Source organism: Streptomyces sp. NPDC001002 (assembly GCF_053599215.1).
This window is the reverse complement of record NZ_JBSFLV010000022.1, coordinates 1-56,645: the sequence shown is the minus strand read 5'-3', so window position 1 is coordinate 56,645 and position 56,645 is coordinate 1. Positions and strand designations below refer to the sequence as shown.

Genomic DNA, 56,645 nt, shown 5'->3' with positions numbered 1-56,645 from the left:
CGGGCCACATGGTCGGCCAACTCCCCGTCGCTCGGCGGCTCGTCGGGATTCGTCGGCACGATCCACGCCACGATCCGTTCGCCCAGGTCCTCGTCCGGCTCCCCGGTCACCGCCGCCTCCCGCACCCCGGGATGTTCAAGGAGCGCGTTCTCGATCTCACCCGCACCGATCTTGTAACCCCCGCTCTTGATCAGGTCGGTGGCCTTGCGGCCGACGATGCGGACGTACCCGTCGGGCTCCCGCACCGCCATGTCACCCGTGCGGAACCAGCCGTCGGCCGTGAACGCGGCCTCCGTCGCGTCCGGGCGGTTGAGGTAGCCGGTGAAGAGATTGGGGCCGCGCACCTGGATCTCCCCGACGGATTCCCCGTCGTACGCGGTGAGTTCGCTCCCGTCCTCCTCCACAAGGCGCAGCTCCACACCCGGCAGCGGTACGCCGACCGTCCCGGCCCGCGCCTCACCGTCCGCCCGCACGCTGGTGTTCATCAGCGTCTCCGTCATCCCGTACCGCTCGACGACCCGGCGTCCGGTCGCGGACTTGATGCGCTCGTGGTCGTGCACGGGCAGCGCCGCCGAACCGGAGACCAGCAGCCGCGCCCGTCCCAGCGCCTTCGCCAACTCCGGCTCGTCGGGGAGTGCTTGGGCGATTCGGTGGTACATCGTCGGTACGCCGAACAGCATGGTCGCGCCGGAGTTCAGCTCCCGCGCCACGCCCTCGGTGTCGAACCTGCCCAGATGCCGGACGCTGCCGCCGCGCCGCAACGGCCCCAGGATGCCGAGCACCAGCCCGTGCACATGGAAGAGCGGCAACCCGTGCACCAGGACGTCGTCGCCGGTCCACTGCCAGGCGTCGGCGAGCGCGTCGAGGGTGGACGAGATCGCCCGGCGGGGGAGGACCGCGCCCTTGGGTGGACCGGTGGTGCCGGACGTGTAGACGATCAGGGCGGGGTCCTCGTCACCGGGCTCCTCATGAACCGCGGTCCAGTCGCCAACCGCCGTCCCGTCGCCTCCCACGCCCCGCACCTCGACATCGACGCGCCGCAAGTCCCGTAGCGGAGAAGGAAGTTCGTCCCCGGGCGCGGCCAGCACCAGCGTGGGCTCGCTGTCCCCCAGGATGTGCCCCAGTTCCTTCTCCCCCGACTTCGGGTTGAGCGGCACCGCGGCCACCCCGGCCCGCAGTGCCGCCACGACCGCGACGGCCGTCTCCAGGGCGGGGGTGGCCCAGACGGCGACCCGGACAGTGGAGGACTGGTCGCCGCCCCTGATCCGGGCCGCCAGGGCGTCCGTCGCCGCGCCGAGTTCGGCGTACGTCAGGGACCGGTCGCCGAAGGTGAGAGCGACCTGTTCGCCCGGACTGCCGACCAGGGCGGGAAAGAGGGAGGACACGCGGGGCACTCCTAAGCCGTCGGGGACGCGAGCCCCCGGCGGTCGGGGGCATCCCCAGCCGTCGGGGACACCTCGTTCCTACACCACCTCCGCCACCACACAGCTGACGTTGTCCGGACCGCCGGCCTCGTTCGCCGCGTCGACCAGGGCCCGTACCGCCGCCTCCGGGTCCGTCCGCGCGGTGAGGAGTTCGCGGATCCGGTGTTCGGGGACGACCGCGGTCAGACCGTCGGAGCACAGCAGGTAGCGGTCGCCGCGGCGGGCGTCGTGGAGTTTCAGGTCGGGCGTGCCGGTCGTCAACGCCTTGAGGAGCAGGGTGCGTTGGGGGTGGGTGCCGGCCTCCTCCGGGGTCAGCCGGCCCTCGTCGATCAGCGACTGGACGACCGAGTGGTCGTGCGTGATCCGGAAGAGCCCGCCGTCGCGCAGCAGATACGCGCGGGAGTCGCCTATGTGGACCAGGGCCAGCTTCGAGCCGGTCCAGAGGAGCGCGGTCAGGGTCGTGCCGTTCTCGTCGGGGTCGGCCACGTCACGGACCGCCTCGGTCGCGCCGCGTACCGCCTCCTCCAGGAGGTTGAGCACATCGCCCGCCGGCACCTCCTCGGTGTCAAGGAAGCGCAGCGCCTCCACGGCCGCGCCGCTCGCGGGGGCGCCCGCCGGGCCGAACCCGTCGGCGACCGCGAGCAGCCGGGTGCCCGCGTACACGGTGTCCTGGTTGGCGGGGCGGACCCGGCCGCGGTCGGAATGGGCGGAGTAACGGAGTTCCAGCATGGTGGTGTCCTTCATGGTGACGTCCTTCGCGGACTGTTCCGACAGGTGATGGACCAGGAACGCGGCGAGGTCCCGCCGTACCGCCGTCTGCGCCTCGACATCCGCCCAGTACGCGCGGATCTCCCACGCGGCGGCCGCCGGTTCGAGGGCGCACACCTCACGGATCCGCGCCAGCGGCATGCCGAGCCGGCGCAGCCACGCGACCAGCCGCGCCCGCTCCAGCTGGGCGACCGCGTAGTAGCGGTAGCCGGTGTCGGGGTCCACGCGCGCGGGTCGCAGCAGCTCCAGCTCGTCGTAGAGCCGCAGGGCCTTCGGCGACAGCCTGCTCGCCCGTGCGAAGGCCCCGATCGTCAGCATGTCCGTGCCGTTCATGCGCACCTCGACCTCTTCCGGTTCCGTCACCGATGCTGGGGCTTCACCGAAGGGGAAGGTCAAATGAGTTGCCGCGGTTGCGGGGAGCGCGGTTAGCCTGCGCGGACGCGCCCCCGCACCGGACCGTGGGCGTCCCGCAACCGGAACGGAGTGCCACCGTGCCCCGCATCGCCCTCGTCACCTTCGACCCCAGCCCCGAACCGAACCCCGACCGGGACCTCGCGGTGCTGCTGGCGGCGCTGCGCGGGGCCGGGGCCGAGGCGGAAGCCGTGTTCTGGGACGACGCCGACGCCGACTGGGCCGGCTACGACCTCGCCGTCATCCGCTCCACCTGGGACTACAGCCGGCGGGCCGCCGAGTTCCAGGCCTGGGCCGAGCGCTGCGGCAAGGCCACGCGTCTGGCGAACCCGGCCGAGGTGGTGCGCTGGAACACCGACAAGCGGTACGTCGGTGACCTCGCCGCGGCCGGCGTGCCCGTCATCCCCACCCACTACCTCGCGCCGGGCGACGCCCCCGACCTCCCGGACGACCACGAGTACGTCGTCAAGCCGACCTCCGGCGCGGGCTCCCGCTACGCCGCCCGGTACGCGCCCGAGGACCGCGAGCGGGCGCTACGGCACCTCGCGCGCATGCACGAGGAGGGACTGACGGCGATGGTGCAGCCGTACATGCGGGGCATCGACGCGGCCGGCGAGCGGGCCCTGCTGTTCATCGGCGGCACGCTGCTGCACGCCAGCCGCAAGCGGGCCGTGCTGGCCCCGGGCACCGCCTACGACGACGCGCGGACCGCCCACCCGGGCCTGGAGCCGTGGACCGCGACCCCGGCCGAGCGCGCGGTCGCCGAGCGCGCCCTGGCCGCCGTACCGCAGTCGCCCGAGTTGCTGTACGCGCGCGTGGATCTCGTCGACGGGGACGACGGGGAGCCGGTGGTGATGGAGCTGGAGCTGGTCGAGCCGAACTTCTTCCTGTTCCTGCACCCGGACTCGGTGCCGGTGGTCAGGGACGCGATCCTGGCGGCGGCCCGTCACTGACCGCGGTCCGCTGCAGCAGCCCCCAGGTGAATTCCGCTACGACGTTCCGCCGCACCCCCTGCCCGTCCGGCGCCGCGAACGCCAGCCCCCAGCGGGTCGGTGCGCTGCCCTCCATGGGGACGGCGGGGGCGAAGGCGCGGGCGGCCTCGTCGACCGTGCAGGACCAGGGGGTGAGGTCGTCGAGGGTGCGCAAGGGCGGGGGCTCGGCGCCGGGGGCGCGGATCAGCCACTCGTTCCAGACCGCGCCGTTCGGGGCGAGCAGCACCTCGAAACGGAGGTCGGGCCAGAGGGGGACCGGCCAGAGCAGGGCCTCGCAGTCCAGGTCGCCGATCCTGCGCTGGATCGTCGACTCCGGGGCGCCCAGGATCGAGCGGTAGCGGGAGGCGGCTCCACGCGCGCGTGGAGAGCGGGCCATCGCCTGCCACCGCTTGTTGGCCTCGCGCATGTCGGCGAGCGAGGCGCCGAGCTCACGGCGGGCGTCCTCCACCCGGTCCGGGTTGTGGTCGGCCATGCGGCGCAGCAGGACCAGCTGGAAGTCGAGCGGGGTGAAGGGGCGGAAGGAGCCGGACGGTCCGGCGGAACTACCGGGGCGCTTTGCGGAGGACATGCTCCCCATCGTCGCCCATCGCCACCGCGCCCGGACGGCGGCCGTCGGGCAGGAACAGGACCGAGTTGACGTACCGCGGATGGCGCCGGAAGGGCAGGACGCGGCCCAGCAGCCCCTGGGCGACGACGTGCGCGGCCTCCTTCTGGTGCGCCTCCAGCGGGAAGGACGAGAGCGGGACCCAGGTGTCGCCGGGCAGCACCCAGCCCTCGTAGCGCAGCAGCGAGAGATAGGTGACGACCGGCCCGATCGGCTGGATCCGGGACTCCAGCTCGACGAAGAGGGCCGGTCGGTCGCGGGAGAGCAGACCGGTCGCGCCGCGCAGCACCGCCAGCTCGCTGCCGTCCACGTCGACCTTGATGAACCCGACGTCCCGCAGCCCGAGTTGGTCCAGGGTGACGCAGCTGACGTGCAGGGCGTGCGCGTGGATGTCGCGGCGGACCAGGGACGACACACCCCGGTCGCCGGAGTCGAGGGCCGGGAACCACAGCCGGGCCGTGCCGGACCGGTCCGCGGCGGCGGCCTGGACGACCCGGACGTTCGCCGGCACCCAGGCGGTCAGCAGCCGCGCCAGATGCGGCACCGGCTCGACGGTCACCACCCTGCGCGCCCGCCGCGACAGCCGCCGTGTCCACGGGCCGTACCAGCCGCCGACGTCCACCGCGGTCCCGCAGCCGGCCGGACACAGCTCCGCGAGCCGGGCCAACTCCGGTTCGAAGCGCGGATATACGGCCCGTGCGGCCGCCGCGACCAGCCGGGTGGGCAGCAGCCAGGCGAGGCGGGCGGCGAGGGTGGGGGTGGGCACGGGAGCGGCGGCGGGCGCGCGCACGGGACTCTCCGGTTCATGACTCACTGGGCCCTCCGATTCAGGTCTCACGGGACCATCCGTTTCACCAGGGCCTCGTGCTCGTCGTCCGACACCTGCTCGCCGGAGGAGGGCAGCAGCTGCGGGATGCCGTCGACGATCGGGTAACGGCGGTGCAGGCGCGGGTTGTAGAGGATCTCGCCGTCGGCGACGAGATGCAGCGGGCCCTTGTCGAGCGGGCACGCCAGGATCCGCAGCAGTGGGTCGTCGGGGTTCATGGTGGCGTCAACTCCTTGGCACCGATGGGGGGTTGGGGTGCGGGATCGTGCCTGGGCATGGCCAGCAGCACGGACACGGCCAGGGCGGTGCCGCCGATCCGCAGGGAGAGCCGTACCGGGTCGTGCGGCAGCGCCTCGCCGAACGAGAGCGTGCCGAGCACCGCCGTGTACAGACAGGTCACTGTCGTGCACACCGGCACGATCAGCGAGGCCCGGCAGCGCTGCAGCGCCGCCTGCGACATGATCAGGCCGAACACGCCGGTGCACAGCAGGAGATACGGGTACGGGGAGCGCAGCAGATCAACGACCGCACCGCCCAGGCCACTTGTCGTCAGATAACTCGACACCCCCTTGATCGCCAGCGAGCTGACTCCATACAACAGGCCCACCGCCACGCCGTACTCCACACCCGTGGTCGGCGCGCGGTGCCGGTGCCTGGCCCGGCGCTCGGCGGCCCCGTACAGCCACACGCCCCCGGCCAGGGACGGCACGCACACCAGCAGGATCAGTGGATACGGCGCACTGCGGCTGACGGTGTCCGCACCGGCGCCTGCCTCCTTCAGGGAGAGCACGACCATGAGCAGCGCGGCCAGGATCGCGCCCAGCGCGTACCGCTCGCGGCCGGTCGTCTCCTCGCCGAGCAGCCGCGCGGACAGCAGCACCAGCAGCACCAGGCCGGAGACGAAGATGCCCTGCGCGGCGGCGATCGGCAGCGTCCGGTAGACGACGAGCTGCGCGCCGAAACCGGCGGCCAGCGTGAGCGAGCCGCCGATCCACAGCGGGCTGCCGATCACCAGCCGCAGCAGCCGCGCGGGTTGACGGATCGTCACCTCGGGCAGGCTCGACAACGCCCGCTTCTCCAGGACGAATCCGAGGCTGTAGAGAAGGTTCGCCAGCAGGGCCGCGGCCACTCCCACCCACATGGGCCACGCCCCCTTACGTCTTGCGTGCGTGCAGCAGGAGGATCGAGGCGAGGGACGGTCTGGCACAGGCGAGCCGGTCGAGCGGGCGCAGCGCACGCGGTACGCCGTGGAAGGGCGCGCCCCGCACCTCCACGACCGTGAAGCCGGACGCGGCCACGAACTCCCTGAGCGCACGGGCGGTGTAGAGCCGCAGATGCCCGACGACCTCCGACCCCGGCCGCCCGTGGATGGCCCGCAGACTCACCTCGGAGAACACCGGCTGCACTCCGGCCAGCAGCAGACCGCGGTTGTACCAGGCGGCCAAGTTCGGTGTGGACAGCATCAGATGACCCCCGGGGCGCAGTACGCGGCGGATCTCGTCGAGGGCCGCGTCCGGGTCGACGAGATGCTCGACGACCTCGCTGAACACCACGGCGTCCGCGGCTCCGGCCCCGAACGGCAGCCCGCCGCCGGTGAGTTCACCGCGCACGGCGTCCGGCAGCCGGGTGCGGGCCCGCCGCAGCGCGTCCTGCGACCAGTCCACGCCGATCAGCCGGTGCCCGGCGAGCAGCGGGGCTGCGGTGGCCGCGGCGGTGCCGTCGCCGCAGCCGATGTCGAGGACGGTGCACGGCCTGTGGCCCGCCGGGCCGAGCGCGGCGGCCAGCATGCGGGCCTGGCGCAGACTGCGCGAGGTGCCGGAGGCGACGGGCACGGACGGGTTCTCGTAGAAGTCCCGGAGCTCGCGCGGGAGCGCGGCGGTGGTGGTCATGTGCCCTTCTCCGTCCCTGTCTCCGGCTGTGTCCCTGTCTCCGTCGTGTGCAGGTAGTGCTCGAACAGGTCCCGGACATGGGCGCCGTCCCCGTGCCCGAGCAGCGCGCGGGACCAGCGCAGGGCGAGGTGCAGCCGGCCCGCCGTGGAGGCGGTGGTCACGGTGAGGCCGCGCGGCATCCGGGCCGGGGCCGAGAACCACACCGCGTGCGCCCGTCCCGCCTCCTCGCCGAAGTCCAACGCGTACGGGATACGGCCGATGTTGCTGAGCAGCGTCGTCGAGGTCCAGCTCGCGGCGGCCCGCCGTAGTCCTCGGGTGGCGGCCGCGCGCCAGGCCACAGGCGTGATGGGTGCGGTCAACAAGGCCGCGCCGTGGCCGAGTTGAGGGCGCGGTTGGGCTTTCAGGGCGCGGGTTCGGGCTGCTGTGCGGCGCAGCAGCTCCGGCATGTCGGCGGAGTTTCCTTGACGGCCGTGTGCGTCCAACTCCTCGACGGAGAAAGGGACTTCGACGAGTCGGGTGCCATTGCCGATGGGCATGGTGGCGTCCCGGGGCCGGTCGTCCACCGGCATGGTGATGCGCAACGGGCGGGGCGTGGCGCCGTGTTCCCTGTTCCAGTGGGTGATCGTCAGGGCTGTGGTGACCATGAGCTGGTCGTTCACGGTGTAGGGGGAGCCCTTGGGGCGGTGCGGGAGCGGGAGTTCGGTGACGAGCAGGCCGTTGCCGGGGGAGGGCTCCGGGGTGCCGGGGGCGACCCGGGCGGGTGGGGACCAGTTGGAGGGGGTGTCGGCGGGCGGTTGCGGTGGCTCGGGTGGGCGGACGGGGGGTGCGGCGGGGGAGTTGTCCCGGCCGCCGTACAACTCCGCTGCCGTGGCGAGGACTCGGAGGCAGGCGGGTCCGTCGAGGGCGGTGTGGTTGATGGTGAGGAAGAGAACCGTGCCTTTGGCTCCGCCGGTTCGCGGGGTGCGGGTCTGCCGCTGTGCCGCCGGGTGCCCGACCGCGTCCGTCGCCTCGCTGCCCTCGGCCCGCCCCGCGTCCGCCACCACCTCCAGCCGGACCGGCGGCGACAGCGACAGCGACGGAGCCGAGGTCAGCGCACGCGTCCTGGCGTCCCGCAACGCGTTCGGTCCCGCCGGCGGAAAGCTCACCACCTCCACGTCCGGCTCCGCCGTCAACTCCCATTCGTAGCGCCGCCGGTACCAGGGACCGGGCGCCTCACGCATGAGGACCCGAGGATGCCGACTCAACGCCTCCAGGAAGGCCGCGGTCAGCCGGTCCCGGTCGAGCGGCCCCGGCAGATGCACCTCGATGTGCACCGTCTCCGGCTCCTCCTCCTGCACACAGTGCCGGGAGACTTCGTCGACGAGCGGGAAGGGGATGCGGGCGGACGGCCGCGCGGGGCCGCCGGCGCGGGCGGGGTGTTCGAGTGCGGTCATGTGGATTCGCCCCTTCCCCTACGGTCCTCCGGCGCGGGGTCGGTCGGTACGGGGTCGGTCGGTGCGGCGGAGGAGTCGTCGGTCCGCCGCGGGTCGGGGGTGGCTGCGGCGTCCGCGGTGTGTCCGGTCGCTTTCGGTGCTCCGGGCTCCTCGGGCGGAGTGGGCCGGAGTACGGGCTTGCCGAGCGGGATCCGTGCGGTCGGCGGGTTGGGGTCGGGGCCACCGGGACCGCGCGCGGAGATGGGCGGCCCGGCGTCGGGGCGGGGGACGGAGGCGGGACGGGGTACCGGGGCGGGTGTCGGGGGCCCACCCTCGGCCGGCCGCTCGCTCCCGGTCGCCGGTTCCCCCTCGATCGTCGGCTCGCTCCCGGTCGTCGGTTCACCCTCGGCCGCCGTCCTGCTCCCGGTCGCCGTCCCCCTCCGGCCTGCCGTTCCGCTCCTGGTCGGCGGCCCGCTCTCGCCCGGGTGCCGTTGCGGCAGCGGCTGCGCCGGGGGTGCCTCGAAGCCGGGCGGCGGCCCGCTCGCGGGAGTTGGCGGCAGCACCGCCGTATCACCGGACCTGGACCCGGACCCGAACCCGTAGGGACGGCCCCGCTCAGGGTCACCCGCGTAGCCGCCGTACGGCTCCCGCACACTCACCAGACCCGCGAACAACCCGATCAACGCCAGCAGTTGAGCCGCGTGACCGAACGCCCCCTCGCCCGCGCCCACCGGCTCCCCGGCCCCCGTGGCGGCGGCGATGCCCGCTCCCGCCAGGGCCGCGAAGGCGATCGGTACGAGGAACTGGTGGCGTCGGTACGCCAGGAGCGCCAGCGCCGGGACCAGCAGGGCGAACCAGCCGGCTATCACGATGCCGACCAGCGTGAGCGCCACGGTGCCGAGCCACAACCCGGGGTGCGGCGGGACCGGTTGGGGCTCGTCGGGGTTCGGGACGCGGCGGCGCCAGACGACCAGGCCGATGAGGGCCGCGATCCCGACCGCACCGCCGATCAGCCCGCCCTCGTACGTCGTCGCGGGCTCGTACGACAGCTTCACCGCACCGCCCGCCCCGGCCGGGACCCGCCAGCCCTGCTGCCACCCGTCGAGCCGGACCGGGGTCAGCTCCTTGCCGCCGAGCGTGGCCTTCCAGCCGTCGTTGAAGTTCTCGTACGTCGTCAGATAGGTGGCCGCGCCCGAGCCGACCGCCACCTCGCGGCGGTCGCCCAGCCAGTCCCGGATCGTCAACTCCCGTGCCTCGGCCGTGGGTTCGGTTACCGTCCCGCGGGTGAGGGTCACGTCGGTCAGGGCGAGGGGACCGCTGTCGCCGCCCTCGACGCGATGCGAGCCCGAGGGCAGCTCCAACTCGGCGTCCGCGCGCCCTTCCTGGCACAGCGTCACCTCGACCTGCCGGCGCTCGGTCAGGTCCCGCACGGTGCCCTTCACACTCGTCTGGTACAGCTCGCCGTCCACCGACACCACCGGACCCTGACCGCACGGCAGCTCGAACGTCCGCGTGGGGCTGGGCTGTTTGGTGCGGTACTGGTCGAGGGCCGGGATGTACGCCTCGGTCAGGCCCACCGGCAGTTTCAAGTCCTCGTCGGCGACCGGGTTGTGGAGGGTCAGCGGGGCGGTCTGGGTGATCGTGATGTCGAGCCGGTCCGTGGTGATCGGGTCGAAGCGGGCCACGCCGTTCTCGTCGACGCCGGCGATCGTCGCGCCGTCCGGGGAGCTGATGTCGACCTGCGTGGCCCGGGTGGACAGCCCGCCGGCGGGCGCCAGCACGACTTCCCCGACCGCCTGCTTGCCGCTCCAACTCAGGTGGATCGTCGGCCGGTCGCCCGCGACCCACGCCGTCGTCAGGTCGCCGTCGGTGAGGTTGCGCGCCGACAGGCCCGCGCCGAGGTCCGCCGTGGAGTCGGCGGTGGCGACGATCCGGTTCTGCTGATCGGGCGCGACCTGGTACAGCAGCTTGTCGAGCGCCTCGCCGCTCACCGGCACCGCGCCCGCTTTCACCTCGTACGTGCCGGCCGAGTTCGTCGAGAAGGTCCGGTGCAGGCCGGCCTCCGTGCCGGTGGCGGAGAGGCCGGTCGGGTCGGGCGTGCGGTGCAGGGAGATCAGCGAGGCGGCCGCGTCGGAGCTGTCCGCGTCGGTCGGCAGCCGCAGCAGCCGGGTCACCTGGACGTCCGGCAGGGCGATCTCGGAGAACCCGGCGCCGGTGAGTCCGGTGTGCCGCGCCACGGAGCCGACGATCGTCAGCTTCATCCAACTCGTCTCGCCCGTGGGCGCCTTGATGGTCTGCGTGGTGCCGTTCGGCTTGAGGAAGCTGGTCCTCGACCCCTTCTCCGTCTCCACCCGCACCTTCGTGGCCGCCGAGCGCACGCTCTCCTGCGGCAACGGCGTGACCTTGAAGGAGGACGGCATGTCGTAGGAGTCGGTGAAACCGATCCGCAGCCACTGCCCGTCCGCCGAACCGGGCGCGCCCTCGGCCCACGCGGTGTCCGGGTTGCCGTCGAAGGCGTTCACCGGGTCGTACTGCGGCAGCGAGAAAAGCCAGTTGCCGTAGGAGGACGCCGACACCGAGCGTGCGCCGCGCAGTTGGGCCACGGTCTGGTGGTCGAGGCCCTTGGTCGGCAGGATCTGGTGCGGTTTCCCGCCCGCGTCCTGCACGGCGTCCGGCGGGTTCCGCTCCGAACTCGTGTACGTGTACGAGGTGTTGGCGCTGACCAGGCCGAAGCGGGTGTCCGCGCGGCGCAGTCCGTCACCGGTCACCTGAAGCGCGGGGGTGCCGAGACCGGGGTGGTTGTCGCCGGTCAGGACCGTGGCTCGGCCGCGGAGGTCGGACGCCAGTGGCAGCAGGGACTCGGGGCCACCGGACACGACGGCGGTGTCGGCGACCGGGAGGAGGTGCGCCTGCCCGGGCCTGGGCACGTCCTGGTCGGCGGGTTCGTAGATCTCCACCGCGCGTTGCCGTGAGTACAGCCCCTCCACCTGGAGCGGGGAGTCGTGGGCGATGGTCCCGCCCGTCATGACCGGCCCGAACCCGGTCACCCGCCGGTACCCGGACTGTTCCAGGGTGCGTTTGACGGTGGTGGTCGGTACGGAGCCGACCTGGTTCTGGTCGAGGTCGTTGCGGACGACGACGTAGAAGACACCGGCACGGCTCAAGTAGTCAGCCAGGCCAGGGACTTCACTGCCGGAAGTCAGCGCGTTCTCGACGGCGTCCATCGCGCGCCGGTTGCCCGGAGTGCCGAAGGGGACGTAATCGCGCTGTGCCCAGCGGGACTCGGCGAGCACGTCGAGGGGCTGGTCGATGGGTGAGCCCCAGGTGTAGAGGCCGTGCGCGGTGGCGGGGACGACGAGGGCGCGGGAGTCGGGGGAGTACTTCTTCAGCCAGTCGGCCGTGGTGGACCAGTACTTGGGCAGCTCCTGGAAGGAACCCGGGCTGAGGATCGACCCGTTGAGATACGGCCACATCAGCCCCGGCAGGATCAGCACGGCCGCGATCAGCGGCGCGAACCGGCGCCCGCGCACCGGCCGGGCACCGCGTGGCTCGGCGGCCACCCCGACCAGATGGGCGATCCCGAGCACCAACGCCAGGGCGAGCCCCGTCTGGAACTTGTAGATGTTGCGGAACGGTACGAGCCACCCGTTCAGCCAGTCCTGCACCACCCCGTGGAAGGGCGCGCCGAACGCACCGCCGTACCCGGCGAGCAGCAGCAGCGAGACCGTCATGACGGTCAGCACGAGCCACCGCCGCTCGGGCATGTCCCGTCTGGCGAGTCCGGCGAGCCCGAGCCCGGCCGCGAGCGCCGAGCAGACGATCACGACGACCGAGGACGCCACGACCCACCCGGCGGGCAGCCACGCTTCCCCGAAGTGCAGATACGCGACCCAGTCACCGGCCCCGCGCAGCGCCTCCGTCGCCGACATGGTGGCCGTCGTGGTCTGCGAAGTCTCCACGTACGGAAGGAAGTTCTCGCCGTAGACACCGAGCATGAGCAGCGGGATCCACCACCAGGCGGTCGCCACGATCACCCCCGGCACCCACCACGCGATCAGCTTGCGCTGCCGTGGTCCCGGCGGCCGGGACAGCAGATACAGCCCGACCGGAAGCAACGAGGCCAGCGTGGAAGCGCCGTTGACCCCGCCCATGAACGGCACGATCAACGCCGAACGCAGGGCGGCGATCCGGGCGGTGTACCGCTCGTCGGTCAACGGCAGCAGCACCCAGGGCAGAAAGGCACCGGGCAGCGCGGCGGCCGACGTGGAACCGACCACGATCGTGAACACGGGCCACAGCGCGTACGCCACCGCCGCGAGCAGCCGCGACCCGTCGGTCCCGATCCGCAGCCGCTCGGCCAGCCGCAGCGCACCCCAGAAGGCGACGGACACGATCAACGACAGCCACAGCCGCTCCGCCAGCCACACCGGCAGCTGCACGGCATGCGCCAGCCAGTAGAACGGCAGCATCGGCCACAGATACCCGGCGTACTGGTCCTGGATCCCGCCGAACGACCCCTGGTCATGCCAGAGTTGCCCGAGATCGGAGAAGAACGCGCCCGGATCGACCGTCACACCCAGCTTGGTGTCGAAGGTCTGCCGCCCCGGATGCACCACCAGGAACAGCACGAACGCCACGGCCCAGAACCCGACCAGCAAGCGGCGCGACCGCGGCCCCTCCGGCGGACCCGAAGTGGCCCTCGCGGTGGGGACGGTTGCCGGAGGAGGAGCCTGGACCGTGGTCGTCATGGGGGACACCGCCGGAGTATGAGGAGGAGGTTCCAGGTGGCCAACTCCCTTATGCCGGGCGCCTTCACGACGGTCTCGGCGAGGAACGGCCAGTAGCGGGAACGCGCCGAGACGACCGTGACGTCGTCACGCGCGCGCACCTGCCGCAGGGTGGCGCCGATGTGCACGGCGAACAGGTTCTCGCCGAGGGTGTGCTTGGCCGGCTTTCCGGTCCGCCGCCGGTAGCGTGCGCGGGCCCGCTCGGCACCGAAGTAGTGCCACGGCGCCCACTCGTGACCGCCCCACGGGGACAGCCAGTTGGTGAACGACACATAGATCAGCCCACCGGGCCGCGTCACCCGAGCCAACTCACTCAGAAACGTCTGCGGATCGGCGACGTGCTCCAACACGTTGGAGGAGAAGGTGACATCGGCGACTCCGTCGGACAACGGCAACAGGTAGCCGTCGGCGATGACGGAGGAGTCTGGAGGCTTCTCGCCCAACTCGCTGATGTCGGGCTCGAAGAGATACGCGTGCGCTCCGCGTCTCCGGAACTCCGAGGTGAAGTACCCACTGCCACCACCGACATCGACAACGGTCTTTCCGGCGAGGGATCCACCGTAGGCCTCGACCTGATCGGCAGCGTCACGGGCGAGGAGCGAGTAACAGGCTTCGGGATCGTCCTGCTCATGCAGAAAGGCCCGAAAGAGAGCGAGGGACCGCCGAACGGAAGGGTCCTTGAAATCCGGGCTGTGCTGCATGCCCCTTGAGGGGCGCGGGGAACTGCGCGACCAGCCACGACGCACCCCAGGCCGCATCACGACCCCCAGCCCGCCACCGCCTCGGCGGCAACGGCTCGAAACTGTCTCACCGTACGGTCCCACCGAAAACGAGCAGCCCGCTCCCGAGCAACCTTCCCCATCAACTCCCGCCGCTCGCCCGAGAGGGCAAGCGTGCACCAGGCGGCTGCAAAAGACGACTCCCCGTGCGCGAGCACACCGGTCTCCCCGTCCACCACAGAATCCCGCAGCCCAGGTACATCAAAAGCGATGGTCGGCGTCTCCCGGGTGGCGGCCTCCGTGACGACCAGCCCCCACCCCTCCACGGCGGACGGATGCAACAACAACCAAGCCGCGCACAACAGCCGATGCTTCTCTTCCTCGGACACATGCCCGGCGAACTCCACACCAGGACCGGCGAGTTGCTCAAGCCGCTCTCTCTCGGGCCCGTCCCCGACGATGACCAGCCGCCCGCCGGTGACGGGCCGCACCCGTTCCCACAGCCGCAGCAGCAGATCGATCCGCTTGTACTCGACCAATCGCCCCACGGCCACGAACAACGGCTCGGCCGACCGATCGCCAAGAGGCCCCGGTTCCTCAACTCCGTTGTGCACGACTCTGATCCGGTCCCGATCCACGCCGATCGCGCGGAGCGCATGCGCGGTGGAGGGCGACACCGCGACCAGCAGACCCCTCCCCGAACCGGCGGAGCCACTCGCGCCGGTCAACGCCCACTGCTCAAGTCTTCGCCCGAGCCGCGCGGCCGGCGTCAACGGCCCGCCGAACCGCATCGCCCACAGGTCGGAGTGGACGTGGTTGACCAGGCACAGCGTGGGCCCGCGGTGCCAGACCGGCGCGAAGTACGGCATGCCGTTGCAGACTTCGACCAGCAGGTCGCAGTCGCCGATCTGGCGGGCGAAGGCGGAGCGGGCGCGCAAATAGTGGTCGAACGAACCGCCCGCCGACACGACGCGGTAGTCCCGGAAGGCCGCGGGTCCGCCGCACAGCAGCGTCACCTGATGGCCGAGTCCGGTCAGTCCGTCGGCGAGCCGGTCGACCAGCAGCTCGGAGCCGCCGGCCGCCGGGTTGTCCAGATCCCGGTGGGCGAGGAAAACGATTCGGCGCGGTTGTGGGGGAGGCGCCGAAGGGTGCTGCGGCGCCGCCCGGGGTGGCACGGCACGCAGCGAGGAAGGCACGTGCTGGGGCATGTGTGCTCCAACTCGTCTCAGGGTGCGGAACTCAGTGGCGAGGTCCTCGCGGCCTCGCGGCGACCTGAACCGCCGCGCTGCCGCGCCGACTTCGTGGCTACTTCTGTGCTGTGGCTGTGGGGGAACTGAGCCCTTCTCAGGAGGGGGGTGTGGACGGGTTGTGCTGGGGTGGGGTTGGACAGTTTTCGCCCCGCCGTTCGCCACGGCTACTCACCGAGATGACAATTTCGGGCTTTATTAGAACTGACGTCATGTCACATCGTGAGCCCAGTCCCGGACGAATCAGGCGATTGGGGGCGCCTTCGCCCGCGTACCACCAAAACGCCCCCTACTGCGGCCAGGACGAATCCGGCCACAGCGGCTCCTATCGGCAACGTCTGCCCCACCATGCGCAGTTGGCCGCTCTCCTTTTTGGCCAACTTCACCTGGGATTTCTGCGTGGCGGTCGTGAAGACCAGTTTCTCGGCGTCCAGGAGGAGCACCGCGTCGTACGAGTGCCCCGGCGCGCGCAGAGTACGTCGGGGGCCGACCTGGGCGTAGATCACGCGGCCGGTGCGCTGGTCGACGACGAGGCGGACGCCGTGGTTGGAGTACCACTCCTCGGCCAGCACCTGGGGCTGGTTGGGCTGGTCGACGAGGCTGCCCGGCACCAGCCGGGTGCCGATCTTCGTCGGCGGGACCGTGCCGGTGAAGGCGAGGCCGGTGTAGCCCTGGACCTTCTGCTTGCCGGCGTAGTGCAGCGTGATCACGTCGCCGAGCGAGTTGTCCCACCACTGGTAGGAGCGTTTGTGCACGTCGAAGGGGAACTTGAGGTAGGCGTCGCCCTCGAAGTACGGATTCTCCTCGCAGCAGTGCACCGGCTTGTTGGTCTTGCGGTCGGTGACCCAGCGGTTGAGGAAGAACTCCAGCGCGTCGTGCGGATCGGCGGCCGGCAGCGACTTGTCCGTGTCGACGGTCGTCGTCACGTCCCAGACCGCGTCGCCGCTCTTCTCGCTGTCCTCGACGTTGCCGCGGACCTGCTGGGTGACGGTGATGCGCTTGTCGGTGACGGTCTTCAGCTCGTCGGTGTCGAAGTAGGCACCGGTGCCCTGGTAGACGGCGGTGGTGTCGATGTCGATCGGGTTCACGGCGGCCCGCGGCTGTACGTACCACGCCAGCATCGGCGCCAGGACCAGCAGAAACACGCCGAGACCGAGCAGTATCAAGGAGGTTGGTGAGGCTGTACGGCGCATCCGGGCACTCCAGGGGGGAGGGATGACGGAGTCGGGCCGTTCCATGGGCCCGGGACCGTAGGCGCCTCTTGACGGGGTGTCAATGCTTGTCGACACTGGGCCGACGGGCAGGGGTGGGACAGCGGGGTGGGGACGACCTCCCGACAGAGAGGCTGACCCTGCGATGTCCAGACTGCTCGCCGCCGCACTCACCGTCGTGGCCGCCGCCCTTCTCGCGGTGGGCGCCGCGCTCGGTATCGTCGCGCTGCTCGACGCGACCCCGGACCAGCCGAACACGCCGTTGATCACGTACGAGCAAGCCGGACAGGGGAGTTGACGGGTGACGCCGGCCCGATCACCCGCCACCGCCACGCTCTCGGCCTGGCACGACGTGCCTCGCCTCCAGGTCCGCGAGTTCGCCGCGCTGGCCATGGCGGAGGCGCCCGCGCTGGCCGAGGAGATCCTGCGCGAGATCCGCCGCGAGTACCCCCATCTCCCGGTCGTCCTGGACGAGTCGGGCGAGCCGATGGCCATGGTCGGTATCCGCCGTGCCATCGAGGTCTTCGTCCAGCACCTGGAGACCTCCGAGGGCCGCCCGACCGTACCGCCGGGCGTCTTCCAGGAGTTCGGCCGCGGCGAGGGCCTGCACGGCCGCTCCCTGGACTCCCTCCAGGCGATCTACCGCATGGGCGTACGGCTGGCCTGGCGCCGTTTCGCGGAGATCGGCCAGCGCGTGGAGATCCCGCCGCCGGCGATGTACGAACTCGTCGATGCGGGCTACGAGTACCTGGACGGCCTGGTCGACCAGTCGGTACGCGGCTACGCGGAGGCGGCGGCACGGCAGGCCGGCGAACGCCTGCGCCTCCAACGCCGCCTGATGGAACTGCTGTTGGCCGAACACCACCGAGGCGGCGACCCGGCGGAGGCACTCACCGAACGGGCCGCACGGGTCGGCTGGCCACTGCCGAGAAAGGTCGCGGTGGGCGTACTGCTGCGCCCGGCCCGCGAAGCCGTGGCCCCGGCGGTCGGCGAGGGCGTCCTCCTCGACATGGAGTACGAGCAGCCCCGCATGGTCGTCCCCGAACCGGACGCCGCCGGCCGCCCCGAACTCCTCCACCGCGCCCTCACCGGCTGGTCGGGCGCGATAGGCCCACCGGTCCCCCTCGCCGACGCGGCGAAGTCACTGCACTGGGCGGAGGCGGCGGTACGCCTGGTGGAACGGGGCCTGCTCCCGGCCGGAGACGTCCTGCACTGCACCGAGCACACCGAGGCGCTGATCCTCCTCCAACCGGAGGAACTGATAGACGACTTGGCCCTACGCTGCCTGGCCCCCTTGGCCCACAGCGGCCCAACCCACGGCCGCCGCCTCGCGGAAACGCTATTGGCCTGGCTGGAAACAAGAGGCGGAGCCCCAGAGGTCGCGACCCGCCTGGGCGTCCACCCCCAAACGGTCCGCTACCGCCTCCGCCAGATCCGCGAACTCTGGGGCGACGAGATAGACGACCCGGACCGCCGCTTCGAACTCGAACTGGTGCTGCGCGCACAGAGGTTGAGGGGAACGCTGGGGGAGGCGAGGAGGGGGCCGTAGCGGGTGGCGTCGGTGAAGGAACCGACGGCACCCTTGTCGCGTGGACTCACCCGACTCACCCAATCCCCTCCTGGTCGCCCCGGCACTCCTGTGGACCGCGGTCGCCGGGGTCTCCCTAATCGCGTCGATCGCGCTCTCCGTCCGGGCCAGGCGTCGAGGGACGGCCTCCGACGCCTGGAACCCGATCGATCCAGACTTCCCGTTGGTCGCCCTGGGCGCGGTCGCCGGATACGCGATCGCCGCCGTCATCGGCGGCCACCTTTCTTCCGGGACCGCCATGTTCAGCGTCCTGTGGCCCGCCATGGCCGGATCGGCGCTCACCTACGCGGCCGGAAGACGCAACCGTTCCTGCCCCCGCTGGGTCGGCGCGGCCTTCGCCGCCGTGGGTGCCGCACTGTACGGTTCCCTGCCTTAGCGGGTCTGTTGCCGCCAGGCCTCGTAATGGTCGAGCACCGTCTCCTCGATGGGCCGATATCTGATCCCCAACTCCCGTACCCCACGCCCGTTGTCGACCTCGAAGCGTATGCCGAGGTGTTTGCGGATGTAGTCCTGGGTCAGGCCGAAGGCGGGGCCGAGGATGCGGACGGGCCAGTGGGGGAGGCGGGTTCGGGGGAGGCGCAGGTTTCTCGGGTAGCGGGCGCGGAGGGCCCGGGCCATGTCGTGGAAGGAGGACATTCGCTCGGCGGCGATGACATACCGGCCGTGCGCGTCCTCGTTCTCCGCGGCGGCGATGTGGGCGTCGGCGACATCGCGGACGTCGACCGTGGTGAAGCTGAAGTCGGGGGCACCGTAGAAGAAGTAGCCCTTGAAGAGCTCGTCGAGGAGGAAGAGGCTGCCGGAGTCGGAGGCGGGGGTGAGGGACGGTCCGAGGACGAGTCCCAGGTTGACGGAGACGAGCCGCCACCGTGTCTGGCCCTCCGCGGCCTCCCAAGCGGCCTGCTCGGCAACGGTCTTGGCGTAGTGGTACGGGTTGTTCTCCACGGTGCTGGTGGTGTTGAAGTACTTCTCGCTGAGCACACCCCCGTCCATTTCCAACACGTCGATGTAGTCCCCGAAGACGGCCCCCACGGTGGAGGTGAACACCACCCTCCGCACGCTGGGCGTCCGCTCCACGCTCCCCAGCACGTTCCGCGTCCCGACGAGCGCGGGCTCGACCACGTCCCGCTGCCCGTCCTTGATCTTCTCCGGCATGAGGAAGGGCGAGGCCACATGGAACACGACCCCGCACCCTTCCATCGCCGCGTCGAAGTCCCCGTCGACGAGCAAGTCGGCCTCGAAGAGGTCGAGTTGGTCCGGATGCTGCTTCTGCATCGTGCGGAGGGGAGCCACCTTCGCGGCATTCCCCGTACTCCGCACGGTGGCCCGCACCCGGTACCCGCGCTCAAGCAGTCGCGCGACCAGATGACTCCCGACGAACCCGCTGCCACCGGTCACCAGGACGGGTTCCCCACCCGAGCCCTCGCTCATGCCGCTCCCTCGCGCGTAGATCTCGTCCGGTCGAGGGGACGTTATCGCTTGACGCGTCCACGCAGGGCAAGGACGGCGAGACCGAGCAGGAACGGCTCCGTCAGCCGGGCGCCCATCTCTATGTACGCGCCGGCCGTGGTCAGGTCCTGGCCGGATGAGCGGAAGACCACGGAGTTCACCACGACTCGCAGGCTCCGGTCGAACCGGTTCCCGGGGTCGTAGGTCGACGGGGTCCCGGGACCATGGGCCGATGTGGCCCCGCCGCTCTGCGTCGGGGTTCCCCAGAGCGTCATCGCCAGGACCGTGCCGGCCATGGCGAGCAGCAGCCAGCCCACGGCGCGGCTCGCGCGCAGCCCGTATCCGGACAGGGCCCAGTACGCCGTGAGCAGGCCGCGTTCGGCGCGAGGCGTCTCCTCCGCGTGGCGCCGCATCTCCATCTCGCCGTAGTAGAAGTCGGCGGCGCCCGGCTCGTTCTTGCTGTCCTCGAACGACTTGCGCAGGGCCCTGTACACGGCTGCCAGCGCCATCGGCCGACTCTTGCCGACGGCGGATTCGTCCCTGGTCCAGCCGTCGGCCGCGCCGGGCCGGCATGCGCGCCAGCGGTGCTCCTCGACCAGGGTGCGGCGCGGTGTGAACCGTACGGGGAGCCAGCGCTGCCAGTGAGTTCCCGCGGGGACCTCGGCGAAGGAGCAGATGCCCTCCAGTTTCAGCTGGTCGAGGTGGACGATCCCGGTGAAGGGGCAGCGGGACAGATCGACATCGGCGAGTACCAGGTGGGCCGCGTCCACGCCGTGCAGCGAGACGACTCGTACCGGAGGATCACCGGGTCCGGGCACGGCGGAGACGCTGAGGGGTTGCTCGAAGACCGCGTTGGTGAAGTCGAGCGTGGTACGGCGCAGCCTCAGGGCGGTCATCGAGGTCCAGCGGGTCCGTCGGCAGACCAGATGGCGGGCGGTGATGGCGAGCGTCACGGGCGCCTTGAACACCGCCCTCGTCAGCACCATGTCGCCCTCGCAGGTCAGCGGGCCGAGATGGGACGTCCGCGTGAACGTCGCCGAGGAGAAGTCCGCGTCTCCGGACAGGGTTGTGGACTCGAACCCGGTACCGCCCTCGAACACGGCTGAAGCGAACGTGACTTGTTCGGCGAAGCGCGCCGAGCCGAATCGGGCGTCCGAACGGAATGCCGCCGAGCCGAACGAGACGATCTGCCGAAAGACCGACGACTCGAACCAGGCGGAACCCACGAAGTTCGTGGCGTGAAATCCGGCCTCGCCTGTGAATTCCGCCGAGTTGAACTCGGTGTACATCTCGAAGGTCGCCGAATCGAAGGTGACGGCGCTTAGGAATTTGGTGGATTCGAACCGCGCGTCGCCTTTGAAAGTGGCTGAGCAGAACGTGACCGAACTGCTGAAGTTGGCCCAGCTGAACTCGGCCTTGTCCCTGAACTCCGCAGAGGCGAACCCGGCCGGTCCGCCGAACAGTGTCCGCGAGCCGCCGAACCCGGCCGGACCGATGAACACCGCGGACTCGAACCAGCCGGAGCGGGTGAAACTCGCCGACCGGAAATCGGCGTTGGCCTCGAACCGTGCCGAACCGAACCGGGCGTCACCTTCGAAGAAGGTCGACTCGAAACCCGCATGTTGTCCGAAGGTCACCGTGCCGAAACCGGCGACGCCTTTGAACCGAGCGGCGTCGAATATGGCATTGCCCTCGAAACACGCCAGGCCGAAATCGGCATAACCTTCGAAGGTCGCCCGCGCGAATCCGGCCGTGGACAGCCGGGGCCGACCCGTCTCAGGGTCCCGCACGGCGTTCAGCAACCGTCCCAGCAGCGCGGCGTCGAACGTGGTGCCCGGATGGTCGACGCGACTCCCGGGGGCCAAAGAGGCGAAGTAGGCCTCGCTCTGCGCATCGGACAGATGAGCAAGACACTCGGTGTGCGGAGCGACCGCGCGGCCGATGCAGCCGGACCCGTCCGGTCCGGCCGCACCCCGGTCGCAGCGCTGCCAGGACGGCGGCTCGGGTGCGAAGGCCATACCCGGGTAGACGCACGGTCCCCCTGAGCAGTTTCCGAGGAGGCCCTGGGTCTCCGCGTGATCCCGACCGTCCACCGCACGACATGATGTGACGTGTCGCACATGGGAGACAGTAGTACTCACCTGGCCCGCGAGGTGGTGCCCGCAGGACCATTGCCCGGGCAAACGCACTATGGCTAGCCTGTCCCCGTTCGTCATTCCGATCGTCTGTTGAAATCTCGAACGCAGACGCTACAGACAACCAAGGGAGGGGGCCGGTCGTGGGACGCCTCGTACCTGCCGTGACTCGGGCGCTCGACATTCTTGAGCTCTTCCTCGACGGGGACGGGACGCTCTCCGCCCCCGACATAGTGCGCAAGCTGCAGCTGCCGCGCACCACCGTGCACGAGCTGGTGACCACGCTCGCCGCCCGTTCGTACATCGTGCAGGTGCCCGGGCAGCCGGGACGCTACCGGCTCGGGGTACGGCCCTACCAGCTCGGCAGCAGGTACGCCGAGCAGCTGGACCTCGCCGCCGAGGGGCAGCAGGTGGCCCGGTCCGTCGCCGAGACCTGTGACGAGACCGTGCACGTGGCCATCCTCGAAGGCACCGACGTCATCTACATCGCCAAGGTGGACTCCACCCACGCGGTCCGCATGGTCTCCGCCGCCGGCCGCCGGCTGCCCGCCCACTGCACGTCCGTCGGCAAGATGCTGCTGGCCTCCCTCCCGCAGCCCGAGCTCGACTCGCGCATCCCGGACGACGCCGACCTCGTCGCGATGACGCCCAACAGCATCACCGAGCCGACCGCCCTGCGCGAGGCCCTCGCGGAGATCCGGCAGCGTGGCATCGCCGTGGAGAGCCGCGAGTCCAACCCGGACGTCAGCTGCGTCGCCGCGCCGGTGCGCGACCGCACGGGGCAGGTCGTCGCCGCGCTCTCCATCTCCGTACCGATGATCCGCTGGAGCGACGAGCGCCGGGTCGAGCTGGAGCAGCTCGCCGCCAAGGGTGCCGTGGAGCTCTCGGAGCGGCTCGGGCACCGGAGCGTCGGATGACGAAGTACGACTACGAGGTGGCCGTGCTCGCCGAGGCCGCCCTCGGCGAAGGCCCGACCTGGGACGCCGATGCCGCTCGCCTCCTCTGGGTCGACATCCTCGGCAGCCGGGTCCACACCTACGACCCCGCCACCGGTCACCGCACCGTCCGCACCACCGAACAGCACGTCGGCGCCGCGAAGCCGCGCGCGGGCGGCGGGTTGGTGTTGAATCTGCGGGACGGGGTCGGGCTCGTCGACCCCGACGGTTCCTTCCGGTGGCTGCACCGCGAAGCCGTTCCCGGCCGCCGTGCCAACGACGCCGCCGTCGCCCCCGACGGCTCCCTCTGGGCCGGCACCATGCGCTACGACGAGGCCCCCGGCGGCGGCACCCTCTCCCGCGTCACCGGCGACGGCACCGTCGAACCCGTCCTCGACGACGTGGCCGTAAGCAACGGCACCGGCTGGAGCCCCGACGGGCGCCTCATGTACTACATCGACTCCCCGACCCGCCGTATCGACGTCTTCGATTACGAGGGTGAAGCGCGGGTCGGCAACCGGCGCCCCCTCGCCGTGATCGAGGACGGCGCCGGGTTCCCCGACGGGCTCACCGTCGACGCGGACGGGTGCGTGTGGGTGGCCCTCTGGGACGGCGGCGCCGTACGCCGCTACACGCCCGCCGGCGCGCTGGACCGCGTCGTCGAGCTGCCCGTACCCCGACCCACCGCCTGTGCCTTCGGCGGTACGGACCTCACCGACCTGTACATCACCACCGCTCGTACGGGGCTCACCGCGCCCCTCCCGGCCGCCGGCTCGCTGCTGGTGGTACCGGGCGCGGGGAAGGGGCTGGCGCAACCGGCGTTCGCGGGCTGAGCCGACCAAGGGCTGTCCAACCGACCGCGTAACCGCAGGTGACAAACCCGGCGACGTCGGCGATCACCCCCGGGATACTGGTCGCCCATGGATGAGGTCAAAGTCGTCGTCGCCCACTCCGAGCGCGCGACTCTGCGCGTCGGTGACGTGTTCCTGAAGGTGGACTCCGACCAGGCGCGCATCGACGTCGAGGTCGAGGCGATCTCACTCGCGCCGATCCCGACCCCGCGGGTCCTGTGGCACAAGCCGCACGTACTCGCGCTCGCCGCGCTCCCGGGGACGACGGTCGGGACCCTCGGCGGGCCGTCGACCGGATCGCCGACGGCGTGGGCCGCGGCGGGCGCCGCCATCCGGAAGTTGCACGACGCACCGCTGCCGACCCGGACCGGCGGGGCCGGGCGGAGCATCGCCGCGCTCACGGCGGAACTCGACGCCGAGTGCGAGGCGCTCGTGAGCAACGGCGTCCTGCCCGCCGACCTGGTCGCCCGCAACCGCCAGGTCGCCGAGGCCGCGCTGCGGCCGTGGACACCGGCGTTCACCCACGGCGACCTGCAGATCGCGCACGTCTTCGTCGAGGACGACGAGGTCACCGGCGTCATCGACTGGTCCGAGGCGGGCCGGGGCGATGCCCTGTACGACCTCGCCACCTTCACGCTCGGACACGAGGACCACCTCGACGACGTGCTCGCCGGCTACGGCGCCGACGTCGACCTCGACGTGATCCGCGCGTGGTGGTCGGTGCGCAGCCTGCTGGTGGTCCGCTGGCTGAGCGAGCACGGCTTCGACCCGTTCGCACCGGGCTGCGAGGTCGACGTACTGAGGTCGAGAATGTGAGGCTCCGTCAGAATGACTGCCGCGTACGGGCTTTGAGGAACGGCCGCCGCATACGGGCTTTGAGGAGCGGCCGCCGTGTCCACGCCCTGAAGACCGGCCGCCGCGTCCACACCCTGAAGACCCGCCGCCGTGCCCACGCCCTGAAGACCCGCCGCCGCGTACGCCCTCCGACGGGCCGCCCGCCCGCCTAGCCGTCCCGTCCCGTCCGGTCCAGCGACCGCAGGATCTTCCGCTCGGACTCCGTCAGCGGCGGCTCCGTCGGCGTCGGCAGCAGCGGGCCGTTGAGGGTGGCGAGGAGGGTCCGGGGGCGCAGAACCCGGGCCGGGCCCGTGGTCAGGCTGGACAGGTCCCACAAGGCGGACGCCGCATGGTAGGAACCGGTGGCCGATCGGGTCAGACGACGGGAGTACGCCGCGACCAGCCGGTCGGCGGTGCCGGGCTGCGCGCCCCGCGTGCCCGGGAACCAGACGTCCTGGCCGACCGCGACCGCCCAGGCCGCGTCGACGGACCGTGCCACCGCGCGCTGCACCCGACGGGACAGGCCCGGCGCGGCCGGCCCGCCGCGGGCCAACTCCCGTGCGAAGGACTGGACTCCGAGCGCGGCCACCGACATGCCCTGTCCGTAGGCCGGGTTGAACGTGGCGAGGGCGTCGCCGAGCACGACGAGACCCTCGGGCCAGTCGCGCACCTTCTCCAGGTAGTGCCGCACGTTGGCGGTGCCGCGGCCGACGTGGATGTCGGTGAGCGGCTCGGCGCCGGAGATCAGCCGGCCCACGATGGGGTCGGGCAACTCCAGGGCGCTGCGCAGGAACGCGTCGGGGTCGGCCGGGGGTTCGCCGCCGCGGGATCCGGCGAGGCTGACCATCCAGCGGTCGCCCTCGATGGGCATCACCATCCCGCTGCGGCCCGGCCGGCCGGCGTACGGGTCGGCCTGCACGATGGTCAGCGGGAAGCCCTCGGCGCCGGCCGGAGTGCGGTAGATCCGGGTGGCGTTGACGAGCCCGGCGTCGACGGTCTTCTTCCGGACCTCCGAAATCCCCAGCGCGGCAAGCCACTTGAGGATCCGCGAGCCACGCCCGCTCGCGTCCACGACGAGATCGGCGTCGAGGTCGACATCGTTCAGGACATCGTTCAGGCCACCAACCTCGCGTTCACGCTCGCCGTCATTCTCGACATCCCGCCCGGCAGCTCGCTCGATGTCCCGCTCGATGTCCCGCTCGACGTCCCGCTCCGCACTCCGTCCGGTGTCGTCCCCTTCCGCGTCAAGTCCCCTGCCCCTGACGGCAGTCGACACCCGCACGCCCCGCACTCGGCCCGCGTCGCCCAGCAGCTCCACGGCCTGCGCCCGCCGGATCTCCACCCGGGCCCGCCCGACCTCCTCGCCGCCCAGGCCCAGCACGGCGTCCCGTACCACCCAGTCCACCAGCGCCCGGCTGCAACTGATCATCCGGGGCCCCTCGTGCCGCCACCGCCGCAGCCAGCCCTCGGGGGTGCGGGCGAGCATGCCCGAGCTGAAGGAGACCTCGTGGGCGCCCTTGTCCAGCAGCCGCCGGCGTATGTCCATGCCCGGCAGGAGGTCGTCCATCGCGGCCAGGCCGCCGGCCATGAGGAGGTGGGCGTGGCGGCCCTGCGGCAGGCCCCTGCGGTGTTCAGGACCGGCGGGCAGCTCGTCGCGTTCGAGGACGATCACCTCGTCCACGGCGGTGGACAGGGCCGCCGCGGCCAGCATGCCGCCCAGGCCGGCACCGATGACGACAGCTCTACTCGGCATGGGGCTCCTCGCACTCGGCCACGTGGTCGGCCACGGGGCGGGAGCCACGGGCACACTCAGCCATGGGAAGCCCTCACGGTACCTTCACGTACCGAGCCGCCGGCGGGGGGCGTCGCCAGGGCCTGGGCCAGCTCGACCAGGCCGCCCGGACCGGCCACCTCGGTCGCGTGCAGCCGGTACGTGCTCGGCGGGTCGAGGGGCCGGGCCCGTGCGGCGGCCCGGCGGGCGGCGTCGGCGAGCATCGCGGCCTCCGCCAGGACCCGTGCCTGATGCGTGTCCCGGCCCGAACTCAGCGCCGCCCGCCGGGCCTTCTCGCGTACGTCGTCGTCGAAGTAGGGCGCCAGCGCCAACAGGGCGTCGTGGATGGAGACTTCACGCCAGCGCAGCCGGGCGAGCGGTAACTGCCACCAGGCGGACGGCTGTTTCGGCGCGGTCGACACGAACCGCACCCGTGCCCACAGCGGGCCCAGCCGCCGGTACTCGCCCAGGCTGCGGCAGTGCGCGGCGACCGGCGGCAGCAGCCGCGGCAGCACGAAGCCGGCCGAGCAGAACAGCGCGCCGAGCGAGGCCAGCGGAGGCGCGACCGAAGTGGACAGGAAGTCGAGGTCGTGGCCGTACCAACGCGCCACCACCGCCGTGTACTTGGTCGCCTGGAAGCCCAGCACGTCCAGCACCGCGCCGGCCAGGATCAGCCGCAGTCCGGTCCTGAGCAGGCCGGTCACCTCACGGCCCCACTTGAGGCACACGGCGCACATGACGACCATGGCCGCGGTGTGCGCGAGCAGGTAGCACAGGATCATCTCGCGCATGTACGGCGTGTTCGCGTAGTACGTGTCCAGGTCCCGCAGCCGCTCCACGGGCGCGTCCGCGAGCACGAACAGCACGACGATCGCGACGACCAGCAGCCCGTACGCGATGACGCAGGCCAGCGCCGCCCGCCGGACCCGCTCGGCGGGACCGCCTCGCCAGTGGATCAGCAGCACGATCAGGGAGCAGCTGTACGCGGTGAGCATGCCGTAGGTCAGCGGGGCACCGAAGTTGGGGATGCCGGTGAGTTCGTTGACGGCGGCCAGCGTCAGCGGCGCGGAGCACGCGAAGACGAGCGAGCCGAGCACGATCGCCACGCAGGTCGACAGGGTCAGCGGATCCCGCGCGACGGTGCGCGGCCGGCGGAACAGCAGCCCCGAGGAGAGCGCGAGCGCGCACGCGGCCACATAGACGACGAGACTCACGCGGCCCCCGTCGGCACCCGGACCCCCGCGACGACGGAGCCCTCCGCCAGCACGTCGGCGATCCGCACCAGCACGTCCACCTCCGGCACCAGCACATCCACTTCCGGCACCAGCCCGGGCGCCCCCGCTCCCGCACCCGCGCCGGAGGCGCCGGCCGGCCTCGGTGAGCCGCCCGCCACCCCGACCCCGGTCCGCCTTGCGAGCCCGTCATCTCCTGCCACCGGCAACACCCGCCCGGGAGCCCCTGCGCCGGACGCGCCTGCTCGTCCCGGCGAGCCGCTCGCCGTCGCGGCCCCGGTCCTGCCCGTCGCCCCGGACCCGGCCGGCCCCGCGAGGCCGTCGTCCCTTGTGCTCGGCGACACCCGCTCCGCGAGGCCGCCTTCGCTCCCGCGCGCGGCTCCGGCCCCGGGTGCCGCCCACGCAGCCGACGTGCCGGCGTCCATCCGATCCGGTTCCTCGCCGACCGCGGCCACGATGACCGTCGCCCAGGCCGTGGCCTCGGCCCGGTCGGCGTCGCCGGTCGTGTGGAGCACCGCCTCCCGGGTGCGCTCGTACAGCGTGTGGTCGAAGTACGCGTCGAGGTGGCTCAGGCCGTTGTGGATGCTGGTCTGGCGCCACACCAGCCGGGTCGTGGGGGAGGACCAGCGGGGGCGCGGCAGGCGCAGCGCACGCCGGTTCAGGATGTCGGCCAACTCCCGCTCCAGCGGGGCGAGTCGGGCGTACGTCCGGCGGGAGCGGCGCCATGCGCTCAGCCGGGGTCCGATCAGCGGGAGCAGGACGCCGACGACCGTCAGGACCGCGCCGAGCCCGGCCGCCGCCGCGGAGACCTCGGAGCCGAGCGCCGTCCAGTCCCGCCCGCACCAGCGGGCGACCACGGCGACGAGCTTGCTCACGCTGTACCCGGCGTTGCACAGCGTGCCGATGCCCAGCGTCAGCAGGCTCGCGCGCAGCCAGCCGCGGACCTGGCGGGCCCAGCGCAGCGACGACACCGTGGTGACGGTGGTCGCGGCGAGGTGTCCGACCAGGTAGAGGACGATCATCTCGGCGATGAAGGGGGTCGTCGCGTAGTAGGTGTCCAGGTCCGTGCGCCGCTCCACGGGCGCGTCCCCGAGCGCGAACATCGTCGCGATGCCGAGCACGATCAGCGCGTACGCCACGACCCAGCGGCGCGCGACGCGGTGCACGTGCGGTCCGCCCCGCCAGTACACGATCAGCACCTGCGCGGCGGCGCTGTACACGGCGATCGACGCGTACGTCAGCGGCGCGGCCAGGTTGGGGACTCCGCTGACGCCGTTGACGTACGCCACCGTCGGCGGGGCCCCGAGGAAGAAGCACAGGCCGGCCAGGCCCAGCACCACGCAGATCGCCCGGAGATAGGGGTCGTGGCGGTGGCGGCGCAGGTCGGGGGATTTGACGAGCAGCCCTAGCCAGAGGATCCCGCAGCTGACGTAGTTGATGAGACCGCTCATCTCTGTGTCCCACGGTGGTTGAGCGCGGCGCCTATGCGGCCGGCGAGGTCGGGGGAGTCGTTGCCCGCGGACGCGAACACGGAGTCCGTGGACGCCTCCAGCCAGGTGCGCAGCCGGCCGCCCATCAGCATCCCGAACCGGTCGGCCTCCTGCTCCTCGGCGAGGCTGAAGTCGGTGCGGGCACCGCCGGTGCCGCCCTGGCGCATGTGCCACACCTCGTGGCAGAAGATGACGAGTTGATGCCAGGGCGCGGCCCGCCGGTCGACGACGACGTCGTCGTGGGCCTCGCCCTCCAGCCACAGTCCGCTGGCCGTGTGCGGCGGGAACACCGCCCGGTGGACCAGGACCTCACGCCCGCGCCAGGCGCTGACGGAGTCGACCAGCGCCTCGAACAGGACCTCCGGGTCCGCGGGGATCGGCACCCGGATGGGGTCCACGAGGACGTCGGCGAGACGACGCATGTCCCTCTTGGTCCCCACCGCGCATCTCCCTGTCGGCTCGCACCGCGCCCCCCGGGGCTGCTCGGATGTTCGACGGCCGTGTGTGCAACAGCCGACATGTTCTCAGACCGCGTGATCCTCCGCCGGAGGATGCGAGGGATGAACCGCGGCCGAAGGCCGCGCCGAGGGTGACACCTGAGCCGTGAATCCCGTTCCCGCCCCGGCACGGACCCGCACCGCCAGCAGTTCGTCCGGCCGACGCAGCGCACGCGACACCGCGCCGATCTCCCGCAGCAGGTCCGTCGTGTCGCCGTCGTGGTCGCCCGCCCCGTCCGTCGCGTGGTGTCGTGCGGCGACGGCGTCCTGGATGCTCACGGCGGAGGCGAGCGCCTTGGCCCGGCCTGACTCGAAGCCGAGGGCGAGCGCGGCGTCGTAGGCGGAGCGACGGCGGTCCTCGTCGATGTGCCGGGCCAGCGGCAGCAGTACGTCCCGGATGAACGTCTCCCGGCGGATCAGCCGGAGTTCGGGCGTGGCCCGCAGCAGGAACGGCGTGCCGCCGCCGTTGACCGTGCGCAACAGCAGGTACAGCGGCCGCAGTTCGCGGTGGGCGAGCCGGACTCGCCAGCGGTCGTGCAGGTATTGGCCGGCGTGCGGCAGGATGAAGCCGATCGCGATGAGGATGGCCGACAGACAGGCGATCGGCGGCGCCACCCCCGTACTGAGCCAGTCCAGGTTCCGCCCGGTCCAACGGGCCGCGACCGCTGTGAGTTTGGCCGCGTCGAAGGCCAGCTGGATCGCGTAGCCGACGCCGAGGAACTTCAGCCCCCAGCGCAGCCACGCGTCGAGTCCGTCGGTGCGCACCCAGTTCCAGATCAGCCAAGCGGTGATCAGCGTGGCCACGGTGTGGGCGAGGAGGTAGAGCAGGATCATCTCGCGCAGGTACGCGGTGTTGGCGTAGTACGTGTCCAGGTCCCGCAGCCGCTCCACGGGCGCGTCGCCGAGCGCGAACAGCACCCACAGCGCGACGATCACGCCCGAGTAGGTGGCCACGACCCAGCGCATCGCGCGGACGGTCTGCGCGGAGCGGTCGGCGAGGCCGTTGCGCCAGGCGATGATCAGCAGCAGACAGGAGCCGCAGAACGCGGTGAGCAGTGAATACACCCAGGGCGCCGAGATGTTGGTGACGCCGGTGACCCGGTTGACCCACGCGATCGTGGCCGGCGCCACGAACACGAACACCGCGCACGCGAGCAGCAGCAGACCGCCGACCGCCCGCAGCAGCGGGTCGCTCCACAGCCGGATGATGGTGGGCAGCTTGATGGCCAGCGCGGCGGTCAGCACCCCGGCCGGGATCCACCAGAAGGACGGATAGAACTCGTTGACGAAGCTCACCGCGGCGGCCCGCCGCGCCCGCGGTAGCCCAGGGACCGCTGGAAGGGGTCGAGGTCCCCGTCGGGACTCCGCCCGTCGAGCATTGGCCGGAACGCGGCGGCGAGCCGGTGCCCGAAGTCGTCGGCCTCGGCCTCGTCGGTCTCCCGCGAGCCGTTGCGCGCGGCCACCGTCAGCGCCGCGTCGGTCCACTCGCGCCGGTCGGCCAGGGCGTGCGCGGCGGCCGGTCCGGCCACGTGGTGATGGCCGTGCGCGGCGTGCAGGTGCCACAACTCATGGCCGAGGATGACCAGTTGCTGCACCGCCTCGGCCCGCTCCTCGACGATGACCAGGTCGAAGTCCTGGAACTCCACCCACAGCCCGGTGACCTCGATCTCGTCGGGGAACCGCTCGAAGCGCAGATCGAGGGGCCGTCCGCCGCGCAGCGCGCTCATCTCCTCGCACAGCGCCCGGCACAGCTCGCGCACCCCGGCCGGCGGTTCCGGTCGGGCCGCCACCGCGGCCCCGAGGCGGGCCGTCAGCTCCCGCATCCCCGAGCGCGTCCCGAAGTACGCGCCGAAGTGCGTGCCCGAGCGCGGCCCGGTGGCTCTTCGCGAGCGCATGAGAGCAGCGGCGATCCCGGCCGCCTTCCTCCGCGCGCCCGCGATGTCCATCGTGCCCCTTCCCGCCCGGCCGCCGGGCGGCAGGGCTGTTCGAGCGTACGCGGCAGGTCCGGTCCACGTCATGTGATCCGGTGGGAGTGGTTCAGCTCGGAACCACCCCTCTGGCTGGAAAGTTCCGCCCGGACCATTGACCGAGAAAGCGCTTCCTCCTTACGGTCCTGTTCGAGGATGCGAGCGAGAGTCGATATCCCGGACGGCCGCCAAGCCCGTTCCAGCCCCCGTTCCCGAAGGGTCCCCATGAGCACCACCACCGCCCGTTTCACGCTCGACCCCGCCTTCACGGTCGGCGAGGTGAACCCCCGACTCTTCGGATCCTTCGTCGAACACCTCGGCCGCTGCGTCTACACCGGCATCTTCGAACCGGACCACCCCACCGCCGACGCGGCCGGAATCCGCACCGACGTCCTCGACCTGGTCCGCGAACTCGGCGTCACCGCCATCCGCTACCCCGGCGGCAACTTCGTCTCCGGCTACAAGTGGGAGGACTCCGTCGGCCCCGCCGAGGACCGCCCCCGCCGCCTCGACCTCGCCTGGCACTCCCTGGAGACCAACCGCTTCGGCCTCTCCGAGTACATCGACTTCCTGCGCAAGATCGGCCCTCAGGCCGAGCCGATGATGGCGATCAACCTCGGCACCCGCGGGGTCGCCGAGGCCCTCGAACTCCAGGAGTACGCCAACCACCCCGCCGGCACCGCCCTGTCGGACCTGCGCGCCGCGCACGGCGACAAGGACCCCTTCGGCATCCGCATGTGGTGCCTGGGCAACGAGATGGACGGCCCCTGGCAGACCGGCCACAAGACCGCCGAGGAGTACGGCAGGCTCGCCGCGGAGACGGCCCGCGCGATGCGCCAGATCGACCCGGACGTCGAACTCGTCGCCTGCGGCTCCTCCGGCCAGTCCATGCCCACCTTCGCCGAGTGGGAGGCGACGGTCCTCAAGGAGACGTACGACCTGGTCGACCACGTCTCCCTGCACGCCTACTACGAGCCGCACGACGGGGACATCGACTCCTTCCTCGCCTCCGCCGTCGACATGGAGTCCTTCATCGACAACGTCGTCGCCACCTGCGACCACGTGGGCGCCCGCCTCAAGTCGAAGAAGAAGATCAACCTCTCCTTCGACGAGTGGAACGTCTGGTACCTCTCCCGCTGGGAGCAGCACGCCAAGGACCACGACCCCGCCGACTGGCCCGAGGCGCCCCGCCTGCTGGAGGACAACTACAGCGTCCTGGACGCCGTCGTCTTCGGCTCGCTGCTCATCGCCCTGCTCCGGCACGCGGACCGCGTCACGGTCGCCTGCCTCGCCCAACTCGTCAACGTCATCGCCCCGATCATGACCGAACCGGGCGGCCCCGCCTGGCGCCAGACGACGTTCTTCCCCTTCGCCCAGGCCTCCCGCTTCGGCCGCGGCCAGGTCCTCGACGTCCGCGTCGACTCGCCGACCTACGACACCAAGGAGTACGGCGAGACCGACCTGCTGCACGCCACCGCCGTCCGCGCCGACGACGGCACCGTCACCGTCTTCGCCGTCAACCGCAGCCGCACCGAGCCGCTCCCGCTCGAAGTCGCCCTGCCCGGCCTGGACTTGACCTCCGTCGTCGAGCACAGCGCCCTCGCGGACGCCGACCCCGACGCCCGCAACACCCTCACCGACCCCGACCGAGTCACCCCGCACCCGGCCGAGGGCACCACCCTCACGGACGGCACCCTCACCGCCGTACTGGAGCCGCTTTCCTGGAACGTGATCCGGCTCGCCTAGTTCCTCCAATTCCCCTCTTACGAGGCTCAGTTCTCGATGTGCACCTGTGCGGGTGGATACGGGTACGAGGACGTCGTGCCGACGGACCAGTAGCCGCCCGTGCCGGGGACCGTCGCAAGGGCGGCGGGGAGGACGGGAGTTGTCGCGGTCGGGCCGCGCTCGCTCACCCAACTGCCGTTCTCCCAGCGGAGGTAGTGCGCGCGGGTCTGGTCCCAGAAGTCCCAGCCGGCGATACGGTCGGGGCCGCCCTGGCCGTCGTCGACGATCCCGGACAGCATGCCGACCGTGAACGGGGCGGTGACGTAGGTCCAGTTGCTGCCGTCGCCGTGCATCAGCGTGACGCTCGGCGGTTTGCCGGGCGGGCCGCCGACCCCGTAGGAGTAGCCGGTCAGCCAGATGTCGTCGTCGGCGACCGGGAGGAGGCCGGTGACGGAGGCGCGGATGCCGGGTGGCGTGGGCAGTTCGGTCCAGGCCGTGCCGTCCCAGCGGGCGATGAGGGCGCTGTCGTAGACCCAGACGTCACCCGAGGGCAGGACGCGCAGGCCCGACGGGGTGGCGGTGGTGCCGCTCGGGGGCGCCGGCACCCAGGTCCAGTCGGTGCCGTGACCGTGCAGCAGGAGCAGGCCGTCGCTGGAGCGCCCGGAGATCCAGGTGTCGCCGTCGGCGCCGAGCGCGACGTCCGTGAGGGAGGTGCCGGAGGCTCCGCGGCCGGGGAAGTCGGCGTCCTGCCAGGTCACGCCGTCCCAGGCGAGCAGCCGGTACCCGCCCGTCGTGCCGTGACCGAGCGCCCAGGCGCGGTCGGCGGTGCCGGCGACCGCGTGCAGGTATCCGCCGAAGCCGAGGTGGGAGAGGTCGACGCGGCTCCAGACCGAGCCGTCCCAGACGAGGGCCAGCGGGGTCCCGCGTGTGCTGCCGTTGCGGCCCTCCTCGCCGACCGCCCAGGCCAGACCGGGTCCGGCGGCGGCCACGTCCAGCAACTGGGCGGCCGGGGCGCAGTCCGGAGCCGGGACGGCGGTCCAGTCGTGGGGCACACCCGCGCTCGCCGCCCTCACCGCGCCCGCACTGGCCGCTCCCGTGCTCGCCGAGACCAGACCGAGTCCGGCCCCCGCCCCCACCACTCCGCTGATGAATCGCCGTCTTCGCACGGGAGTTCCCCCTCCACCGTCCGCGGCCTCATGGGCCCATACGGTGAACCAGCCTGCCGAAGAAGGCAATGCGGGCGTACGTCCCTTTCAGGTCACGCCCGCACCCGGCACCCGGCGCCGCTCACCCCGCGCCCCTCACACCGCCGTCACCGGCACCCCGCCCGCCGCCGAGCCCAGCAGCGTCAGACCCACCTCCGCCGGACCCGAGGCCGTGGTCCCGTCCGAAATGACCGCCAGGGCAAGGGTGTTGGTGCCGCGGGTGCGCAGGATGCCGTTCGGCAGGACGAAGGTGTGCTGCGGGCCGACGTCGTTGATGTACTGGCCCATGTTCCAGCCGTTGAGAAAGATCTGGACGCGATAGGCGCGGGCCACGTCGTCGTTGAGGATCAGCCCGATCGACGCGTCGATGCCCGCGTCGACGGCGAGCTTGAAGCTGCGCCGGTACCAGGTCACGCCCTGCCGCTTCGCGGTGTTCACCAGGTCGCCGAGCGCCCAGTCGCCGTCGCCGAACTCCGGCAGATGCCAGCCGTTGCGCTCCCCGTGCAGCCCGCCGTTGTTCAGCGGCCCGCGCACCGGATCGGCCGCCCCTTCGCCCTGCAGCCGCCAACTCACCTTCGGCGCGGCCCCCTTGAAGGTGACCGCGGTCAGTCCGCGCGCCGCCTTGTGGGTGTCGGTCGACTTGCCGTCCATGTCGTGCTGCATCCGCCGCACCAGCACGGACAGCACATGCGCGCCCGAGGTGCGCAGCGCCTGCGGTACCGCGAGATCGGCGGTCGCCGTCCAACTCCCTTGTCGGACCGATGTCTTGTCCGGCACCGGCATCCGGTGCGCGCCCAGCGGCTGCCCGTCCAGCCAGGCCAGCAGCACCCCCTGCGTGCCCGTGCTGTAGGCGAGGGACACGGCCTGCGCGCCGGTCGCGTCGGTGAAGTGGCCGCGGTACCAGACGTCGCCGTAGTGGAAGCCGTAGTCGTCGGCGAAGAGCACCGGCTGTCCGGCGGGGACCGGTGTGGTGCTGAACGAGGTCGTGCGGTCGGCCGTCTTCCAGGCGGAGTCGTCGAAGGCCAGGGCGGCCTCCGGGTTCTCGGTCTTCTTGCGCCAGCCGTCGGCCAGCGAGGGCAGGGCGACCGCGCCGACGCCCGGCAGCGGCTGCGCGGCCCGCAGGCTCCCGGAGGGGGTGGCGGCGGTCGTCAAGTCGTTGTCGTTCCAGGTGACTTCGAGGATTCCGCGCGGCCCCCACACCTCCAGTTCGGCGTCCGTGACGGTGTCCCCGGTGAGCGCGACCGTCACCCCGGTCACGGTCACTGTCCGCACCAGGGCGGGCCCGTAGGCGAGGACCGACCCCGACGGGGTGTCGTAGGGCCACAGCCGCAGGGAGGTCTCGTCGTCGGCGAGCAGCAGGAGCAGCGGGGTCGCGATGCCACCACCGGACACCAACACCCGTGTGAGCCCGCCCAGTACGGCCTCGATCCGCAGCAGCCCGTCCGCGTACGTGGAGGTCGCGTCCCCGTCCAGCACGGCCACCGTCGGCTGGATCTCGCACTCGATCGCGGTCACCGTCGGCTCGCCCGTCGGCCCGGTGAGCACGGCGATCTCCTGCCGTCCGGCGGTGAGCGCCAGCATGGGCTGGGCGGTGGAGTACCGCACTGTCCGCCGCCCCAACTGGATCCCGGCGGCGAGCAGTCGCGCGTCCTTCGCCGGCACGGTGACCGGCGCGTCGATGCTGGGCACGGTCGAAGTGACCGCCTTCGTACCGTCGTTGCGCAGGACGTAGACCTGGGCGCCGGTGTCGGGGTTGGCCAGGTGGTACGCCTTCAGACCGGTCACCGTGACGTCCGCCGCCCGGTCGAGCTTGGCGAGGTCGGGCACGTGCTGGACCAGATGCCCGAGCTGGTGCATGGGGACCAGCTTCGCCGTGGGCTGCCGTGCCTCGTCGATGGCGGCCCCGTAGTCGTACGAGGTGTAGACGCAGGGCGCGGGCAGCCAGCCCCAACTCGTGCCGCCGTAGGTCATGTAGACGTTGTGCAGGGTGATGCCGTTGGCGAGGTTGGTGAGGTAGAAGCGCCGCTCGTACGCCGCGTCCCGGGTGCGCCGCGACTCCTCGTACCCCTTCCCCTTGAACTCGACCCCGCCCCACGGGTCGAACCAGCCGCCCCCGAACTCCGGCACGAAACCAGGGGTGTCGGGGCTGGCGGTGGCCCCGCCCTTCGCGCCGCCGATCCCGAAGTCCCCCCAGTCCGGCGGGGGTTGGCTGGGCGAGGGGTATCCGTCGAAGCCGTACAGCCAACGGCCCTCCTCCCCGCCCGTGTCGAAGCTCCCGGGGGTCCAGTAGCCGTTGCGGCCGTTGTCGTTGTGGAAGAGGGGCACGTCGATGCCGTCGGCCCGCACCTTCGCGTACAGGTGGGCCATGTAGTCGCGGCCGGCCGGCTGGTCGACGTACGCGTTGTACTCGTTCTCGATCTGGTAGAGCAGGACCGTGCCCGCGCCGTCGGTGTACTGGTGCCGGGCGACGATCGCGTTCACCTGGGTGAGGAACTCGTCGACGTGTCCGAGATACGTCGGGTCGGAGGTGCGGGCCGTGCCCTTGGTGGTGGTCAGCCAGCCCGGGTAGCCGCCCGCGTCGATCTCGGCGTTGATGTACGGGCCGGGGCGCAGGATGACGTAGAGACCGGTCTCGGCGGCCATGGTGAGGAACAGGTCCAGGTCGCGGACGCCGGTGAAGTCGTAGCTGCCTGGGGCGGGGGAGTGGTAGTTCCAGGAGACGTAGATGCTGACCGCGTTGTAGCCGTGAGCGCGCATCTTCTGCAGGACGTCCCGCCACAGGGACGGGCTCGGCAGCCGGAAGGGGTGCAGCTCGCCCGACCAGACGACCAGGCGGCTGCCGTCGACCAGCAGCGAGTAGCGGTCGAATTCGATCGTGTGCCGGCGGCCGTCCGCGCCGGGCGGCGCGGGGGCCGGACCGGTGGGCACGCTCGGGGCCGCGTAGGCGCAGCTCGCCGCCCCGCTGCCGCCGAGCGCCAGGCCGAGGGCGGCCGTTCCGGCGAGTGCGCTGAAGGTACGTCTGCTGAGCCCCAAGGAAGCCTCCGTCGTGCGGGTCCGTCGGCGGGCGAATTCGGGGTCATTGTGTACGGAGGGACACCCCACAATGGTCGTATGAGGATCTCGGCACGGGCTGATTACGCGGTACGGGCGGTTCTTGAGCTCGCCGTTCGGCAGGACGGCGCAGCGGTGAAGGCGGAGGCCATCGCCGCCGAGCAGGGCATCCCGCACAAGTTCCTGGAAGGGATCCTCGGCGATCTGCGGCGCGCCGGGGTCGTGGACAGCAGGCGCGGCGGGGGCGGCGGCTACCGGCTCGCGCGCGAGGCCGCGAAGATCACGGTCGCGGATGTCATACGGGCGGTGGACGGCCCGATCGTGTCCGTGCGCGGCGAGCGGCCCACGGGTCTGGAGTACACCGGGTCCGCCCAGCCGCTGCTGCCGCTGTGGATCGCGCTGCGGGCCAATGTGCGCAAGATTCTTGAGGGCGTCACGATCGCCGACATCGCGGCGGACGCCCTGCCGGAGCCCGTGCGGGAGCTGGCGGCTCAGCCGGCGGCGTGGGAGAACCCGTAAGAACGGATGAGAACAGGGGTCGAGCGAGGCTGGTGGGCTGCCGCCCCGGCGTCCCGGTCCACGCCCCTCGCCACGCCCCTTGCCAAGTCGGGAGAGGGCGAGCGGGACGGGGACCGGGTCCGAGTCCGCCGAGGGGCGGCAGCCGGTCGGGGTGTGATCAGCGGTGGCCGGTCGGCCGGTGGCTGATCACCTGGTGGCTGATCATTCGATGGCTGATCAGCTGGTGCTGACGCCGACGGTCAGGGTGGCCGCGTAGCCGTCGGAGACGCTGGACCCGAGCGCGGCCAGGGTCAGCAGGCCGGAGGCGGCGCCGCCGTCGTCGTAGACCGAGTCGTCGGCCAGGGCCGTCTCGGCGGTGGTGTTGTCCGAGTACGGCGAGGAGGCCTGCACCTCCTCGTTGATGTCGGTGTCGAAGAAGAGCTGGCCGGTGTGGACGAGCGTGCCGCCGGTGTACGTGCCGTCGGCGAGGGTCACGTCCGTGTGCACCCGCATATGGACGTGGACGGCGCGCGAGACGTAGTGCCCCGGCCAGATGGACGTGATGGCCGCCTGGCCGCTGGAATCGGTCATCTGCCCGCCGCGCAGGAAGGTGCCGTCGTCGTCCTCCGTGTGGCCGTTCTTGCCCACGAAGCCGGAGTACTCGCCGAGCGCGTCGCAGTGCCAGAGCTCGACCAAGGCGTCGGCGAGCGGCGCGCAGTCGTTGTCCTGGTCGACGACGGTGAAGGTGTACTGGACCTCGACGCCTTCCTTGTCCTCGCGGATGTCCGCGCGGATCAGGGCGCCGTCCAGCGAGTACGGGCCTTCGGTGACCTCGGAGGTGAGGGTGCAGACGCTGCTCGTGGCCGAGTCGGTGGCGGCCGCCTCGGTGGAGACGGTGGTCGATCCGGTCCCGGTGGCGGGTGTGTCGGCCGAGGCGAGACCGGCGGCCACGAGACCGCCCGCCAGGGCCGCGGTGCCGCCGCCGATGAGGACGCGGCGACGCTGGATGCCCTTGTCCCGGCGGTGCCGGGCGGGCTGTTGGCTGTGCTGGTTGTGGTGCTCCGTGTTTCCCGTCATGGCCATGAAGCTAGGGGCGAACCTGAAGGATTCCTTGATGTGCGGCTGTGAAGGCGCTGGGGACGGATCGGTCAACGCCCGCTTATTTCAACAGAGTTCGCATGCTGTGGGAACAGTGTGAATAGCGCGTCTGTGAATGGCTTGAGTTCGACCTGACCGTTCCGTGTGCGGCTTCCTACGATGCGAGCGCGCCGTCGGTCTTCACAGAAACTTCATTGTTTCTTCAAAGACTTGGGGCGCAGCCACCCCCCAACCCAAGGAGAAACCATGCCTGGTGGGCTCCTCTTGAGTGGTGCGGTCGCCGCACTGCTCGCCACCGCGCTGCCGTCCGCGCAGCACTCGTCGTCGCCCGTGTTCGACGACCCGCCCCCGGACAAGATCGTCATCAACGTCGCCACGGTGAACGGCTCGGGCTGCCCGCAGGGCACGACGGCGGTCGCCGTCTCCGAGGACAACACCGCGTTCACGGTGACCTACAGCGCCTATCTCGCCCAGGTCGGCGGCAACTCCGACCCCACGGCGTTCCGCAAGAACTGCCAGCTCAACCTGGTCGTGCATGTCCCGTCGGGCTTCACGTACGCCATCGCGAGCGCCGACTACCGGGGCTTCGCCTCGCTCCAGCGCGGCGCGAGCGCCACGCAGAAGGCCTCGTACTACTTCCAGGGCTCCCCGCAGACCGCGACCAAGACCCACCCCTTCAACGGCCCCTACGACGACAACTGGCAGGCCACCGACAGCACGGACTGGGCTCAGCTGGTGTGGGCGCCGTGCGGAGTGCAGCGCAACTTCAACATCAACACGGAGCTGAGGGTGGCGGCCGGTTCGTCGACGCCCGGTTCGCTCAGCTTCATGACGATGGACTCGACGGACGGCGACATCAGCACGGTGTACCACATGGCGTGGCAGCACTGCCCGACGTCCTGACCGGGGTGTGAGGGAGGGGTGGCCCGCGGTGTCCGGCATGCGGTCATGCCGGTGTTCCGGTCCGCGGGCCACCCCTTTCCGTGGGGGGAGGACTCTTCTTCGGGAGTACGTCAGCTCCGCTCGACGCCGAGCGTCAGCGTGCCGGAGTAGCCGGCCGCGGTCGAACTGCCCAGCGCGGTCAGCGTCATGAGGCCGGACGCGGCGCCCCCGTCGTCGTAGATCGAGTCCTGGGCGAGGGTGGTGCGGGTGACCGTGTTGGTCGAGTACGGCGAGATCACGGCGACCTTGGTGGTGATCGACTCGTCGATGAAGAGCTGCCCGGTGTGCAGTTCGGTGCCGCCGGTGAACGAGCCGTCGGCGGTGAGCGTGACGCCGGTGTGCACCTTGACGTGGATGTGCACGCAGCGCCCGCGGTACCAGCCGGGGTAGATCGTGGTGATGCTCGCAAGCCCGGCGCTGTTGGTCAGCACACCGCCGCGCAGGAAGGTGCCGTCGTCGGGCTCGGTGTGGCCGTTGTTGCCGACGAAGCCGGAGTACTCGCCGAGGGCGTCGCAGTGCCAGATCTCCACGAGCGCGTTGGGAATGGTGGCGCAGGTGTCGTCGTCCACGACGGTGAGCGCGAGCTTGAGCGGGATCCCGGCCTTGCCTTCGCTGACGTCGGCACGGACGTACTGTCCGTCGAGGTAGTAGGGCCCTTCGGTCATCTCCTTGGTGAGGGTGCAGACCGCTGCGGCGGCAGCGGGGGTCGCGTCCGTGGGGGCTTCGGGTGCGGCTGCGCCGACGGCGCCTACGGCGAGCGTGGCCGCGGTGGCGCCGGTGGCGATCAGCACGGTTCGGCGGCCGACTGGGGTGGGGGTTGCTTCCGAAGTGTTGTCTGTCATGGACACGGCAGATTAGGGAGGGACTCTGTTGAAGGGCTGTGGGTTAGGCAAAGTGACTGAGCGTCAAGTTACTTGTCGGACACGTGGGTTGCTTCGCGGTCATGGGGGCCGCGGCGGCGGTCCTGCTCCTCGCCGCGGGCCGGTACGGACTTGGTGCGCTCGCCCTGGTGGCCTTCGTGAGCGTCGCGATCACGACGGGGCGGGATGTCGTGCGCCTCCGGGCGACGAGCGGGGCCGGTGCTCCCGACGCCTGAGTCAGCGGTGCGGTCGCGGTGCGAGAGCCGCGATGGTCGCGAAGTCCGGGTCGTCGAGACGGGAGTCGGTGACGCGGTCGCGTACATCGGTGAGGAGCCATGCCACCAGCTCCGCCGTGGCGTGGTACTCACCGTGGAACCCCAGGCTCAGGTCGGCGATCTCGTGCTCGAACAGCACGTCGTCCAGCAGATCCGCCAAGTGCGCGTCGGCGGCCGGAGTCCGGGTGGCGGTCCATACGTCCAGCCAGGGGCGCAGGCTGTCGGTGGCGACGGTGATGAGGCCGAGCGTGTCCCTGATGGACACCGGGCTGGGGTGGGTGTGCAAGGTGGCCTGCCACCATGCGGTCCAGACGTCGCGAAGAGCGTCGGCAAGGGGCGCGTCCCAGGTGCTCCAGCCCGCCTCGACCAGGCGGGTGGCGATCAGTTCCTCGGAGACGTGGAACCGACCGGCGACAAGCGGGCGGATGATGCGCGGGACGAGACGGCGGTAGAGACGCGGGAAGTCGTCCCAGTGGCTGGGCACTTCGCCGGCGGCCGCGGACACCAAGTCGTCGGGTATGAGGTGCAGCGGCTTGGAGAGCTCGGCGAGTCCTTCCTCGCCGTAGCAGTACGTGCAACCACCGATGGGGAACGGCTCTTCAGTGGCGAAAGCGCGGTCCAGTGCGTCGAGGGCTGTCATGAGCTGCTGATGATGCGGCATGGCGATCAACTCGAATCCGAGAGAGCTCAGTCGGGCAGTGCGACGGTGAGGTCCACCTCGACGAGCTGTCCGGTGAAGCCCAGTTGGGCGACGCCCAGGAGTGTGCTGGCCGTGGTGAACGCCGGGCCCAGGGGCGAGTTGGTGAGGCGGTGCCACGCGGCTCCGAGGGCGTCCCTCTCGTCGCTCCGTACGTAGATCACGGACCGCACAACGTGCTGCGGCTGGGCATTCACCGCTGCCAGGGCGATGAGCGCGTTCGCGACGACCTGGTCGACCTGGGATTCGAGAGAACCGGGACCGACGAGGTCACCGTTCCTGTCCAGCGGGCACTGTCCGGCCAGATGGGCTGTACGGCCTGCCTCGACCACGGTGATGTGGTGGTAGCCGGGCGTCTGATGCAACTGCTCAGGGTTGATGCGGGTGATCTTCTCGGTCATGTCCGCGAGTCTGACCGGCGGGGTGCCGGCACGCACCCCAATTTGCCCCTGGCGCTAGCGGGGTCCCTTCCGCAGGCGGACGATCGCCGTCCCGCCGTCGAGGTTCACGGTCGTACGGTTCGGCGGGGCGCCGTCCTCCTCGTCGTCCCGCATGACCAGCGACGACTGGCGTTCTTTCAGCTCGTTCTGCTTGCCCGGCGAGAAGCTGGCGTGGAGTTGCTTGAAGCCGGTCGCCGATATCTGGCCCTGGCGGGCGCTGTTGCGCCAAGGGAGCAGGCCGGCTCGGCCGGCGCGGAGGAGGAGTTGGTCGGCGAAGGCGACGACGGTGAGGAGTATGACCAGTCCGGGGAGGGTCATGAAGACGGCGAATCCCATGAGCCCCAGTATCGGGGGGACTTGGGGGGAATCGGTGGCGGCGGGTGGGCGGGATCTCTAGCTTTGGCCGCAGCGTGGCCGACGACGGGGGTGGGGGCGGGCTGTGAGTGGGGGGAAGGCTCTGGGGCGGGTTGTGGTGGTGCGGGGGAATGGGCAGGGGAGTGGGGTGCTGCTCGACGAGCGCAGTGTGCTCACCGCGTTGCACGTGGTGGCCGACGCCACGTACGTCGAAGTGATCCATCCCTCGTCCGGTAACCCGGTGACCTGCCTGGTCAGTTGGTCGAGCGTGGCACTCGATGTGGCAGTGCTGCGTACGCAGGAGGACGTGATCTCCGCCGACCTCGCCGCACCCATGGGCCGGCTGAGGCTCGGCAGGATCGCCACCGCCGCCCCGTTGCCGCACTGCCAGATCGTCGGATTCCCCGATATCCAGCGCTATGGGAAGTATCGCGAGGATCTCGACTACGACCAGTACCGGGTGAGCGTGCTGCCGCTGGCCGGACGGGTCAAGGGCGTCCTCACATGCGAACTTGAGAGTCCGGCTGCCGCCGAACGGCGTCAAGGCGACTCCCCGCTCGCAGGGCTGTCCGGCGCTCCGGTCTTCGCCGGCCCCGTGCTGCTCGGCGTGGTGATCCAGGTGCCCCAAGATCGTCAGCATCTCCGGATCGAAGGCGTGGCGATCTCAGACATCGTGGAACGGGGTGCTCTGCTCGCCCGCGATTCGTGGCTGGATGAGATCACCGAAGTCCACCCCCAGGACGAGCACTTCGAGGCCCGGTACGCGAAGGACCTGAGCGCCCAGTACCGCAGGACGGAGATCTTCGGCATCGAGGAACTCGGCCGGAGCGAATCCCGCTGGGACCTCGACACCGCGTATCTGAGCCTGCGGGCCGAGGGCCTCGCGCACTCGGACGGGACCGTGGGATCGACGCGGACTCGTATGACGCGGAGCGGCGCCCAGCGTATTGATTCACTGCTGACCGACCGACCCCGCGCACTACTGCGCGGCGAGGCGGGTGCCGGCAAGACCACCCTCGTCTGGTGGCTCGCAGCCCATGCCGCGAACAGCACCCTGAGCAGCGATCTGGCCCAGCTCAATGGTCTCGTTCCGTTCGTCGTCCCGCTGCGCGAGGTGCATGCGGGAGGCGGACGGTTCCCCTCGGTGTCGGAACTCCTGTCCGTAGGGCGGACGATCACGGACGGGCAGCCCGACGGCTGGGTCCATCGAGTGTTGGAGGCGCGCCGGGGCTTCCTGCTGGTCGACGGTCTGGACGAGGTCCCAGAAGCGGAGCGGGAGGAGGCCCGACGCTGGTTGGCGACGCTGCTCGACCGCTATCCCGGCACCCGGTGTCTGGCGACCGTGCGTCCGAACGCGGTCGACAAGCAGTGGCTCGACGCCGATGGCTTCGCCGAGTTGACCCTGCTGCCGATGAGCGACGACGACATCCGCGCCTTCGTACATGCCTGGCACAACGCCGCCCGCCTGGAGTGCGCCAGCTTCTACGACGGCCGGCGCGCCGGAGAGGAGCGTGAACTCCTCTCCTCCCTGGAGCAGGACCTGGTGCATCAGTTGGAGCGCAACGCGGCCCTGAGCGACCTCGCCCGCACTCCGCTGCTGTGCGCCGTGATCTGCGCCCTGCACCGGCGCCGCCGAGGTCTACTGCCCACCACTCGCTGGCAGTTGTACCGGGCCGCCCTCGCCATGCTGCTGGGCGGGCGGGATGCCGGGCGGGGTGTGCTGCACGCCGATCAGGTCAAGCTTGATTCGGAAGAGCAGCACACACTGCTCCAACGGCTGGCGATCTGGCTGGTACGCACCGGACTGCAGCAGATGACGCATGATCAAGCAGTACAGCAACTGGGCTTCGCCATAGGTGACATGCCGTCCGTGAAGGAACAGGGCTCTCCCGAGCGGATGCTGCGCTTCCTGCTTGACCGCAGCGGACTGCTCCAGGAACGGGCCGACGACACAGTCCAGTTCATCCACCGGACCTTTCAGGACTTCCTGGCAGCGAAGGAGTTCCACGAGAGCGGCTATCTCCCGGAGCTGATGGAGCATGCGGGCACCGAAGCCTGGCAGGACGTGATCGTGCTGGCCGTCGGACACGCGGCACGTCCGGAGGTGAGCCATCTCATCGAGACCCTCCTGGGCTGCGGGGATTCCACCGAGCAGCGGAGCAGCCGCTTCTACTACCACGTACTGGCGGCGCGATGCGCTACCAACGCCCAGTTGTTGAATCAGCTCGTGATGAATTCGGTGAAGGCGCGGATAAGCGCTCTCATGCCGCCACGGGACTCCGAGGAGATCGATCAACTCGCGGGCTTGGGTGATTGGATCGTCGGCGTACTGCCCGACGCAGAGGAACTGAGCGACCGCGTGGCCCTGAACACGGTGCGACTCCTGACCCGGGTGCGCAGTGCGAAGTCCCGGCAGAAACTGAGGCAGTGCGCGTTCCATCCGGACCCCGACATCCGTGCCGAGGTGGCGTGGGGCTGGGACCAGCACCCGTTGGAGGAATACGTCAGTGAGGTGTTGGAGGGGGCGTCCGTCCCCGAGCTGCTCGTCGAGAGGCACGAGCAGCTCATCCGGCTACGGCGACTTGCGGCAGTCACCAGACTCACGGTGCGGGGCTCGTACGACCCGTTGGAACTGGACGCGAACCTTCCCGTGCAGCAGCTCGAATCCCTCGCGATCTGGGGGAACGATCTCGTCACAGGCCTCGACTTCCTGCTGATCCGAGAGGACCTGAAAAGCATCGAACTGCGGGACTGCCGTTCCTTGCAGGATCTCTCCGTTCTGGGCAGCCTCGACCTGACGGCGCTCCGGGTGACCGGAGGTGGTGGGCAAGCCCTCAGACCGCTTCCGGGCGTACACCACCTGGAGGTGGGGATCGAAGCCATCAAACGGATCGACGCCTTGAAGGCATGGACCGAATTGCGGTCGCTGACGGTCGAGGGACACAGCCATTCGCCGGCCTGGCACCTCCGCGCCGCGCTCAGCGCGCCCCGGCTCACCCGGATCGCGCTGGCGATCGATTCCCTCCAAGAACTGGCGCGGCTGGAGCCGATACCACGCATCGAACGCCTGATGATCACGGGTCTCGAGGACCCCACCGATGTCAAGCAGTTGAGCCGTGTCTTCCCCAACCTGCGACGACTGGCGATAGGGCTGGTGGGAGTGGACACGATCGACCTGCGGCCACTGCTCGACATGCCCGACCTGAGATTGGACCTCTGGCTCTCGGGGTCGAAAGAGCTCATCGTCCCGGGCATAGAAGCGTTCGGCGACCGACTGCGCCTCCATACAGGCCCCTTGGCCTACTGAGCACTCCCACACGCATGAGCCAGGAAGTCGGCCCACGGGCCGGGCGAGACGGCGAGTTGAGGCCCCTGCCGGTCCTTGGAGTCACGGAGGTGAATGGTGCGCGGGCCTGCGGCAACCTCGACGCAGTCCCCGTCGCCACCGCTGCTGTAGCTCGACTTGAACCACGTCAGTCCGCTGGTGCTCATAACGCTCCTCGCATCCGTTCCAACAGACTCTTCGAGTCATCGAAGGTGAGAGCCTGTGAACGCATCCTGGCATAACGCCTTTGGAGGACGCTGATCTCTTTCGGTTCCGAGACGAGAAGGCCGCCTCGTTGCCCCTCGCAGTAGACGAACCACGAGTTCTCCGAGGTCTCCAGCAACTGCATGGGGCCGTCGAGCCCAGCATGCGTCTCCCGTACCTGCGGCATGATCTGGATCTCCACGTTCCGCAACTCCGCGATCTCCAGCACATGGTCGATCAGCTCACGCGTGACCTCGACCCCACCCGTGCGCCGCAGGAACAACCCCTCCTCCAGGATGAAGCCGAACGCCGTGTTCGGCCGTTCCCGCAGCAACTGCTGTCGCGCCGCCCGAGCCACCCACTGCGCCTCGATCTGCTCGTCATCCAACGGCGGGAGTTGGTTCGCGAACAACGTCCGCGCATACGCCTCCGTCTGCAACAGCCCCGGAATCAACCGGCATTCATACGTGTACAGCGTGATCGCATCGGCCTCCAACCGCGCCCACCGCCGAAACCAAGCCGCCAGCCCCGGCTGACGAGCCAGCGTCGGAAACGCCCGACGCAACGCACCCGCGTTGCCCAGCACCTCCTCCGCCCGCTCCATCAGCGCCCGATCCGGCATGCGCCGCCCCAACTCGATCGACGCCACCGTATGTTTGGAATACCCCACCAGCCCGCCGAACTCCTCCCGCCCAAACCCCGCATGCTCGCGCAGCGCCTGCAGCACCGCCCCGAACGTCCGCAAGCTGTCCGACGCCTCCGGCTCATCGACCACAGTCGGTCACCTCCCGCACTCATGGTCACGTTCCGTCACTCGTACTGTCCAGTCCGTAACCACGTACGGTCCGACGCTGTACGCGGTGCTCACCTGGATAACGGCCTTCCGCGCCCGCCAGATTGGGCGCATGACAGCGCCCTCCACCCCCCAACCGCCGGTCACCGTACGTGCGTTCGCGCAGCGACTGAGCGCAACCCCGCGCGCCGCCCGACTCGCCCGGCACCTCGCCGTGGCCCAGCTCCACACCTGGGGCATCCCGCCGGACAGCGACGCCTCCGACGCGGTCGCCCTCGTCGTCGCCGAGCTGGCCGCGAACGCGGTGACCCATGGCCGGGTGCCGGGGCGGGACTTCGAGCTGCGGCTGTCCCTCGTCACGGGCAGCGTCCGGGTCGAGGTGACGGACACGCTCGCCGAGAAGCGTCCGCCCGCACCCGGCGAGGTGGCCGGACCCCTCGACCCCCTCGCCGAATCCGGTCGCGGACTGCTCCTCGTGGACGCGGTCGCGGACCGGTGGGAGGTGCTGGAGCGGGAGCCGCCGGGCAAGACGGTCCGCGCCGAGATCGACCTGCCGGGCTGGGCGGTGCTGTGGCGGTGACCGCGCTGCCCGGCAGAGCGGGACACCAATCCCGCCGGGACTTCAATTCCGTTGCGTCAAAAGGTATTTCGTGGCTCCGTCCGGCCGCCGTTACGGTCGGAATCATGGACTGGAGCTATCACTCGGCCGAAGAACTCACCACCGCCCTGCGTGCCCGCGAGGTGACCTCGGTGGAACTGACCGACGAGGCCATCGCCCGGATCGAGCGGGACGACGAGGCGATCAACGCGATCTGCGTACCGGACTTCGACCGGGCCCGGGCCGCCGCGCGTGATGCCGATCAGGCGCGCGCCCGAGGTGAGGACCGGCCGCTGCTCGGCATCCCGGTGACGGTCAAGGAGTCCTACAACATCGCCGGGCTGCCCACGACTTGGGGCATGCCGCAGCACCGGGACTTCAGGCCCACCGAGGACGCGGTGCAGGTGTCCCGTCTCAAGGAAGCCGGCGCCGTGGTGCTCGGCAAGACCAACGTGCCCCTCGGACTCCAGGACGTGCAGAGCTACAACGAGGTCTACGGCACCACCAACAACCCCTGGGACCACGGTCGTACGCCCGGTGGTTCCTCCGGCGGATCCTCCGCGGCGCTCGCGGCCGGCTTCGGTGCGCTGTCCATCGGCTCCGACATCGGCGGTTCGCTGCGCACCCCCGCACACTTCTGCGGGGTCTACGCCCACAAGCCGACGATCGAACTCGTGCCGTCCCGCGGCTCGGTCCCGCCCGCCGTGCCCGCCTGGCCGGTCGCCTCCGACCTCGCCGTCGTCGGTCCGATGGCTCGTACCGCCCGCGACCTCTCGCTCCTGCTCGACGTCATGGCCGGACCGGACCCGCTGACGCACGGTGTGGCGTACGAGCTGACGCTGCCGCCCGCGCGCCACGAACGGCTCGACGACTTCCGGGTCCTGGTCCTCGACGAGCACCCGTTCATTCCGACCGGGACCGCCGTGCGGGCGGGCGTACAACGCGTGGCCGATGCCCTGGCCGACGGCGGCGCGCGGGTCGAACGGCACAGTCCGTTGCTGCCAAGCCTCTCCGAATCGGCGCTGATCTACACACAGTTGTGGTTCGCGGGAGTCGGCGCACGCTTCCCCGTCGAGATCTACGAGCAACTGCGCGGCCTCGCCGCCGGGTTGAGCGCGGATGATCAGGGTCTGGACGCGGCGCGGTTGCGGGGGCTGGTGTCGAGTCACCGCGACTGGGCCGACGCGAACAACCGTCGCGAGCTCCACCGCCAGGGCTGGCGCCGGTTCTTCGCCGAGTTCGACGCCGTGGTGTGTCCGATCACGCCCACTCCGGCGTTCGCGCACGACCACGAACCGGATTCGATGAAACGCCGGCTCGACATCGACGGCGTCGGGTACCCGTACCTCGACCAGCTCGTCTGGGCCGGTCTGGCCACCATGCCCGGCCTGCCCGCCACCGCCGTACCGACGGGCCTGTCCGCCGAGGGTCTGCCGGTGGGGGTGCAGCTCATCGGCCCGATGTACGAGGACCGCACCCCGCTGCGACTGGCCGAACTGCTGGAGCGGGAGCTCGGCGGCTTCCAGGTACCGAAGCGGGAGGAAGACAAGGGCGGCAGCTGAACCCGGCGTCGCAGACCCCGCCCCCACCCGCGTTCACAGGCTTCGCCCAGGGACGCTTCAGGTTGGGCCGGGACGCTGACGCCCATGCATGGACACCGACCCCACACCCCCGCATCCGAGCGCAGCCGCCGCTGGTTCATGAACAAGGCGCTGCTCGCCGGCGGTGTCGCCGCCGTGGCGACCATGACCGGCTGCTCCAACGACTCGTCGGACACGGCGAGTTCGTCCTCGGCCGCACCCTCCGGCGGCGCCCCCAGCGGTATGCCCTCGGGCGGGCCCGGAGCCGGAGGGGGTGGTGGGGGTGGCATGGGCCCCGGCGTCTCCCAGGTGAAGTACAAGGACCTCAAGGGCGTCACCACCGACGGCACGGTCGTCGACGACCTGTTCACCGTCCACTCGACCGGCGTCTCCACCGACGGACTGGTCAAGGCAGCGCAGGCGTTCCTCGACGGGCTCTCCGCGAAGGAGCGCAAGTCCTGCACCTTCGACATCGACGCCGACGAATGGACGGCCTGGAGCAACGTCGACGGCTACGACCGCAAGGGCGTCCGCATGGGCGACCTCACCGACAAGAAGCGCGATCTCGGTTACGCGCTGCTCGGCGTCGCCCTCTCCGCCGACGGCCTCACCCAGACCCGCAACATCATGAAGCTCAACCAGTTCCTCGGCGACTCCAACGGCGGCAACCAGAAGACCCTGACCGAGGGCCACTACTTCTTCACCTTCATGGGCACCCCGTCGACCACCAAGCCCTGGGGCTTCCAGTACGAGGGCCACCACGTCGCCATCAACTACTTCGTGCTCGGCGACCAGGTCGTGATGACCCCGACCTTCATGGGCTCCGAGCCGACCACGGCCACGTACAAGGGCGAGAAGATCAGCCTGTTCCGGCCGGAGACGACGGCCGGTCTGGCGATGATCCGTTCCCTCACCAAGGCACAGCTCGCCAAGGCCGTCTCCTCGCAGGCCAACGGCAACGAGGACATGAAGGCCGGCGCGGGCTCGGACAACCTCAAGCTCGCTTACGCGGGCCTGCGCGGCTCCGAACTCACCGCCGCCCAGCGGGAGAAGCTCCTGGCCGTGGCCGGCGTCTACATCGGCTACATCAACGAGGGACACGCCGAGGTCAAGATGACCGAGGTCGAGAAGCACCTCGACGACACGTACTTCTACTGGATGGGCGAGACGAAGGACGACTCCGCCTTCTACTACCGCATCCACAGCCCCGTAGTGCTCATCGAGTACGACGCCCAGGCCCCGCTCTTCTACCGAGAGGCATCCTCGGCGAGCCCGAGCGCCAGTGCCAGCTCCAACGCCGGCGGTCCCCCTGGTGGCGGTATGGGCATGGGCGGCGGCACCCCCTCCCAGGAGCACATCCACACCATCATCCGCACCCCCAATGGGGGCGACTACGGCGTGGACCTGCTGAAGCTGCATCTGGAGAACGACCACTGACATATGCCAAGTTGGTCCCTTATGGGCTAAGAAGCCGTCTTCGATTGCTCATCTCCCTGATCTGGCTGATATGAAACCCCTTGGCCGAAAAAGCAAGATCAGGGGTGGATGTGGCGAAACGATTCGACTCCGGAGCGCGGACCGGGGTGGTGATCGTCGGGGCGGGCCCGGCGGGGCTGGTCCTGGGGAACCTGCTCCTGGCTCAGGACATCGACTGCGTGATCCTGGAACGGCGGGACCGCGAGGCGGTGGAGGGGCGGGCCAGGGCGGGTTTCCTGGCCGCCCACTCCGTACGCGTACTGACCGAACACGGTCTGGCCGACGGCCTGTTGGCCCGAGGCCGACCGCACGGGACCTGCCTCTTCCGCAGTGAACGGGGCGAATTCACCCTGGACTACGAGAAGTTGGGGCAGGGCGAGGTCCACACCGTCTACCCCCAGCAGGAGTTGGTCCGGGACCTGCTGGCCGAGTACCTGCGACGCGGCGGCGAGATCCGCTTCGGCGCCGAGGTCGAGGAGATCGCCGAGGGCCGGGTACGGGTCCGGGGAGCCGCGGACGTGACCGGACACTTCGTCGCCGGCTGTGACGGCCACCGGGGTGTCGGACGCCAGGCCCTCACCGCCCACGGCATCGGCACGGCCCGCTGGGACCACGGCGTGACCTGGCTGGCGGTATTGGTGGCAGCCCCGCCCAGCCTCGCCGCCGTCGGATACGCCCTGCACGACCGCGGATTCGCCGGCCACATGGCCCGCACGGAGACGGTCACCCGCTACTACCTCCAGTGCCCGCGAGGCACCGACCCGGCGGCCTGGGACGAGGACCGTATCTGGACCGAACTGGCGCAGCGCCTCCGCACGGACGAGTTCGGCCCTTTGAAGCGCGGGCCGGTCCTGGAGAAGACGGTCGTGGACCTGCGCTCGGACGTCCTGGACTCCCCGGGCACCGGCCGCCTCTGGCTGGCGGGCGACGCCGCCGGTCTCATCAGCCCTTCCGCGGCGAAGGGCGCCAACCTCGCCGTACTCCAGGCGGAACGCCTGGCCGAAGCACTCGCAGAAGCCCTCACGCAATGCGACGAGACGGACCTGGCTCGCTACGCGTCCTACTGCCTGCCCCGAGTCTGGCGGGCCCACGAGTTCTCGCACTGGATGAGCGGCCTCCTGCACGGCCCGTCCACCGGCGCCCCCGAGGCCCGCTACGGCCGCGCCCTCCAGTACGCCCGCCTGGACAGCCTGCGCACGTCCCGCGCCCACCAAGATTTTTTCGCCGAGAACTACACCGGCATCTGACCCGAGGAACTCCCCACACATGAACCTCACCGAGGCCGACGTACTGCGCATCAAACGCGCCGCCGCCTACGTCGAGACCCACACCACGGACCAGGTCCTGGCGGAACTGTTCCCCGACCTGGTGGAGGCTGAACGGGCTTACGCCTGCCGCCACTTGAGCTACGACCACACCGCGGTCCTGGTCTTCCCCGACGTCCTCGACGGCCTACGCGAAGAACTCGGCAACCTGGGCTTCGAAGCGGGCTCCGTCTCGCCGAGCGTGGTGGTCCGAGGAAGGCTGGCGAGACGGTACGGCACCGTCGTAGGAGATAGTCCGGTCGCCATCGTGCACGCGGCGGTGGCGGGCCGAAGCGTGGAGATCTTCGCCCTGCCGGTGGCGCCGGACTCCGTCCTGGAGGCGGTGGCAGCCGACGAACGCGAGACGGAACACGAGTCCCACCACGCGTTCGCGGCGACGACGGTACCGGCCGAGGTGCGGAACCTGCTCCAGGAGCATGGCGCGGTACCGGACGGCGGGGGCCACAACGCCCACGAGCGCGTAACCGTCCAGTACTTCCGCACCAAAGCCGACAGCCGCTTCGAACTACGCCTCAGCGACAGCCAACCAAGGGGCGCGGGGAACTGCGCGACCAGCCACACTCCACCCGCACCCGGCAACGAGCCCTAGCCCGTCTGCCCCATCCCCGCCGCATTGGGCCAACTCTGCGCATTGGGCCACCCCGTGGCGGGGGCGGGCGCCAGCCCGGGACCGGTCGCGCCACGGACCTGCGCGGCGGTCAGCCCACCACGAGCCGGCACACCAGGAGGCGTAGGCGAAGGCACCTGCATCTGCGGCTGCGACGGCGTACTCATCGCCGGCGCGTACTGAGGCTGCTGCTGCGGAACCTGCGGTTGAAGAACCTGCGGCTGAGGCTGCTGCATCGGCATCTGCGCCACCGCGGGCATGGGCATTTGCGCCACCGCAGGCATCGGCATCGGCATGCCGACCCCACCCGTCTGCGCGGCCGCAGGCATAGGCATCTGCATGGGCATCCCGCCCCCGATGGCCTGCGCGACGAGCGGAATACCCGCCCCGTTCGTCTCGCTGACCAGCCGGTCCACGGCCGCCGTACCCGAGCTGTAGTTGGTCCCGGTACCCAGCTCGGGCACGGCGGCTCCCCTCCTGGTCCCGTAGAGCACCTGTTCCAGGCCGGACACCAGGCGACGCACGTCCACCTGGGGGCGCACCACGAGCCTCAGGAAGCGGCTGGACGAGCCGATCTTGTTGCCGCACTCGCGGACCAGGATCCGGTGCTCGGTGAGCATCCGGTCCCGGACCACCGTGCCTTCGGCGCCCACGGGCAGGCGTACGAAGAGGAAGTTGCCCTGCGAGGGGTAGACCGTCAGACCGGGGAGCGCCGAGAGCTGGCTCGACATGTCCAGACGGTCCCGATACACCTGGTGCAGGCTCTGCGCGTACTCGGCGCCGTGCTCCTTGAGCATGAACACCACGTACTCGGCGAAGGCGTTGAGGTTCCACTTCGGCAGCATCGAGCGGACCCGGCCGGCCAGCGAGGGGTTCGCGACCATGTAGCCGAACCGTATGCCGTGCAGGCCGAAGTTCTTGCCGAGGCTGCGCAGCACGACGACGTTGGGGCGCAGCATCGCCTCCTGGACGACGCTGGGTTCGGCCTCGGCATCCGCGAACTCAAGGAACGACTCGTCGATGACGATCAGATCGAGGTCGGCCATGGCGTCCATGAACTGCACCAGCGACTGCTTGTGGATATAGCCGCCGTCGGGGTTGTTCGGGTTGCAGATGACGGCGACCCGGGTGCCGCGGGCGCGGATGAACTCGGCGTACTGGCCGAGGTCCAGGGCGAAGCCGCTGGACTCCTGGAGCGGGAACATGTCGACCCGCTTGCCGGTCTCCATCGGCTGGTCGGTCCAGCGGCCGAAGGTGGGGACGGGGATGGCGAGGGACTCGCGCACCAGCAAGTGGTCGATCCAGGTGATGAGTTCGGTGGAACCGTTGCCCATCGCGACCGCCTGCGGCGGGAGTTGGAGCAGGTTGCACAGCTCGGCCGTGATCGTGTCCGCGCTGCTCGGGTAGTACGTGATGATGTCGCGCAGTCTCGCCGACATCGTGTCGAACATGGCCGGGGTGGGGAAGTACGGGTTGCACGGAATGCAGAAGTCCACCGGGCCGGCTCCGTCGCCGCCCTCCCGCGTCAGCGCCGCCATCGACGGGCTGTGCGCCGCCGTGCTGCGGAACAACGAGGTGACGTTGTCGGCCATGGAACCTCCGTATGGGGCGGACCCGTCGGGGACGGCCGGGTCCGTCGTCTTGGGTGGCCCGCGCGGGGGAGCACGGGCCGCCCTTACATACGGAGTCTGGGGTGGCGTTGTTCAACGCGTGTGAAAGTGGTGTGAGTGTGGGAACCACGAGGCCGCCGGACGCATCCGGCGGCCTGTGACACGGTTCACCAAGTCACGCGCTGAACGTGTGCACCGTCCTCGTCCGGTACGTCTGCCCAGGTCGCAGCGTGGTCGTCGGGAACGACGGCTGGTTGGGCGAGTCCGGGAAGTGCTGCGTCTCCAGGCACAGCGCGTCGCCCTGCCGGTAGACGCTGCCGCCGGTGCCGGTGAGGGTCCCGTCGAGGAAGTTGCCCGAGTAGAACTGCAGCCCCGGCTGGTCGGTGGCGATCTTCAAAGTGCGGCCCGAGCGCGGCTCGCGCAGGGTGGCGACATGCTCCGGTTTGGCCGTGATGCCCTTGTCGAGCACCCAGTTGTGGTCGAAACCCTTGGCCTGAACCTGCTGGACGTGCCCGTCCCGGATGTCACGGCCGATCGTCTTCGTCTTGCGGAAGTCGAAGGGGGTGCCGGAGACCTTCGCCAGTTCACCGGTCGGGATCAGACCCGTGTCGGTGGGCGTGTAGCGGGCGGCGGCGATCTGGAGCTCGTGGTCCTCGATCGTGCCGCTGCCCTCGCCGGCCAGGTTCCAGTAGACGTGACTGGTCAGGTTGACGACGGTGGCCTTGTCGGTGGTGGCCTCGTAGTCGATGGTCCAGTCGCCGTGCTTGTTGAGCGTGTACGTGACCTTCACCTTGAGCGTGCCGGGGTAGCCCATCTCCCCGTCGACGCTGGTGTAGTAGAGGTGCAGGCCGACGTCGGAGCCCTTGGTGAACGGCTCGACGTCCCACACGTGCTTGTCGAAGCCCTGGGTGCCGCCGTGCAGGCTGTTCACGCCGTCGTTGACGGAGAGCTGGTAGCTCTTGCCGTCCAGCGTGAACTGGCCCTTGCCGATGCGGTTTCCGTACCGCCCGATCAGCGCGCCGAAGTACGGGGTCTTGGCGACGTAGTCCTCGATGTTGTCGAAGCCGAGGGAGACGTTCGCCGAGTGGCCGTGCCTGTCGGGGATCTCCAGGGACTGCACGACGCCGCCCCAGGACAGGACCTTCAGCTTGGTGCCGCCGTTGGCCAGCGACCAGATCCAGACCTTCGTGCCGTCGGCGAGCTTGCCGAAGAGCTTCTTCGAGGGCGTCTTGCCGCCGGAGGCCTCGGCGGTACCCGTACCGAGGGTGGTCGCGGCGAGTCCCGCCGCCGCCGCACCCGCGATGACCGTGCGTCTGTTCAGTTCCATCTCGCGGCTCCTGTAAAGGATTTGGGCCCCGTGGATCTCTCCGGCGGGGCCCGTAGCTTGACTTACGAACCGGACTTGCGCTTGTTCCACACATCGAAGCCGACCGCGGCCAGCAGGGCGAGCCCCTTGATGACCTGTTGCCAGTCGGTGCCGACGCTGAGGAGGTTCATGCCGTTGTTCAGCACACCGAGGACGAGACCACCGATGATCGCGCCGAGGACGGTACCCACACCGCCGCTCATCGACGCGCCACCGATGAACGCCGAGGCGATGGCCTCGAGTTCGAAGTTCAGGCCCGCCTTCGGTGAGGCCGCGTTCAGCCGGGCGGCGACCACCAGACCCGCCAGGGCCGCGAGCACGCCCATGTTCAGGAAGACCAGGAAGGTGACCTTCTTGTCCTTCACCCCGGACAGCTTCGCCGCCGGCAGGTTGCCGCCGATGGCGTAGATGTGCCGCCCGAAGACCGCGTTGCGCATGACATAGCCGTAGCCGACCACCAGCACACCGAGCACGATCAGGATGATCGGCGCACCCTGATAGCTGGCCAGCAGCATGGTGACCGCGAGGATCGCGGCGGCGATCGCGACGAGCTTGAGCAGGAAGGCGTTGCGCGGCAGCACTTCGAGGGAGAACTCCTGCTGGCGGCCCCGGTCGCGGACCTCCTGGAAGATCACGAAGGCCAGCAGCACGAAGCCCAACAGCAGGGTGAGATTGTGGTAGTTGGTGTCCGGGCCGACCTCCGGCAGGAAGCCGTTGCCGAGCTTCTGCAGCCCGTCCGGGAACGGGCCGAGGGTCTGGCCCTGAAGGAAGATCTCCGTCAGACCGCGGAAGAGCAGCATGCCGGCGAGGGTGACGATGAACGACGGTATGCCGAGATACGCGATCAGGAAGCCCTGCACCGAGCCGGCCAGCGCGCCCACCACCAGGCACAGCACCAGCGCGACCGGCCAGGCCACCCCGTGCTGCACCGTGAGCACGGCCGCGAACGCGCCCACGAACGCGGTCAACGAGCCGACCGACAGGTCGATATGGCCCGCGATGATCACCAGCATCATGCCGATCGCGAGGATCAGGATGTAGCTGTTCTGCAGCACCAGGTTGGAGACGTTGCGCGGCAGCAGCAGGTCGCCGCCGGTCCACACCTGGAACAGCACCACGATCAGGCCGAGCGCGATCAGCATGCCGTACTGGCGCATGTTGCGGCGCAGACCGCCCAGCATCAGCTGCAACAGGCCGCCGCCGGAGGCGGACCCGCCGCCCTTGCCGGGCGGCGCGGCGGCCGGGACCTTGTCCGTCACATCGGTGCTCATCGGGATACCTCTTTGTCCTTCGTCATCTGGCGCATCAGCACTTCCTGCGTGGCCTCGGCCCGCGGGACCTCGCCGGTCAGCCGCCCGGCGGCCATGGTGTAGATGCGGTCGCACATGCCGAGCAGCTCGGGCAGCTCGGAGGAGATGAAGACGACCGCCTTGCCCTCGGCGGCGAGCTGGTCGATGACCGTGTAGATCTCGTACTTGGCGCCCACGTCGATCCCGCGGGTCGGCTCGCCGGTGGCGTACGAGGTGGAGTGCGCCGTCGACGACGAGGCGCGGCCCGCTGTGACCACTGCGGTGGGCAGG

Annotated in this window: 49 protein-coding genes and 1 pseudogene (1 of these 50 running past the window's edge); 17 read left to right on the top strand and 33 right to left on the bottom strand. The window is 70.6% G+C overall.

The window, feature by feature from the left end; all coding sequences use genetic code 11:
• On the bottom strand, window positions 1-1,385 hold the 5' portion of the coding sequence (locus ACWDR3_RS13095; RefSeq protein ID WP_450352563.1) for an acyl-CoA synthetase. 103 nt of this gene lie to the left of the window's left edge; only the first 1,385 of its 1,488 coding nucleotides appear in the window; its start codon is at window positions 1,383-1,385; its stop codon lies beyond the left edge, outside the window.
• 78 nt (window positions 1,386-1,463) lie between these two features.
• Complete coding sequence (locus ACWDR3_RS13090) at window positions 1,464-2,525, bottom strand: MerR family transcriptional regulator (protein WP_450352592.1); 1,062 nt, start codon at window positions 2,523-2,525, stop codon at window positions 1,464-1,466.
• 158 nt (window positions 2,526-2,683) lie between these two features.
• Between ACWDR3_RS13090 and ACWDR3_RS13085 the strand changes: the two genes are divergently transcribed.
• Window positions 2,684-3,556 carry an ATP-grasp domain-containing protein gene (locus tag ACWDR3_RS13085; protein WP_450352562.1) on the top strand — a complete coding sequence of 291 codons (873 nt, stop codon included), beginning with the start codon at window positions 2,684-2,686 and terminating at the stop codon, window positions 3,554-3,556.
• On the opposite strand, the gene ACWDR3_RS13080 is transcribed toward ACWDR3_RS13085, so the two are convergent.
• The 10 genes from ACWDR3_RS13080 to ACWDR3_RS13035 form a co-directional block, all read right to left on the bottom strand.
• A complete protein-coding gene (locus ACWDR3_RS13080; protein WP_450352561.1) occupies window positions 3,522-4,172 on the bottom strand; it encodes a hypothetical protein in 651 nt (216 codons plus the stop codon). The two genes, ACWDR3_RS13085 and ACWDR3_RS13080, sit on opposite strands and share 35 nt — an antisense overlap.
• On the bottom strand, window positions 4,138-4,989 hold the full coding sequence (locus tag ACWDR3_RS13075; protein ID WP_450352560.1) for an FkbM family methyltransferase: 852 nt from the start codon (window positions 4,987-4,989) through the stop codon (window positions 4,138-4,140). Before ACWDR3_RS13075 ends, ACWDR3_RS13080 begins: the two co-directional genes overlap by 35 nt.
• Window positions 4,990-5,033: 44 nt before the next feature.
• Entirely contained in the window at window positions 5,034-5,243 is a 210-nt protein-coding gene (locus tag ACWDR3_RS13070) for a Trm112 family protein (RefSeq protein ID WP_401727819.1), read from the bottom strand.
• The gene (locus tag ACWDR3_RS13065; RefSeq protein WP_450352591.1) at window positions 5,240-6,154 is read right to left on the bottom strand and encodes a hypothetical protein; all 915 of its coding nucleotides are present in this window, start codon (window positions 6,152-6,154) and stop codon (window positions 5,240-5,242) included. Before ACWDR3_RS13065 ends, ACWDR3_RS13070 begins: the two co-directional genes overlap by 4 nt.
• 25 nt (window positions 6,155-6,179) lie before the next feature.
• Window positions 6,180-6,914 (bottom strand): class I SAM-dependent methyltransferase, encoded by a 735-nt coding sequence (locus tag ACWDR3_RS13060; RefSeq protein WP_450352559.1) that lies wholly within the window; start codon window positions 6,912-6,914, stop codon window positions 6,180-6,182.
• The gene (locus tag ACWDR3_RS13055) at window positions 6,911-8,347 is read right to left on the bottom strand and encodes a condensation protein (RefSeq protein WP_450352558.1); all 1,437 of its coding nucleotides are present in this window, start codon (window positions 8,345-8,347) and stop codon (window positions 6,911-6,913) included. The genes ACWDR3_RS13060 and ACWDR3_RS13055 overlap by 4 nt, the downstream gene beginning before the upstream one ends.
• Window positions 8,344-13,074, bottom strand: a complete 4,731-nt coding sequence (locus tag ACWDR3_RS13050) for an alpha-(1->3)-arabinofuranosyltransferase domain-containing protein (RefSeq protein ID WP_450352557.1) — start codon at window positions 13,072-13,074, stop codon at window positions 8,344-8,346. Before ACWDR3_RS13050 ends, ACWDR3_RS13055 begins: the two co-directional genes overlap by 4 nt.
• Window positions 13,071-13,814 carry a class I SAM-dependent methyltransferase gene (locus ACWDR3_RS13045; protein ID WP_450352556.1) on the bottom strand — a complete coding sequence of 248 codons (744 nt, stop codon included), beginning with the start codon at window positions 13,812-13,814 and terminating at the stop codon, window positions 13,071-13,073. Before ACWDR3_RS13045 ends, ACWDR3_RS13050 begins: the two co-directional genes overlap by 4 nt.
• 56 nt (window positions 13,815-13,870) lie before the next feature.
• On the bottom strand, window positions 13,871-15,040 hold the full coding sequence (locus ACWDR3_RS13040) for a glycosyltransferase family 4 protein (RefSeq protein ID WP_450352555.1): 1,170 nt from the start codon (window positions 15,038-15,040) through the stop codon (window positions 13,871-13,873).
• Between the two features lie 254 nt (window positions 15,041-15,294).
• The gene (locus tag ACWDR3_RS13035; protein ID WP_450352554.1) at window positions 15,295-16,272 is read right to left on the bottom strand and encodes a DUF3068 domain-containing protein; all 978 of its coding nucleotides are present in this window, start codon (window positions 16,270-16,272) and stop codon (window positions 15,295-15,297) included.
• Between the two features lie 163 nt (window positions 16,273-16,435).
• Here ACWDR3_RS13035 and ACWDR3_RS13030 point away from each other — a divergent pair, with 163 nt between their 5' ends.
• From ACWDR3_RS13030 to ACWDR3_RS13020, 3 genes are read left to right on the top strand one after another with little or no spacing between them, the layout of a single operon-like run.
• A complete protein-coding gene (locus ACWDR3_RS13030; RefSeq protein ID WP_450352553.1) occupies window positions 16,436-16,588 on the top strand; it encodes a hypothetical protein in 153 nt (50 codons plus the stop codon).
• Window positions 16,589-16,591: 3 nt separating this feature from the next.
• Window positions 16,592-17,839, top strand: coding sequence for a PucR family transcriptional regulator (locus ACWDR3_RS13025; RefSeq protein WP_450352552.1), 1,248 nt, complete (start codon window positions 16,592-16,594; stop codon window positions 17,837-17,839).
• A gap of 40 nt (window positions 17,840-17,879) precedes the next feature.
• Complete coding sequence (locus ACWDR3_RS13020; protein ID WP_450352551.1) at window positions 17,880-18,254, top strand: hypothetical protein; 375 nt, start codon at window positions 17,880-17,882, stop codon at window positions 18,252-18,254.
• On the opposite strand, the gene ACWDR3_RS13015 is transcribed toward ACWDR3_RS13020, so the two are convergent.
• Both ACWDR3_RS13015 and ACWDR3_RS13010 read right to left on the bottom strand, forming a co-directional pair.
• Window positions 18,251-19,306, bottom strand: a complete 1,056-nt coding sequence (locus tag ACWDR3_RS13015; protein ID WP_450352550.1) for an NAD-dependent epimerase/dehydratase family protein — start codon at window positions 19,304-19,306, stop codon at window positions 18,251-18,253. The two genes, ACWDR3_RS13020 and ACWDR3_RS13015, sit on opposite strands and share 4 nt — an antisense overlap.
• 41 nt (window positions 19,307-19,347) lie before the next feature.
• A complete protein-coding gene (locus ACWDR3_RS13010; protein ID WP_450352549.1) occupies window positions 19,348-21,444 on the bottom strand; it encodes a pentapeptide repeat-containing protein in 2,097 nt (698 codons plus the stop codon).
• Between the two features lie 158 nt (window positions 21,445-21,602).
• Here ACWDR3_RS13010 and ACWDR3_RS13005 point away from each other — a divergent pair, with 158 nt between their 5' ends.
• From ACWDR3_RS13005 to ACWDR3_RS12995, 3 genes are all read left to right on the top strand, one after another.
• On the top strand, window positions 21,603-22,376 hold the full coding sequence (locus tag ACWDR3_RS13005) for an IclR family transcriptional regulator (RefSeq protein WP_450352548.1): 774 nt from the start codon (window positions 21,603-21,605) through the stop codon (window positions 22,374-22,376).
• Window positions 22,373-23,227, top strand: a complete 855-nt coding sequence (locus ACWDR3_RS13000; RefSeq protein ID WP_450352547.1) for an SMP-30/gluconolactonase/LRE family protein — start codon at window positions 22,373-22,375, stop codon at window positions 23,225-23,227. Before ACWDR3_RS13005 ends, ACWDR3_RS13000 begins: the two co-directional genes overlap by 4 nt.
• Before the next feature lie 87 nt (window positions 23,228-23,314).
• On the top strand, window positions 23,315-24,061 hold the full coding sequence (locus tag ACWDR3_RS12995) for a phosphotransferase family protein (protein WP_450352546.1): 747 nt from the start codon (window positions 23,315-23,317) through the stop codon (window positions 24,059-24,061).
• A gap of 187 nt (window positions 24,062-24,248) precedes the next feature.
• On the opposite strand, the gene ACWDR3_RS12990 is transcribed toward ACWDR3_RS12995, so the two are convergent.
• The 6 genes from ACWDR3_RS12990 to ACWDR3_RS12965 all read right to left on the bottom strand — a co-directional run bounded on the left by ACWDR3_RS12990 (window position 24,249) and on the right by ACWDR3_RS12965 (window position 31,015).
• Complete coding sequence (locus tag ACWDR3_RS12990) at window positions 24,249-25,832, bottom strand: pyridine nucleotide-disulfide oxidoreductase (protein WP_450352545.1); 1,584 nt, start codon at window positions 25,830-25,832, stop codon at window positions 24,249-24,251.
• Window positions 25,833-25,888: 56 nt separating this feature from the next.
• Window positions 25,889-27,064: an MAB_1171c family putative transporter gene (locus tag ACWDR3_RS12985; RefSeq protein ID WP_450352544.1), complete on the bottom strand. Its 1,176-nt coding sequence runs from the start codon at window positions 27,062-27,064 to the stop codon at window positions 25,889-25,891.
• Window positions 27,061-28,533, bottom strand: coding sequence for an MAB_1171c family putative transporter (locus ACWDR3_RS12980; protein WP_450352543.1), 1,473 nt, complete (start codon window positions 28,531-28,533; stop codon window positions 27,061-27,063). The genes ACWDR3_RS12985 and ACWDR3_RS12980 overlap by 4 nt, the downstream gene beginning before the upstream one ends.
• A complete protein-coding gene (locus ACWDR3_RS12975) occupies window positions 28,530-28,994 on the bottom strand; it encodes a toxin (RefSeq protein ID WP_450352590.1) in 465 nt (154 codons plus the stop codon). Before ACWDR3_RS12975 ends, ACWDR3_RS12980 begins: the two co-directional genes overlap by 4 nt.
• 102 nt (window positions 28,995-29,096) lie before the next feature.
• A complete protein-coding gene (locus tag ACWDR3_RS12970) occupies window positions 29,097-30,365 on the bottom strand; it encodes an MAB_1171c family putative transporter (RefSeq protein ID WP_450352542.1) in 1,269 nt (422 codons plus the stop codon).
• Window positions 30,362-31,015 (bottom strand): toxin-antitoxin system, toxin component family protein, encoded by a 654-nt coding sequence (locus ACWDR3_RS12965; protein ID WP_450352541.1) that lies wholly within the window; start codon window positions 31,013-31,015, stop codon window positions 30,362-30,364. The genes ACWDR3_RS12970 and ACWDR3_RS12965 overlap by 4 nt, the downstream gene beginning before the upstream one ends.
• 246 nt (window positions 31,016-31,261) lie before the next feature.
• Between ACWDR3_RS12965 and arfA the strand changes: the two genes are divergently transcribed.
• Window positions 31,262-32,782 (top strand): arabinosylfuranosidase ArfA, encoded by a 1,521-nt coding sequence (gene arfA, locus ACWDR3_RS12960; RefSeq protein WP_450352540.1) that lies wholly within the window; start codon window positions 31,262-31,264, stop codon window positions 32,780-32,782.
• Window positions 32,783-32,808: 26 nt separating this feature from the next.
• Here the strand turns inward: arfA and ACWDR3_RS12955 are convergent, their stop codons facing one another.
• Together ACWDR3_RS12955 and ACWDR3_RS12950 are read right to left on the bottom strand one after the other, a co-directional pair.
• Complete coding sequence (locus ACWDR3_RS12955) at window positions 32,809-33,927, bottom strand: hypothetical protein (RefSeq protein WP_450352539.1); 1,119 nt, start codon at window positions 33,925-33,927, stop codon at window positions 32,809-32,811.
• Between the two features lie 135 nt (window positions 33,928-34,062).
• Entirely contained in the window at window positions 34,063-36,999 is a 2,937-nt protein-coding gene (locus tag ACWDR3_RS12950) for a beta-galactosidase (protein WP_450352538.1), read from the bottom strand.
• 78 nt (window positions 37,000-37,077) lie between these two features.
• On the opposite strand from ACWDR3_RS12950, the gene ACWDR3_RS12945 reads away from it, so the two are divergent.
• On the top strand, window positions 37,078-37,536 hold the full coding sequence (locus ACWDR3_RS12945) for an RrF2 family transcriptional regulator (RefSeq protein WP_450352537.1): 459 nt from the start codon (window positions 37,078-37,080) through the stop codon (window positions 37,534-37,536).
• Between the two features lie 216 nt (window positions 37,537-37,752).
• On the opposite strand, the gene ACWDR3_RS12940 is transcribed toward ACWDR3_RS12945, so the two are convergent.
• Window positions 37,753-38,598 carry an intradiol ring-cleavage dioxygenase gene (locus ACWDR3_RS12940; RefSeq protein ID WP_450352536.1) on the bottom strand — a complete coding sequence of 282 codons (846 nt, stop codon included), beginning with the start codon at window positions 38,596-38,598 and terminating at the stop codon, window positions 37,753-37,755.
• A 261-nt stretch (window positions 38,599-38,859) separates the two neighbouring features.
• Here ACWDR3_RS12940 and ACWDR3_RS12935 point away from each other — a divergent pair, with 261 nt between their 5' ends.
• Complete coding sequence (locus tag ACWDR3_RS12935) at window positions 38,860-39,516, top strand: DUF4360 domain-containing protein (protein ID WP_450352535.1); 657 nt, start codon at window positions 38,860-38,862, stop codon at window positions 39,514-39,516.
• Window positions 39,517-39,626: 110 nt separating this feature from the next.
• Here ACWDR3_RS12935 and ACWDR3_RS12930 read toward each other — a convergent pair whose 3' ends face one another.
• Window positions 39,627-40,397, bottom strand: a complete 771-nt coding sequence (locus ACWDR3_RS12930; protein ID WP_450352534.1) for an intradiol ring-cleavage dioxygenase — start codon at window positions 40,395-40,397, stop codon at window positions 39,627-39,629.
• A gap of 101 nt (window positions 40,398-40,498) precedes the next feature.
• Between ACWDR3_RS12930 and ACWDR3_RS12925 the strand changes: the two genes are divergently transcribed.
• Window positions 40,499-40,651 (top strand): hypothetical protein, encoded by a 153-nt coding sequence (locus tag ACWDR3_RS12925; RefSeq protein WP_450352533.1) that lies wholly within the window; start codon window positions 40,499-40,501, stop codon window positions 40,649-40,651.
• A 1-nt stretch (window position 40,652) separates the two neighbouring features.
• Here the strand turns inward: ACWDR3_RS12925 and ACWDR3_RS12920 are convergent, their stop codons facing one another.
• From ACWDR3_RS12920 to ACWDR3_RS12910, 3 genes are read right to left on the bottom strand one after another with little or no spacing between them, the layout of a single operon-like run.
• Complete coding sequence (locus tag ACWDR3_RS12920; RefSeq protein ID WP_450352532.1) at window positions 40,653-41,351, bottom strand: hypothetical protein; 699 nt, start codon at window positions 41,349-41,351, stop codon at window positions 40,653-40,655.
• Window positions 41,352-41,377: 26 nt separating this feature from the next.
• Window positions 41,378-41,788 carry a RidA family protein gene (locus tag ACWDR3_RS12915; protein ID WP_450352531.1) on the bottom strand — a complete coding sequence of 137 codons (411 nt, stop codon included), beginning with the start codon at window positions 41,786-41,788 and terminating at the stop codon, window positions 41,378-41,380.
• A 54-nt stretch (window positions 41,789-41,842) separates the two neighbouring features.
• Window positions 41,843-42,163, bottom strand: coding sequence for a DUF6191 domain-containing protein (locus ACWDR3_RS12910; RefSeq protein ID WP_450352530.1), 321 nt, complete (start codon window positions 42,161-42,163; stop codon window positions 41,843-41,845).
• Between the two features lie 166 nt (window positions 42,164-42,329).
• Here ACWDR3_RS12910 and ACWDR3_RS12905 point away from each other — a divergent pair, with 166 nt between their 5' ends.
• A complete protein-coding gene (locus tag ACWDR3_RS12905; protein WP_450352529.1) occupies window positions 42,330-45,488 on the top strand; it encodes an NACHT domain-containing protein in 3,159 nt (1,052 codons plus the stop codon).
• Here ACWDR3_RS12905 and ACWDR3_RS12900 read toward each other — a convergent pair.
• Both ACWDR3_RS12900 and ACWDR3_RS12895 read right to left on the bottom strand, forming a co-directional pair.
• Window positions 45,482-45,673 (bottom strand): DUF397 domain-containing protein, encoded by a 192-nt coding sequence (locus tag ACWDR3_RS12900; RefSeq protein ID WP_450352528.1) that lies wholly within the window; start codon window positions 45,671-45,673, stop codon window positions 45,482-45,484. The two genes, ACWDR3_RS12905 and ACWDR3_RS12900, sit on opposite strands and share 7 nt — an antisense overlap.
• Window positions 45,670-46,485, bottom strand: a complete 816-nt coding sequence (locus tag ACWDR3_RS12895; RefSeq protein ID WP_450352527.1) for a helix-turn-helix domain-containing protein — start codon at window positions 46,483-46,485, stop codon at window positions 45,670-45,672. Before ACWDR3_RS12895 ends, ACWDR3_RS12900 begins: the two co-directional genes overlap by 4 nt.
• Window positions 46,486-46,615: 130 nt before the next feature.
• Between ACWDR3_RS12895 and ACWDR3_RS12890 the strand changes: the two genes are divergently transcribed.
• The 5 genes from ACWDR3_RS12890 to ACWDR3_RS12870 all read left to right on the top strand — a co-directional run bounded on the left by ACWDR3_RS12890 (window position 46,616) and on the right by ACWDR3_RS12870 (window position 52,071).
• On the top strand, window positions 46,616-47,083 hold the full coding sequence (locus ACWDR3_RS12890; RefSeq protein WP_450352526.1) for an ATP-binding protein: 468 nt from the start codon (window positions 46,616-46,618) through the stop codon (window positions 47,081-47,083).
• A gap of 104 nt (window positions 47,084-47,187) precedes the next feature.
• Window positions 47,188-48,663, top strand: coding sequence for an amidase (locus ACWDR3_RS12885; protein WP_450352525.1), 1,476 nt, complete (start codon window positions 47,188-47,190; stop codon window positions 48,661-48,663).
• Between the two features lie 84 nt (window positions 48,664-48,747).
• The gene (locus ACWDR3_RS12880; RefSeq protein WP_450352523.1) at window positions 48,748-50,118 is read left to right on the top strand and encodes a DUF3500 domain-containing protein; all 1,371 of its coding nucleotides are present in this window, start codon (window positions 48,748-48,750) and stop codon (window positions 50,116-50,118) included.
• 110 nt (window positions 50,119-50,228) lie between these two features.
• A complete protein-coding gene (locus tag ACWDR3_RS12875; protein ID WP_450352522.1) occupies window positions 50,229-51,404 on the top strand; it encodes a 4-hydroxybenzoate 3-monooxygenase in 1,176 nt (391 codons plus the stop codon).
• Between the two features lie 19 nt (window positions 51,405-51,423).
• Window positions 51,424-52,071, top strand: coding sequence for a hypothetical protein (locus ACWDR3_RS12870; RefSeq protein ID WP_450352521.1), 648 nt, complete (start codon window positions 51,424-51,426; stop codon window positions 52,069-52,071).
• On the opposite strand, the gene ACWDR3_RS12865 is transcribed toward ACWDR3_RS12870, so the two are convergent.
• From ACWDR3_RS12865 to ACWDR3_RS12850, 4 genes and pseudogenes are all read right to left on the bottom strand, one after another.
• Window positions 52,068-53,681, bottom strand: a complete 1,614-nt coding sequence (locus ACWDR3_RS12865) for an aminotransferase class I/II-fold pyridoxal phosphate-dependent enzyme (RefSeq protein WP_450352520.1) — start codon at window positions 53,679-53,681, stop codon at window positions 52,068-52,070. The genes ACWDR3_RS12870 and ACWDR3_RS12865 overlap by 4 nt on opposite strands.
• A gap of 193 nt (window positions 53,682-53,874) precedes the next feature.
• Window positions 53,875-55,026, bottom strand: coding sequence for an aldose epimerase family protein (locus tag ACWDR3_RS12860; protein WP_450352519.1), 1,152 nt, complete (start codon window positions 55,024-55,026; stop codon window positions 53,875-53,877).
• 62 nt (window positions 55,027-55,088) lie between these two features.
• Window positions 55,089-56,336 (bottom strand): multiple monosaccharide ABC transporter permease, encoded by a 1,248-nt coding sequence (gene mmsB, locus ACWDR3_RS12855; RefSeq protein ID WP_450352518.1) that lies wholly within the window; start codon window positions 56,334-56,336, stop codon window positions 55,089-55,091.
• A pseudogene (locus ACWDR3_RS12850) lies at window positions 56,333-56,645 on the bottom strand (ABC transporter ATP-binding protein); the annotation flags it as partial. The pseudogene ACWDR3_RS12850 and the gene mmsB, both read right to left, overlap by 4 nt.

What these genes read in the sequence shown, in the direction of transcription:
- ACWDR3_RS13090 (WP_450352592.1), bottom strand. Translation starts at nt 2,525, where the DNA reads ATGAACGGCACGGACATGCTGACGATCGGGGCCTTCGCACGGGCGAGC.
- ACWDR3_RS13080 (WP_450352561.1), bottom strand. Translation starts at nt 4,172, where the DNA reads ATGGGGAGCATGTCCTCCGCAAAGCGCCCCGGTAGTTCCGCCGGACCG.
- ACWDR3_RS13070 (WP_401727819.1), bottom strand. Translation starts at nt 5,243, where the DNA reads ATGAACCCCGACGACCCACTGCTGCGGATCCTGGCGTGCCCGCTCGAC.
- ACWDR3_RS13060 (WP_450352559.1), bottom strand. Translation starts at nt 6,914, where the DNA reads ATGACCACCACCGCCGCGCTCCCGCGCGAGCTCCGGGACTTCTACGAG.
- ACWDR3_RS13055 (WP_450352558.1), bottom strand. Translation starts at nt 8,347, where the DNA reads ATGACCGCACTCGAACACCCCGCCCGCGCCGGCGGCCCCGCGCGGCCG.
- ACWDR3_RS13050 (WP_450352557.1), bottom strand. Translation starts at nt 13,074, where the DNA reads ATGACGACCACGGTCCAGGCTCCTCCTCCGGCAACCGTCCCCACCGCG.
- ACWDR3_RS13045 (WP_450352556.1), bottom strand. Translation starts at nt 13,814, where the DNA reads ATGCAGCACAGCCCGGATTTCAAGGACCCTTCCGTTCGGCGGTCCCTC.
- ACWDR3_RS13040 (WP_450352555.1), bottom strand. Translation starts at nt 15,040, where the DNA reads ATGCCCCAGCACGTGCCTTCCTCGCTGCGTGCCGTGCCACCCCGGGCG.
- ACWDR3_RS13035 (WP_450352554.1), bottom strand. Translation starts at nt 16,272, where the DNA reads ATGCGCCGTACAGCCTCACCAACCTCCTTGATACTGCTCGGTCTCGGC.
- ACWDR3_RS13030 (WP_450352553.1), top strand. Translation starts at nt 16,436, where the DNA reads ATGTCCAGACTGCTCGCCGCCGCACTCACCGTCGTGGCCGCCGCCCTT.
- ACWDR3_RS13015 (WP_450352550.1), bottom strand. Translation starts at nt 19,306, where the DNA reads ATGAGCGAGGGCTCGGGTGGGGAACCCGTCCTGGTGACCGGTGGCAGC.
- ACWDR3_RS13000 (WP_450352547.1), top strand. Translation starts at nt 22,373, where the DNA reads ATGACGAAGTACGACTACGAGGTGGCCGTGCTCGCCGAGGCCGCCCTC.
- ACWDR3_RS12995 (WP_450352546.1), top strand. Translation starts at nt 23,315, where the DNA reads ATGGATGAGGTCAAAGTCGTCGTCGCCCACTCCGAGCGCGCGACTCTG.
- ACWDR3_RS12990 (WP_450352545.1), bottom strand. Translation starts at nt 25,832, where the DNA reads ATGCCGAGTAGAGCTGTCGTCATCGGTGCCGGCCTGGGCGGCATGCTG.
- ACWDR3_RS12980 (WP_450352543.1), bottom strand. Translation starts at nt 28,533, where the DNA reads ATGAGCGGTCTCATCAACTACGTCAGCTGCGGGATCCTCTGGCTAGGG.
- ACWDR3_RS12975 (WP_450352590.1), bottom strand. Translation starts at nt 28,994, where the DNA reads ATGCGTCGTCTCGCCGACGTCCTCGTGGACCCCATCCGGGTGCCGATC.
- ACWDR3_RS12965 (WP_450352541.1), bottom strand. Translation starts at nt 31,015, where the DNA reads ATGGACATCGCGGGCGCGCGGAGGAAGGCGGCCGGGATCGCCGCTGCT.
- arfA (WP_450352540.1), top strand. Translation starts at nt 31,262, where the DNA reads ATGAGCACCACCACCGCCCGTTTCACGCTCGACCCCGCCTTCACGGTC.
- ACWDR3_RS12945 (WP_450352537.1), top strand. Translation starts at nt 37,078, where the DNA reads ATGAGGATCTCGGCACGGGCTGATTACGCGGTACGGGCGGTTCTTGAG.
- ACWDR3_RS12940 (WP_450352536.1), bottom strand. Translation starts at nt 38,598, where the DNA reads ATGGCCATGACGGGAAACACGGAGCACCACAACCAGCACAGCCAACAG.
- ACWDR3_RS12935 (WP_450352535.1), top strand. Translation starts at nt 38,860, where the DNA reads ATGCCTGGTGGGCTCCTCTTGAGTGGTGCGGTCGCCGCACTGCTCGCC.
- ACWDR3_RS12930 (WP_450352534.1), bottom strand. Translation starts at nt 40,397, where the DNA reads ATGACAGACAACACTTCGGAAGCAACCCCCACCCCAGTCGGCCGCCGA.
- ACWDR3_RS12925 (WP_450352533.1), top strand. Translation starts at nt 40,499, where the DNA reads ATGGGGGCCGCGGCGGCGGTCCTGCTCCTCGCCGCGGGCCGGTACGGA.
- ACWDR3_RS12920 (WP_450352532.1), bottom strand. Translation starts at nt 41,351, where the DNA reads ATGCCGCATCATCAGCAGCTCATGACAGCCCTCGACGCACTGGACCGC.
- ACWDR3_RS12915 (WP_450352531.1), bottom strand. Translation starts at nt 41,788, where the DNA reads ATGACCGAGAAGATCACCCGCATCAACCCTGAGCAGTTGCATCAGACG.
- ACWDR3_RS12910 (WP_450352530.1), bottom strand. Translation starts at nt 42,163, where the DNA reads ATGGGATTCGCCGTCTTCATGACCCTCCCCGGACTGGTCATACTCCTC.
- ACWDR3_RS12900 (WP_450352528.1), bottom strand. Translation starts at nt 45,673, where the DNA reads ATGAGCACCAGCGGACTGACGTGGTTCAAGTCGAGCTACAGCAGCGGT.
- ACWDR3_RS12890 (WP_450352526.1), top strand. Translation starts at nt 46,616, where the DNA reads ATGACAGCGCCCTCCACCCCCCAACCGCCGGTCACCGTACGTGCGTTC.
- ACWDR3_RS12885 (WP_450352525.1), top strand. Translation starts at nt 47,188, where the DNA reads ATGGACTGGAGCTATCACTCGGCCGAAGAACTCACCACCGCCCTGCGT.
- ACWDR3_RS12880 (WP_450352523.1), top strand. Translation starts at nt 48,748, where the DNA reads ATGCATGGACACCGACCCCACACCCCCGCATCCGAGCGCAGCCGCCGC.
- ACWDR3_RS12870 (WP_450352521.1), top strand. Translation starts at nt 51,424, where the DNA reads ATGAACCTCACCGAGGCCGACGTACTGCGCATCAAACGCGCCGCCGCC.
- ACWDR3_RS12865 (WP_450352520.1), bottom strand. Translation starts at nt 53,681, where the DNA reads ATGGCCGACAACGTCACCTCGTTGTTCCGCAGCACGGCGGCGCACAGC.
- ACWDR3_RS12860 (WP_450352519.1), bottom strand. Translation starts at nt 55,026, where the DNA reads ATGGAACTGAACAGACGCACGGTCATCGCGGGTGCGGCGGCGGCGGGA.
- mmsB (WP_450352518.1), bottom strand. Translation starts at nt 56,336, where the DNA reads ATGAGCACCGATGTGACGGACAAGGTCCCGGCCGCCGCGCCGCCCGGC.